46 protein-coding genes are annotated in these 54,600 nt (G+C 59.1%); 24 read left to right on the top strand and 22 right to left on the bottom strand.

The window, feature by feature from the left end:
- The first annotated feature begins 112 nt into the window (after positions 1-112).
- The gene (locus GH784_RS24760) at positions 113-2,074 is read left to right on the top strand and encodes a methyl-accepting chemotaxis protein (RefSeq protein ID WP_173995111.1); all 1,962 of its coding nucleotides are present in this window, start codon (positions 113-115) and stop codon (positions 2,072-2,074) included.
- Between the two features lie 141 nt (positions 2,075-2,215).
- On the opposite strand, the gene GH784_RS24755 is transcribed toward GH784_RS24760, so the two are convergent.
- Positions 2,216-3,049 carry an aldo/keto reductase gene (locus GH784_RS24755; protein WP_065702596.1) on the bottom strand — a complete coding sequence of 278 codons (834 nt, stop codon included), beginning with the start codon at positions 3,047-3,049 and terminating at the stop codon, positions 2,216-2,218.
- Between the two features lie 66 nt (positions 3,050-3,115).
- Positions 3,116-4,297, bottom strand: coding sequence for an MFS transporter (locus GH784_RS24750; RefSeq protein ID WP_013636763.1), 1,182 nt, complete (start codon positions 4,295-4,297; stop codon positions 3,116-3,118).
- A gap of 162 nt (positions 4,298-4,459) precedes the next feature.
- On the opposite strand from GH784_RS24750, the gene GH784_RS24745 reads away from it, so the two are divergent.
- Positions 4,460-5,359, top strand: a complete 900-nt coding sequence (locus GH784_RS24745; RefSeq protein ID WP_065702595.1) for a LysR family transcriptional regulator — start codon at positions 4,460-4,462, stop codon at positions 5,357-5,359.
- A 9-nt stretch (positions 5,360-5,368) separates the two neighbouring features.
- On the opposite strand, the gene GH784_RS24740 is transcribed toward GH784_RS24745, so the two are convergent.
- The gene (locus GH784_RS24740; RefSeq protein ID WP_003514057.1) at positions 5,369-6,268 is read right to left on the bottom strand and encodes a LysR family transcriptional regulator; all 900 of its coding nucleotides are present in this window, start codon (positions 6,266-6,268) and stop codon (positions 5,369-5,371) included.
- A gap of 134 nt (positions 6,269-6,402) precedes the next feature.
- On the opposite strand from GH784_RS24740, the gene GH784_RS24735 reads away from it, so the two are divergent.
- The 4 genes from GH784_RS24735 (at position 6,403) to GH784_RS24720 (ending at position 12,308) form a co-directional block, all read left to right on the top strand.
- The gene (locus GH784_RS24735; RefSeq protein WP_065702594.1) at positions 6,403-7,200 is read left to right on the top strand and encodes an alpha/beta hydrolase fold domain-containing protein; all 798 of its coding nucleotides are present in this window, start codon (positions 6,403-6,405) and stop codon (positions 7,198-7,200) included.
- A gap of 116 nt (positions 7,201-7,316) precedes the next feature.
- Entirely contained in the window at positions 7,317-8,507 is a 1,191-nt protein-coding gene (locus GH784_RS24730; protein WP_013636766.1) for an efflux RND transporter periplasmic adaptor subunit, read from the top strand.
- 114 nt (positions 8,508-8,621) lie between these two features.
- Positions 8,622-11,816, top strand: a complete 3,195-nt coding sequence (locus GH784_RS24725; protein ID WP_019565072.1) for an efflux RND transporter permease subunit — start codon at positions 8,622-8,624, stop codon at positions 11,814-11,816.
- A 288-nt stretch (positions 11,817-12,104) separates the two neighbouring features.
- On the top strand, positions 12,105-12,308 hold the full coding sequence (locus GH784_RS24720) for a hypothetical protein (RefSeq protein ID WP_019565071.1): 204 nt from the start codon (positions 12,105-12,107) through the stop codon (positions 12,306-12,308).
- Positions 12,309-12,340: 32 nt separating this feature from the next.
- Here GH784_RS24720 and GH784_RS24715 read toward each other — a convergent pair whose 3' ends face one another.
- Positions 12,341-13,186 carry an endonuclease/exonuclease/phosphatase family protein gene (locus GH784_RS24715; RefSeq protein WP_013636769.1) on the bottom strand — a complete coding sequence of 282 codons (846 nt, stop codon included), beginning with the start codon at positions 13,184-13,186 and terminating at the stop codon, positions 12,341-12,343.
- Positions 13,187-13,245: 59 nt separating this feature from the next.
- A complete protein-coding gene (locus tag GH784_RS24710; RefSeq protein ID WP_065702634.1) occupies positions 13,246-14,706 on the bottom strand; it encodes a phospholipase D-like domain-containing protein in 1,461 nt (486 codons plus the stop codon).
- 270 nt (positions 14,707-14,976) lie between these two features.
- Here GH784_RS24710 and pdxY point away from each other — a divergent pair, with 270 nt between their 5' ends.
- Positions 14,977-15,852, top strand: coding sequence for a pyridoxal kinase PdxY (pdxY, locus tag GH784_RS24705; protein WP_026330745.1), 876 nt, complete (start codon positions 14,977-14,979; stop codon positions 15,850-15,852).
- Positions 15,853-15,926: 74 nt separating this feature from the next.
- Entirely contained in the window at positions 15,927-16,568 is a 642-nt protein-coding gene (locus GH784_RS24700) for a carbonic anhydrase (protein WP_003514071.1), read from the top strand.
- Between the two features lie 168 nt (positions 16,569-16,736).
- On the opposite strand, the gene GH784_RS24695 is transcribed toward GH784_RS24700, so the two are convergent.
- Both GH784_RS24695 and GH784_RS24690 read right to left on the bottom strand, forming a co-directional pair.
- Positions 16,737-17,552 carry a lytic murein transglycosylase gene (locus GH784_RS24695; protein ID WP_003514072.1) on the bottom strand — a complete coding sequence of 272 codons (816 nt, stop codon included), beginning with the start codon at positions 17,550-17,552 and terminating at the stop codon, positions 16,737-16,739.
- A gap of 215 nt (positions 17,553-17,767) precedes the next feature.
- Positions 17,768-18,802 (bottom strand): aspartate-semialdehyde dehydrogenase, encoded by a 1,035-nt coding sequence (locus GH784_RS24690; protein ID WP_003514078.1) that lies wholly within the window; start codon positions 18,800-18,802, stop codon positions 17,768-17,770.
- Between the two features lie 508 nt (positions 18,803-19,310).
- Here GH784_RS24690 and GH784_RS24680 point away from each other — a divergent pair.
- The 3 genes from GH784_RS24680 to GH784_RS24670 all read left to right on the top strand — a co-directional run bounded on the left by GH784_RS24680 (position 19,311) and on the right by GH784_RS24670 (position 24,410).
- Complete coding sequence (locus tag GH784_RS24680) at positions 19,311-21,194, top strand: MFS transporter (protein ID WP_003514082.1); 1,884 nt, start codon at positions 19,311-19,313, stop codon at positions 21,192-21,194.
- A gap of 188 nt (positions 21,195-21,382) precedes the next feature.
- Positions 21,383-22,957: a Re/Si-specific NAD(P)(+) transhydrogenase subunit alpha gene (locus tag GH784_RS24675; protein WP_065658687.1), complete on the top strand. Its 1,575-nt coding sequence runs from the start codon at positions 21,383-21,385 to the stop codon at positions 22,955-22,957.
- A gap of 19 nt (positions 22,958-22,976) precedes the next feature.
- The gene (locus GH784_RS24670; protein ID WP_003514086.1) at positions 22,977-24,410 is read left to right on the top strand and encodes an NAD(P)(+) transhydrogenase (Re/Si-specific) subunit beta; all 1,434 of its coding nucleotides are present in this window, start codon (positions 22,977-22,979) and stop codon (positions 24,408-24,410) included.
- Positions 24,411-24,585: 175 nt separating this feature from the next.
- Here GH784_RS24670 and rutF read toward each other — a convergent pair whose 3' ends face one another.
- The 7 genes from rutF to GH784_RS24635 form a co-directional block, all read right to left on the bottom strand.
- On the bottom strand, positions 24,586-25,110 hold the full coding sequence (gene rutF, locus GH784_RS24665) for an NADH-dependent FMN reductase RutF (protein ID WP_013636774.1): 525 nt from the start codon (positions 25,108-25,110) through the stop codon (positions 24,586-24,588).
- A 26-nt stretch (positions 25,111-25,136) separates the two neighbouring features.
- On the bottom strand, positions 25,137-25,727 hold the full coding sequence (locus GH784_RS24660) for a malonic semialdehyde reductase (RefSeq protein ID WP_003514089.1): 591 nt from the start codon (positions 25,725-25,727) through the stop codon (positions 25,137-25,139).
- A gap of 17 nt (positions 25,728-25,744) precedes the next feature.
- Positions 25,745-26,536 (bottom strand): pyrimidine utilization protein D, encoded by a 792-nt coding sequence (rutD, locus tag GH784_RS24655; protein WP_025594399.1) that lies wholly within the window; start codon positions 26,534-26,536, stop codon positions 25,745-25,747.
- Between the two features lie 14 nt (positions 26,537-26,550).
- On the bottom strand, positions 26,551-26,937 hold the full coding sequence (gene rutC / locus GH784_RS24650; protein ID WP_003492069.1) for a pyrimidine utilization protein C: 387 nt from the start codon (positions 26,935-26,937) through the stop codon (positions 26,551-26,553).
- Between the two features lie 26 nt (positions 26,938-26,963).
- Entirely contained in the window at positions 26,964-27,704 is a 741-nt protein-coding gene (rutB, locus tag GH784_RS24645; protein ID WP_065702593.1) for a pyrimidine utilization protein B, read from the bottom strand.
- Complete coding sequence (gene rutA / locus GH784_RS24640; RefSeq protein ID WP_025594402.1) at positions 27,701-28,792, bottom strand: pyrimidine utilization protein A; 1,092 nt, start codon at positions 28,790-28,792, stop codon at positions 27,701-27,703. The genes rutB and rutA overlap by 4 nt, the downstream gene beginning before the upstream one ends.
- Before the next feature lie 465 nt (positions 28,793-29,257).
- On the bottom strand, positions 29,258-29,869 hold the full coding sequence (locus GH784_RS24635) for a biliverdin-producing heme oxygenase (protein ID WP_065702592.1): 612 nt from the start codon (positions 29,867-29,869) through the stop codon (positions 29,258-29,260).
- Positions 29,870-30,149: 280 nt separating this feature from the next.
- Here GH784_RS24635 and GH784_RS24630 point away from each other — a divergent pair, with 280 nt between their 5' ends.
- From GH784_RS24630 to GH784_RS24590, 9 genes are all read left to right on the top strand, one after another.
- A complete protein-coding gene (locus tag GH784_RS24630; RefSeq protein ID WP_065702591.1) occupies positions 30,150-31,034 on the top strand; it encodes a dihydrodipicolinate synthase family protein in 885 nt (294 codons plus the stop codon).
- 21 nt (positions 31,035-31,055) lie between these two features.
- Positions 31,056-31,712: a GntR family transcriptional regulator gene (locus GH784_RS24625; protein WP_003504009.1), complete on the top strand. Its 657-nt coding sequence runs from the start codon at positions 31,056-31,058 to the stop codon at positions 31,710-31,712.
- Between the two features lie 104 nt (positions 31,713-31,816).
- Positions 31,817-33,148, top strand: coding sequence for an ABC transporter substrate-binding protein (locus GH784_RS24620; protein ID WP_003514099.1), 1,332 nt, complete (start codon positions 31,817-31,819; stop codon positions 33,146-33,148).
- Positions 33,148-34,086, top strand: a complete 939-nt coding sequence (locus tag GH784_RS24615; RefSeq protein ID WP_003514101.1) for a carbohydrate ABC transporter permease — start codon at positions 33,148-33,150, stop codon at positions 34,084-34,086. The genes GH784_RS24620 and GH784_RS24615 overlap by 1 nt, the downstream gene beginning before the upstream one ends.
- Positions 34,086-34,922 (top strand): carbohydrate ABC transporter permease, encoded by an 837-nt coding sequence (locus GH784_RS24610; RefSeq protein WP_003504003.1) that lies wholly within the window; start codon positions 34,086-34,088, stop codon positions 34,920-34,922. The genes GH784_RS24615 and GH784_RS24610 overlap by 1 nt, the downstream gene beginning before the upstream one ends.
- 32 nt (positions 34,923-34,954) lie before the next feature.
- Positions 34,955-36,013: an ABC transporter ATP-binding protein gene (locus GH784_RS24605; protein ID WP_013636780.1), complete on the top strand. Its 1,059-nt coding sequence runs from the start codon at positions 34,955-34,957 to the stop codon at positions 36,011-36,013.
- Between the two features lie 49 nt (positions 36,014-36,062).
- On the top strand, positions 36,063-37,025 hold the full coding sequence (locus GH784_RS24600; RefSeq protein WP_153793927.1) for a sugar kinase: 963 nt from the start codon (positions 36,063-36,065) through the stop codon (positions 37,023-37,025).
- A 143-nt stretch (positions 37,026-37,168) separates the two neighbouring features.
- Entirely contained in the window at positions 37,169-38,227 is a 1,059-nt protein-coding gene (locus GH784_RS24595; RefSeq protein ID WP_065702589.1) for a P1 family peptidase, read from the top strand.
- 20 nt (positions 38,228-38,247) lie between these two features.
- On the top strand, positions 38,248-39,114 hold the full coding sequence (locus GH784_RS24590) for a D-amino-acid transaminase (protein ID WP_003514109.1): 867 nt from the start codon (positions 38,248-38,250) through the stop codon (positions 39,112-39,114).
- Positions 39,115-39,120: 6 nt separating this feature from the next.
- Here GH784_RS24590 and GH784_RS24585 read toward each other — a convergent pair whose 3' ends face one another.
- The 7 genes from GH784_RS24585 to GH784_RS24555 all read right to left on the bottom strand — a co-directional run bounded on the left by GH784_RS24585 (position 39,121) and on the right by GH784_RS24555 (position 46,815).
- Positions 39,121-40,017 carry a LysR substrate-binding domain-containing protein gene (locus tag GH784_RS24585; RefSeq protein WP_065702588.1) on the bottom strand — a complete coding sequence of 299 codons (897 nt, stop codon included), beginning with the start codon at positions 40,015-40,017 and terminating at the stop codon, positions 39,121-39,123.
- Between the two features lie 88 nt (positions 40,018-40,105).
- Positions 40,106-41,617 carry a serine hydrolase domain-containing protein gene (locus GH784_RS24580; RefSeq protein WP_065702587.1) on the bottom strand — a complete coding sequence of 504 codons (1,512 nt, stop codon included), beginning with the start codon at positions 41,615-41,617 and terminating at the stop codon, positions 40,106-40,108.
- A gap of 116 nt (positions 41,618-41,733) precedes the next feature.
- Positions 41,734-42,474: an ABC transporter ATP-binding protein gene (locus tag GH784_RS24575; RefSeq protein ID WP_003514115.1), complete on the bottom strand. Its 741-nt coding sequence runs from the start codon at positions 42,472-42,474 to the stop codon at positions 41,734-41,736.
- Positions 42,471-43,301, bottom strand: coding sequence for an ABC transporter ATP-binding protein (locus GH784_RS24570; RefSeq protein WP_003503986.1), 831 nt, complete (start codon positions 43,299-43,301; stop codon positions 42,471-42,473). Before GH784_RS24570 ends, GH784_RS24575 begins: the two co-directional genes overlap by 4 nt.
- A gap of 3 nt (positions 43,302-43,304) precedes the next feature.
- Positions 43,305-44,207 carry a nickel transporter permease gene (gene nikC, locus GH784_RS24565; RefSeq protein WP_003514116.1) on the bottom strand — a complete coding sequence of 301 codons (903 nt, stop codon included), beginning with the start codon at positions 44,205-44,207 and terminating at the stop codon, positions 43,305-43,307.
- Positions 44,204-45,217 (bottom strand): ABC transporter permease, encoded by a 1,014-nt coding sequence (locus GH784_RS24560; RefSeq protein ID WP_003514118.1) that lies wholly within the window; start codon positions 45,215-45,217, stop codon positions 44,204-44,206. The genes nikC and GH784_RS24560 overlap by 4 nt, the downstream gene beginning before the upstream one ends.
- Before the next feature lie 2 nt (positions 45,218-45,219).
- Positions 45,220-46,815 carry an ABC transporter substrate-binding protein gene (locus tag GH784_RS24555; RefSeq protein ID WP_003514121.1) on the bottom strand — a complete coding sequence of 532 codons (1,596 nt, stop codon included), beginning with the start codon at positions 46,813-46,815 and terminating at the stop codon, positions 45,220-45,222.
- 235 nt (positions 46,816-47,050) lie between these two features.
- On the opposite strand from GH784_RS24555, the gene GH784_RS24550 reads away from it, so the two are divergent.
- Entirely contained in the window at positions 47,051-48,091 is a 1,041-nt protein-coding gene (locus GH784_RS24550) for a dipeptidase (RefSeq protein ID WP_065702633.1), read from the top strand.
- A gap of 60 nt (positions 48,092-48,151) precedes the next feature.
- Here the strand turns inward: GH784_RS24550 and GH784_RS24545 are convergent, their stop codons facing one another.
- Positions 48,152-48,445 carry a hypothetical protein gene (locus GH784_RS24545; RefSeq protein ID WP_065702586.1) on the bottom strand — a complete coding sequence of 98 codons (294 nt, stop codon included), beginning with the start codon at positions 48,443-48,445 and terminating at the stop codon, positions 48,152-48,154.
- A 275-nt stretch (positions 48,446-48,720) separates the two neighbouring features.
- On the opposite strand from GH784_RS24545, the gene mprF reads away from it, so the two are divergent.
- From mprF to telA, 3 genes are all read left to right on the top strand, one after another.
- Positions 48,721-51,321, top strand: a complete 2,601-nt coding sequence (gene mprF / locus GH784_RS24540) for a bifunctional lysylphosphatidylglycerol flippase/synthetase MprF (protein WP_065662125.1) — start codon at positions 48,721-48,723, stop codon at positions 51,319-51,321.
- 11 nt (positions 51,322-51,332) lie between these two features.
- A complete protein-coding gene (locus tag GH784_RS24535) occupies positions 51,333-52,703 on the top strand; it encodes a virulence factor (RefSeq protein WP_410170284.1) in 1,371 nt (456 codons plus the stop codon).
- A gap of 288 nt (positions 52,704-52,991) precedes the next feature.
- Positions 52,992-54,317 carry a telomere resolvase TelA gene (gene telA, locus GH784_RS24530; protein WP_065702585.1) on the top strand — a complete coding sequence of 442 codons (1,326 nt, stop codon included), beginning with the start codon at positions 52,992-52,994 and terminating at the stop codon, positions 54,315-54,317.
- The last annotated feature ends 283 nt before the right edge of the window (positions 54,318-54,600 follow it).

Genomic DNA, 54,600 nt, shown 5'->3' with positions numbered 1-54,600 from the left:
CTAATAATACATAATTGTTTCTTAAATTTGTAAGTATAATCATCACCGGAAAAGCGCATGATGCCGAAATATGACCCATGAAGGGCTCGATTTTCTTGTGGGAGCCATAACGATGAGAAATATTCCCGTTGTCGGAAAGTTTTTGACGGTATTTGCGCTATTCGGCGTATGTGTAATCCTGATTGCGGCCTACTCCGCCATACAGATCAAATCGATCGATGGAAGTTATAGTGACCTTATTGCGCGTGACAGCGCAGCGGCCTTGAATTTGGCACTCGCGAACCAAGAACTGCTGAACGGGCGTGCGGCTTTGGCCGATATGATGATCGCCTTTACGGAACAGGGTAATGCCGCTGCCGAAGCTGAGGTGAAGGCCACACGCGACAAGTTCATGGTATCGATGGATGGAGCCATCGCCAATATCCCCGAAGACAACCGCCTGCGCGTACTCAAGGACGACGTGACGACGCTCTATAACGTGACGTGCAAGAACGCCTGGCACCTGGGCCGAACCGCATCAACCGTGGATGAGGCACTTGCGTCGCAAAAAGCGTTTGGCACCGAGTGCCAGCCAGTCTTTGCCAAGATCGGCGCGAAACTTACACAGATAGCCACTGATATTTCGAACCGTAGCGCCCAGCAGAGCGATGATCTGAGCGACATAAGCCAACGGACTGCACTGATTACCGTCGCGGCGGTCGTCCTCGGCTTCATCACCGTCGTCGTCATCGGATATTTCGCGATCAGCAGCTGGCTTGTCACGCCGATCCGGGGTCTTGTCGGCACGATGCAAACGCTTGCGGAGGGTAACCTGTCCGTCAATGTCGAGGGAACGGACCGGCGCGACGAGGTCGGCACGATGGCAAAGGCCGTTGAGGTCTTCAAGGATAACGAATTGAAGGCCCGCCGGCTGGAAGCGGATGCGGCGCAGGTGCGTAACCAGTCCGAGGCAGAGCGTCAAAGAACCGCCGATATTGATCGCAGGCGCGCCGCCGAAATGGCGGAAGCGACCAGCGGCCTTGCCGAAGGTCTGAAGCATATGGCCAATGGCGACCTGTCCTACCAGCTGAAAACGCCTTTCTCCGCAGAATTCGAAAGCCTGCGTGCGGACTTCAATATCGCCGTAAACCAGCTTAGCAAAACACTGCTGTCCGTTGCCGATGTCACGGCCACGATCGACAACGGCTCTCGCGAGTTGGGTTCGAGTGCGAGCGACCTGTCGCAACGCACGGAAACCCAAGCCGCATCGCTGGAAGAAACAGCCGCAGCGCTCGACCAGATAACCAGCAACGTCAGCAATTCGACCAGACGGACTGAGGAGGCGCGGATCGTGGCGGTCGAGGCCAACAGATCCGCGCAGACATCCGGTCAGGTCGTGGCAACTGCGGTCGATGCCATGAAGCGCATAGAAAGCTCTTCAAGCCAGATTTCCAACATCATAGGCGTCATCGACGAGATTGCCTTCCAGACCAATCTTCTGGCACTCAACGCCGGCGTCGAGGCGGCCCGTGCGGGCGAGGCAGGCAAGGGCTTTGCGGTTGTGGCACAGGAAGTGCGTGAATTGGCCCAGCGCTCGGCGCAAGCGGCCAAGGAAATCAAGGAGCTTATCCGCAATTCCGCCGACGAAGTGCAGAACGGCGTGAAACTCGTGACCGCAACCGGCGACGCCCTGAAGATCATTGAAAGTCACGTCATCGCCATCAATACACAACTCGACGCCATCGCGACATCCGCAAGGGAACAGTCGGTCGGGTTGGCCGAGGTCAACAGCGCGGTGAACCAGATGGACCAGGTCACGCAGCACAATGCCGCGATGGTCGAAAGGGCGACGGCCTCCAGCGCATCGCTTGCCGGTGATGCCGAAAAACTCCGCCAGATCGTCGGCCAGTTCAAGCTGGATGGCGCAATGGCCAGCACCAGCACGGCTAGAACCGCATATAAGCCTTCAGCGCCGGTGCGCGTTGCGGACAACGCACAGCCGAGACCATCCCCGGCGCGTCGCATGATCGGCCAGGTGGCCGCAGCGCTCGGCGTATCCACGGCCTCGAAAGATCAGACTTGGGGCGAATTCTGATCCACTCTCTCAGAAGACACCCGGATAGCTTATCCGGGTGTCTTAAGGTTATCTATATCAGTGAAAACCGCTCCTCCGTCATGCCGGCTAGACCCGCGTGACGGCACCAGGAGGAATTCCACCCACACCCATTGGCAACTGTCAGGCAGCCGCGTCCCATACCGGTGCAAGCCCGTCCGGCGAGACGATACGGCCATCCGGTCGAGCAAGAGCGCGGATCGCATCCGTCTCAGCGACCGACAGCGTGAAATCGAAGATCGCAAGGTTTTCATCAACACGGGCTTCGCTCACCGTCTTCGAAAGCGCAATCACACCCTGCTGCTGCACGAGCCAGCGCAGCACCACCTGCGCCACCGACTTGCCCCGGCTTGCGGCGATGTCCTTTAGAACCGGATCGGCAAAAACCTTGCCGTCGGCCATACCGTAATAACCCGTCACCGACATGCCGGCAGCCTTGGCCGCCGCGATCACCACATCCTGATCGATATAGGGATGGTATTCGATCTGATTGGTGACGATCGGTGCCTTTGACAAACTGACCGCCTCAGCCATCAGCGCCGTATTGAAATTGGACACGCCGATATGGCGAACCTTGCCGGCGTCGCGAACCGCGTTCAGCGCGCCGATCTGCTCGGCCAGCGTTACCGCCTCGTTCGGCCAGTGCAGAAGCAGGAGATCGACATAATCGGTCTTCAGTTTTTTCAGGCTCTCATCGACGGAGGCAAGAAAGGCATCGTGCCTGTAGTTCTCCACCCAGACCTTGGTGGTCAGGAAGATATCGCTGCGTGCCACGCCGGAACCGGCAATGGCTTCGCCGACTTCGGCCTCATTACCGTAAATCTGTGCGGTATCGATATGGCGAAAGCCGGCCTTCAGGGCATGCGGAACGATCCGAAGAACATCGGGGCCGGGAATACGGAAGGTACCGAAGCCAAGCACCGGGATCGATGCGCCTTTGGCGGTGACATCAAACATATATTTTCTCCTTTTAGGGTACACCCGGCCAGCCCTTAGGCAGTGGCCGGGATTTATATGAAAAACTCAGGCGGTCTTCAGCGAGAGCGAGGCGCGACGGTCGAGTGCACTGCTCCAGAGGGTGAGAATGAGGGCAATGGCGACAAGGATGGCGCCGACCCATGGGGTTGCGGCAAGGCCCATCGGCGATTCCACCACCAGACCGCCAAGCCACGCACCAATCGCGATGCCGAGATTGAAGGCGGCGATATTGAGCGCCGAGGCGACATCGACAGCGCCGGGGCGGTGTTCCTTGGCCAGCTGCACCACATAAAGCTGCAGGCCGGGAACGTTGGCGAAGGACAGGAAGCCGAGCGCCACCAGCGTGATCAGGGTCAGAACCGGCGAGACGGCGGTGAAGGAAAAGACCAGAAGCACGATGGCTTGTGCCAGAAAGAGGCCGATCAACGCCTTGACCGGATTGTGGTTGGCGATTTTGCCGCCACCGATGTTACCGGCGGCAATGGCGATGCCGTAGAGCACAAGGATCAGGCCGACGCTCTTTTCGGAGAAGCCTGTGACATCCTGAAGGATCGGCGCCAGAAAGGTGAAGGCGACGAAGGTGCCGCCGTAACCAAGTGCGGTCATGGCGAAAACGATGAGCAGTCGGCCGGAACCCAGCACACGCACCTGATCGAGAAGGCTGGCGGGCGGCGCTTTCTTCAGCGTGCCCGGCAACAGGGCCGCGATACCGGCAAAGGCGATGACACCAAGACCTGCAACCGCCCAGAAGGTGGCGCGCCAGCCGAAAATCTGCCCGATATAGGTACCGATCGGCACGCCGGTGACGATGGCGACGGTCAAACCCATGAACATCATGGCAATCGCCGAGCCACGGCGGTTTTCCGGCACGAGATCGGCGGCGATGGTGGCGCCAACGGAGAAGAACACGCCATGGGCGAAGGCGGAAAGCACCCGCGCGACCAGAAGCGTCTCATAGCTTGGCGACACGGCGGCTGCGACATTACCGACGACGAACAGCGCCATCAGACCCAGCAGCAGCGGCTTTCTTTCGATCTTGCCGGTCAGCGCAGTCAGGATCGGCGCACCGAAAGTGACACCCAGCGCGTAAACGCTGACGATAAGGCCGGCAAGCGGCAGGGTAATGTGGAGATCTGCGGCGACCGTCGGCAAAAGACCGACGATGACAAACTCCGTGGTTCCGATCGCGTAAGCCGCGATCGTCAAGGCAAATATGGCCAATGGCATGACGAGTACCTCTTCGCCCGGAGCGGGATCGCGGGCGTTATGGACAGCGGGTGCTGTCCGGTTGGATCAACTGTGTGATTGCAATATGGGCGAAGGGGACTTGCATGATAATCAGCAAGATTGGATAAAAGCCTTTGAATTAATTTCACAAGTGGTGCAGCGATGGACAACAGGGCCGGAGAAATGGAAGTCTTCGTGGCGGCAGCCGAGCTGGGGAGTTTTTCCGCAGCCGGGCGCAGGCTCAAGCTTTCACCCTCGGCGGTGAGCAAACTTGTCACCCGCATTGAAGACCGCCTCGGCACCCGCCTTCTCGCTCGCTCCACCCGCGTGGTGACGCTGACGCCGGAGGGGGAAATCTATCTTTCCCGGGCAAGGCGCATTCTGGCCGACATCGCCGATACGGAGCAGATCGTAGCAGGCGGCGGCAAGGTGGTGCCGCGGGGGCTACTGCGTGTCAACGCCACGCTGGGCTTCGGCGAAAGGTATCTTCTGCCGCTCGCACCGGAGTTTTTATCTCTTTATCCGGAAATCGAACTGGATATCTCGCTAACCGACGGCGTCATCAGCCTGATCGAGGAGCGCACCGATATTGCGATACGATCCGGCGGGATGGCGGATTCGTCCCTCAAGGCAAGAAAGCTGAAAGAGGTCCGCCGGATCATCGTCGCCTCCCCTGCCTATATAGAAAAACATGGCATGCCGGAAAAGCCGCAGGATCTGGCCCAACACAATTGCATCAGCTTCAATTTCAGTCGCAGCCTCAACGAATGGCCTTTTCGTGATCCCGGCACGACAGAGGTCTACCGCCTTCCCGTGACCGGCAACGCCTCGGTCAACAGCGGCATGGCAATGCGTAGGCTGTGCCTGACGGGCCTTGGGCTGGGAAGGGTCGGAGAGTTTCATGTCGAGCCGGATATCGAGGCCGGTCTGCTCGTGCCGGTGCTCGAGGATTACAATCCGGGCGACATGGAGGTGATCCACGCCGTTTATGCCGGACATGATCACCTGGCCGCCCGCGTACGCGCCTTTATCGATTTTATCGCGGCAAAGGTCGGGCGGTGACTAGCCGCCTCAGACCAGGCTGTGAACCATCTTCGCCAGCCAGTCCACGAAGACACGGACCTTGTTGGTGACGTGCCTCGTCTGTGGGTAGACCACATAGATCGGCATCGGTTCGCGCCGCCATTCCGGCAGAACCGGCACAAGCTCACCACGCGCAAGCGCATCCTTGACCATGAAAACGGGCAGCTGCACCATGCCCATGCCCGCCAGCGCGGCGTTGAGATAGGTGCGGCTGTCATTGACCGACACGACATAGTTGGGCGTAATCTCGACGCTGCGAAGCCCGTTGTCGAATGAGATCGGCATGATCTGGCCCGTGGTGGCATTGAAATATCCCACGGAATGATGTCCGTTTTCGAGATCTTCAGGCTGTTGCGGCATGCCGAAACTCTCTATGTACAGGGGAGAGGCGAAGGTTTCGAATTTCAGCTCGCCGACCTTGCGCGCAATAAGGGATTGATCCCGCAAGGTGCCGACCCGCAGCGCGCAATCGACATTCTCCGCGATATAATCGACCAGACGGTCGCCGACGCCGAGATCGAGCCGGATTTGCGGATAGCGCTGGTAAAATTCGCAAAGATGTGGAATAACCACGAGGTCCGCGAAGACACCGGCCATTTCCACCCGCAACCGGCCAGACGGCTGCACCTGCGCGCTGGACATGCTGCCATCAAGCTCTTCGATTTCCGACAGAATCTGCGAGGCCCGCTCATAATAGAGAGCGCCGTCCGTCGTCAGCATCACCCGCCGCGTTGTGCGGTTGAGAAGCGTGGTATGTAAATGCGCCTCCAGCGCCTGGACCATGTTGGTGACGGTGGTTTTGGGCATGTTAAGCGCGGTCGCGGCGCGGCTGAAATTGCCGGTTTCGACGACGCGAGTGAATACCCGCATGGCGGAAAGCTGATCCATGTCGCTATTATCCGTTTTTTTGGAATAGTGTTTTCATTTTGACGTACTTGATCGTTTTCTCCCGAACAATAATATGAATTTCAGATTTTGCAAATATGGTGAGCTGCTGATGGCGGCGCACGGGACCGGATCAGATGAAAGCGCACTGGGAAAATATAGAAGGCTGTGGGGGCTCGGCGTCCCAGCTTTCCGTGCGCCGATATGAAAGTGCCGGCCTGTGCACCAACCCGCCTGTGGTCCTTTATTTGCGCGGCGGCTCGTTTCTTGAAAAGGGCGGCAATTGCCCGGAGCTTCCGGTGGCACGCGCGCTCGCCGAAAGCGGCGCGATCGTCGTCGAGGCCGACTATAGCAAGTCGTCCGGCAACGAGTTTCCGATGGTGATCGATTGTGCCTTCGAAGCGCTGGATCACCTGAGCCGGGACCGCAAGCATTATGGCGGCGCGAAATCGCTGCTGTTTGTGGCCGGCGAAGAGGCTGGTGGCAATGTGGCGGCTGGGCTTGCGCTGAAGGCGCGGGACCGCATGCCGGGCAAGCTTGCCGGTCAAATACTTCTGTCGCCCATGATCGACCCGATGATGACGACGGAATCCTTCCGCGATGCGGACAGGATCGGCATGCGCCAGCGCTGGGCGGATGGCTGGAGCCATTACCTTGCCAAGGCCTGCGGGTTTTTTCACCCCTATGCCGCGCCCTGCCAGTGTACGCGACTGAACCGGGTGGCGCCGGCGCTGATCTTTACCGCCGAGGACGACCCTCTGCGCGACGAAACGGTCGGTTATGCCGACAGGCTCATCGCCTCCGGTGTCAGCGTCCGGCAGCATGTTTTCCCCGCCGGTATTGGCTGGACGGGGCTTTATCAAGGAAAGGGCGGCGGATGGGTCCCATCCGTCTGTTCGGAGTTCAAGACCTTCGTTGACCACATAAAACACTGAAATCGCATTTTGAGCATGTCCAGTAAAAGTGCGTAGCGGTTTTACGCTCGGACCATGCGACAAAACACACAGATAGAGAAACTGATCGGCTCCTGATCCGAGCCAAGGAGAAACCCATGACGCTGACCACAAAGCGCCGGGCCCTGACGGGCGCCGGTATCGGGCTTGCTATGTCCGTTGCAGCCGCGGCACTCATTTTCGACCTGCCCACCAGCCGTGATGCGACGGCAGCTTCCACCCCGGCCGAAACGCCGGCTATTCCCGTCACCGTCGCCAAGGTGGAAAGCCGCGATGTGATGCGCTGGGAAGAATTTTCCGGCCGTCTCGAAGCCGTCGACCGCGTGCAGATCCGCTCCCGCGTCGCTGGCCAGATCAAGGCCGTGCATTTCCGCGAAGGCGCGCTGGTGAAGGAAGGCGACCCCCTCTTCACCATCGATCCGGCCCCCTATCAGGCAGCCGTTGCAGGTGCTGAAGCCCAGGTCGCCTCCGCCGAAGCCAAGGTCAGCCTTGCCAAGACGGAACTCGACCGTGGCCGCAGGCTTTCCGACAATCGCACGATCTCCCAGAGCGATCTCGACCAGCGGCAAAGCTCGTTTGCGGATGCCGAAGCCCAGCTTCGCGCCGCCCGCTCGACGCTGACGACGGCTCAGCTCGATCTTGGTTACACCGAAATCGTTGCACCGGTTTCCGGCAGGGTCGGCCGCATCGAAATCACCGCCGGCAACCTCGTTGCCGCCGGCTCGACATCGCCTGCCCTGACGACGCTGGTTTCGGTCAACCCGATCTATGCCAGCTTCAACGCCAGCGAAGGAACGGTAGCGAAAGCGCTGTCCGAGCTGCCGAAGACAACCGACGCCCTGCCCGCGCTCGAACAGATCCCGGTAGAAATCGGCACGCTTTCGGATGAAGGCACGCCGATCAAGGGCACCCTGCACCTCATCGACAACCAGGTCGATTCCGCCAGCGGCACCATTGGTGTGCGTGCGGTCTTCGAAAATCCTGATGGCAGGCTCATTCCCGGCCAGTTCGTGCGGGTGCGCATGGGTGAACCGAAGCCGGAAAACCGGATAGTCATCAGCGACCGCGCCATCGGCACGGATCAGGACAAGCGGTTCGTCTTTGTCGTCGATGCCGAAAACAAGGTGAGCTACCGCCAGATCAAGCCCGGCGCACCGGCTGACGGCCAGCGCATCATCGACAGCGGCCTTGCCGCCGGCGATACGATCGTCGTCAACGGCCTGCAGCGCATTCGCCCCGGTGCAACCATCGCACCGCAGGCGGAAGACAAGGTCGCCGCCTCGCAATAACGCCGTCCCGCCTCCGGCGAGACGCATTTCACAAAGAACCGGCCCTCACCGGCGGCCATGATGCCGCCGGAACGGTCCTTGCATTTCCAAATCTACCCGGAGAGGGGACTGGATATGAATATTTCCAGATTTTTTGTCGACAGGCCGGTCTTCGCCGGCGTGCTGTCGATCCTGATCGTGGTCGCAGGCCTTCTCGGCATGCGCGCCCTGCCGATTTCCGAATATCCGGAAGTCGTGCCGCCATCCGTCGTCGTCCGCGCCACCTATCCCGGTGCGAACCCTGCCGTCATCGCTGAAACAGTCGCCACGCCGCTTGAAGAACAGATCAACGGCGTCGAGGACATGCTCTATATGGGCAGCCAGGCGACATCGGACGGCGTGCTGACGCTGACCGTCACGTTCAAGCTGGGCACCGACCCGGACAAGGCGCAGCAGCTGGTGCAGAACCGCGTGTCGCAGGCCGAACCGCGCCTGCCCGCGGAAGTGCGCGCACTCGGCATCACCACCGTCAAAAGCTCGCCCGACTTCATCATGGTCGTCAATCTCGTGTCGAAGACCGATGCCTATGACATCACCTATCTGCGCAACTATGCGACGCTGAACGTCAAGGATCGCCTCGCCCGTATCGAAGGCGTGGGTCAGGTGCAGGTCTTCGGCGCGGGTGACTATTCCATGCGCGTCTGGCTGGATCCGCAAAAGGTGGCCGAACACGATCTCGCCGCCAGCGACGTATCCGACGCCATCCGTCAGCAGAACGTCCAGGCCGCAGCCGGCGTTATCGGCGCATCGCCAAGCCCCAACGGCGTCGACCTGCAGCTCAACGTCAATGCCCAGGGCCGTCTGACGACTCCGGAGGAATTCGGCAACATCATCGTCAAGAGCGGCGCGAACGGCCAGATCACCCGTCTTCGCGACGTCGCCCGCATCGAACTCGGCGCTGCCGACTATACGCTGCGCTCGCTGCTCGACGGCGAACCCGCCGTGGCGATCGCCGTATTGCAGGCTCCCGGCTCCAACTCCATCGAAATCGCCGACAATGTCCGCGCGACAATGGACAATCTGCAACTGGCGATGCCTGATGGCGTGAAATATGAAATCGTCTACGACACGACGAAGTTCGTTCGCTCGTCCATCGAAAAGGTCGTTGATACGCTCCTCGAGGCCGTTGGCCTCGTGGTACTGGTGGTCATCCTGTTCCTCCAGACCTGGCGCGCCTCGATCATTCCGCTGATCGCCGTTCCGGTGTCGATCATCGGCACCTTCGCCGTCATGTATGCCTTCGGTTTCTCCATTAACGCGTTGACCCTGTTCGGCCTCGTGCTGGCCATCGGCATCGTGGTGGATGACGCCATCGTGGTGGTGGAAAACGTCGAGCGAAACATCGAAAACGGGCTTTCTCCGCGTGATGCCACCTACAAGGCGATGCGCGAAGTCTCCGGGCCGATCATAGCAATCGCGCTTGTGCTGGTCGCCGTTTTCGTCCCACTAGCCTTTATCTCCGGCCTTTCTGGCCAGTTCTACCGGCAGTTTGCGCTGACGATCGCGATTTCCACCGTCATTTCGGCGATCAATTCTCTGACGCTGTCACCCGCTCTTGCGGCCCTGCTGCTGAAAGAGCACGACGCACCGAAAGACTGGCTGACCCGCTTCATGGACCGGATTTTCGGCTGGTTCTTCCGTGGCTTCAACCGCGCCTTCGGGGCCGCCTCCAACGGTTACGGCAAAACCGTAGGCGGTCTGGTAACGCGCAAAAGCCTCGTCATGATCGTCTATATGGCGCTGGTGGCTGCCACCTACGGCATGTTCAGCGCGGTCCCAAGCGGGTTCGTACCGGCGCAGGACAAGCAATATCTCATCGGCTTCGCCCAGCTTCCGGACGGCGCAACGCTTGACCGCACGGAAAGCGTCATCAAGCGGATGAGCGATATCGCCATGCAACAGCCGGGCGTCAGCCACGCCATCGCTTTCCCCGGCCTGTCGATCAACGGCTTCACCATCGGCTCCAATTCGGGCATCGTCTTTGCAGTTCTCGACGACTTCGAAAACCGCAAGACGCCGGAACTGTCAGGCGGCGCCATCGCCATGCAGCTGAACCAGAAGTTTGCCGGCATTCAGGATGCCTTCATCGCCATGTTCCCGCCGCCGCCGGTTAACGGTCTCGGCCAGACGGGCGGCTTCAAGCTGCAGATCGAGGACCGTGCCGGTTACGGCTACCAGACGCTTGACGAAGCGGCCAAGGCGGTCATCGCCAAGGCATACCAGACACCGGAACTGGCAGGCATCTTCTCCAGCTTCCAGATCAACGTGCCGCAGCTCTTCGCCGATCTCGACCGCGCCAAGGCCGAGCAGCTGGGTGTTTCGGTCAGCGACGTCTTCCAGACGCTGCAGATCTATCTGGGCTCGCTTTATGTCAACGACTTCAACGCCTTCGGGCGGACATACAGCGTGCGTGTGCAGGCAGATGCGCAATTCCGCGCCCATGCCGAAGATATCGGCCGCCTGAAGGTCCGCTCGTCCACCGGTCAGATGATCCCGCTTTCCACGCTGTTGAAGGTAGATGCAACGACAGGACCGGAGCGCACAAACCGTTATAACGGCTTCCTTGCAGCCGATATCAACGGCGGTCCGGCACCGGGCTTCTCCTCTGGACAGGCGCAGGCGGCGATCGAGAAAATCCTTGCCGAAAACCTGCCGGCCGGGATCGAATACGAATGGACGGACCTGACTTACCAGCAGATCCTTGCCGGTAATTCCAGCCTCGTGGTCTTCCCGCTGGCGCTGCTGCTCGTCTATCTCGTATTGGCTGCGCAATATGAAAGCCTAACCCTGCCGATCGCGATCATTCTGATCGTTCCGCTCGGCGTTCTCGCCGCATTGACAGGCGTCTGGCTGACGGGAGGGGACAACAACATCTTTACGCAGATCGGCCTTGTCGTCCTTGTCGGGCTATCGGCGAAGAACGCGATCCTGATCGTGGAATTCGCCCGCGAGCTGGAATTCGAAGGACGAACGCCGCTTCAGGCCGCAGTCGAGGCAAGTCGCCTGCGCCTCCGCCCGATCCTGATGACCTCACTCGCCTTCATCATGGGCGTGGTGCCTCTGGTCATCTCCACCGGTGCGGGTGCGGAAATGCGCGCGGCCATGGGTGTCGCAGTGTTCTCCGGCATGATCGGGGTGACGTTCTTCGGCATCTTCATGACACCGGTATTCTACGTGCTGGTGCGCAAGCTGTCGGGTAACCGTCCTCTCATCCAGCACAAACAGGAAGAACCTGCCAATTCGGACTACAAGCTCGAAAAGGCCGGCTGAGACCTGATCCAATCCACCGCAAACTTCGACGAAAGCCCGCCGCGCATCTCACGATGCGCGGCGTTTTTGTTGGTGGGAACGTCCATGTGCATCGCCTGAAACAGAATCTGTTTCAATGACTTAAGCAGCAAGCACATACATGCTGCGCCGCAATAAAGAAATAACGAATACACTATATTCGCATAAGGCAGCAGATACGTAAAGGAACAATGCTATTTTATGCTTTCCATTTTGTGGTAATTTCAAGAACAGGGTGATTCGGGCTAAATGATTTAGTTCAGGGGTGACATGATGGAGCAGGAATACGAGAACTGGGCGACAACCATTGCCTATTCGATAGTAATGCATGAAGGTCTGGATCTAGCGCTTGCCGCGCAGAATCTGGACAGAGGCAAGACCAGAAACAACCGTGAACGGCTGATGGAAGCCATCCGCAAATCTCTGCTGGAGGCCCGTTCGCGCAGCCATCTGACGGTAGCGCAGCGGCTCTGAAGTCTGTCGCCGTATCCGATGCTGCCACAGGATCAGGTTGGAAGCAGATCGGTCCTTATCGCGGCTTTCAGCGGCAGGTGGTCCGAGGCAATGCGCGCCAGCGCACTGTCATGCGCCTCCACCTGCTCGATCAGCCCTTCGCGGTTGGCGATGATCCTGTCGAGCGCAAGCACCGGCAGGTTGGATGGAAAACTGGGCACTGCGGGCGGCAGGGCGCCGAATGCATCCCTCAGAGTATTGAGCGACGAGCCATTGCCGAGACGCCATTCGTTCAGGTCTCCCATGAGGATGGTCGCGCATTCGTTTCGCGCTTCCAGAAGACCGATAAGCGCCTTTGCCTGCTGGGCACGGGAATGCCTCAAAAGACCGAAATGCGCGGCGATTATTCGCAGTGCGCCACCGCTTTTCAAATCCAGTTCCACCACCAGCGCGCCGCGCGGCTCCAGCCCCGGCAATTTCAGCGTATGAACATCCCGCACCGCACCTTCCTTGAACAACAGGACATTACCGTGCCATCCATGCGCCTTCACACCCGCCAGAACAGGCACGGGGACAAGCCCGCTTTCCCGCTCCAGCCGGGCAAGATCGAGCAGGCCCGTGCGCTCGCCGAAACGGCTGTCCGCCTCCTGTAGCGCGATGATATCCGCGCCGATTTCCTGAATGACGCGGCTGGTGCGATCAGGATCGAACCTGCGGTCGCGGCCGACGCATTTGTGGACGTTGTAGGACGCGATGACCGGGAAGGAGTGATCTCTCTCCACCTGCCCGGCATTCTTCCGTTGGTGGCGGTCGCGCAGCGACTGCATGACGAAGGCGGGCAGGCTGCTGTTTTTCGCCAGTGCCGTTTTTCCACGCTCCAGCAAACTGTTTTTCTTCACGCTGCGACGCCTCCGATGCGCAAATTAAAAGTTTTAGAGCGTTTCCGACGCATAGCGCTCTAAAGATACGGCGAAGCGAGCCACAGGACGCGCTCCACAAAACGGACAACGAATGGCCGCGAATTCAGTTCGCTCAGTCGCACGGGTAAAGCGGTTGCCCGTGCTTCCCGGATGCGGTTTCCGATGGTCGCGGCGAATTCCTCATCCATAACTTCCAGATCGACTTCGAAGTTCAGCCGCAATGAACGAGGGTCCAGGTTGGAAGAACCGATGTAGCTCCAGCGCTCGTCGATCACCAGAAGCTTGGAATGATTGAAGGGCCCTGTCGCCCGCCAGATGCGGCAGTAATTCTTCAACATCTGGTCGAATTGCGCCGTCATCGCCCTGTCCACAAGCACCAGATTGTTGCTTTGCGGCACGATGATATCCACCACGACTCCCCGCCTCGCTGCGGTAATGAGCGCTGAAATAAGCTCCCGATCGGGGAGAAAATAGGGCGACATGACGAGAATGGAGGAGCGGGCGACGGAAAACGCCCCCATCAGCATCTTGTGATTGGTCTCTATGCTCTTATCCGGCCCCGAGGAGGAAACGCGGGCGACGATCTGTGAACCCGGCACACCATCGGGAATGGCGATATCCCAGACCGGCGTGTGCAGAAGCTCCCCCGTCGTGAACCTCCAGTCCTCCGCCGCAATGGAGAAAAAATCAGAGACAACCGGTCCGCTGATCTTGAAATGTGTGTCGTGCGCCTGTTTTTCGCCGCCGAATTCAAGGGTGAACCCTTCGCGGATATTCATGCCGCCGCTAAAGGCGAGGCGCCCGTCCACCACCAGGATCTTGCGGTGGGTGCGCAGATTGGCATAGGGCAGCCGCAGCCCCATGATGACATTGCCGTTGAACACATCGGCAACGATCCCTTTTTCCCTGAGCGTTGGCAGGATGCTCGGCACGGAATAGCGCGCGCCCACGGCATCCACCAGCACCCGCACCTCCACGCCCCGGAACTTCGCCCTTTCCAGCGCGGCGACAAAACGGGCGCCGATCCTGTCATTGTCGAAAATATATGTTTCGAGGATGATCGACCGCTTCGCCTCGCCTATCGCTTCAAGCATGGCGGCATAGGCCGCGTCGCCGGTGACAAGCGGCTCGATGCGGTTACCGGTCGTCAGTGCGTGGCGCGTCACCCGGTCGCCGAGCGTCTTCATCGCCTCGAAACGGCGTCCGAACCGCGCGGCAATCACCTCGCCGCTCGCATCCAGGCGCGCCACGCGATCCATGATCTCGTCCTGCATGAAAGACCGCTGCTGCCTGATACTGGACCGGCGAATCCGGTTGATGCCGGCAATCGCATAAATGACTGCACCGACGATCGGCGACAGAACGATGACGCCCACCCAGCCAAGCGCGGAGCGGACCTCTTCCTTCGTCATCGTGGCATGTACGGCCGCCACGGTTCCCATCAAAATGGAAAGAGCGGCAAGGATATGAGGCCAATAGGCGATGACGAGATCGAGCATGATGCAACTATAGGGCATCGTGTCGAAAAGTGTACCGCGGTTTTGGGAAAACCCGATGCGTAAACAAAAAGGTAGGGCAGTTCGCCGATACCGCAATACCGGACCGGCACCGGAAAGGCCAAGAAGACCGGACGCCCATCGTTTTACGGGATAGACCCTTGCGGGATTAACGGTGGAAAGTGACGATGCGATATGTCATGAGAGCGCATCTTGATCTGTGAGCAGGGGCACTTGCGGGCTTCTGTGGCGTTTGAAAGCAAGAAGGCCGTGATGCAGGAAAATACCCAGGGCGCCGTCATCGTCATTTCCAGCCACGTCATGCGTGGATCGGTCGGCAACCGTGCCGCAGTCTTCGCGCTGGAGACCCTTGGCTATCCGGTATGGGCGGTGCCCACAATCGTTTTGCCCTGGCACCCCGGCCATGGCCCGTCCACCCGGATGCGCTTTCAGGACGATGATTTCGACAAGGCCATGACCGACCTCGAAAACGCCAAATGGATCGGCGAGGTCAAGGCTGTCCTGACCGGTTATTTCGGCAGCGCGGCGCAGGTGCGCTCCGTCGCAAGGCTGATCCGCAATCTCAAGGAAAAGAACCCGTCGCTGATTTATGCCTGTGACCCGGTCATGGGCGATCTGGGCGGACTATACATTCCCCTTGAGACTGCCGAAGCCATCCGCGATCACCTCATTCCGCTTGCCACCGTCGCCACGCCAAACCGTTATGAACTGGCCTGGATGAGCGGCGCCGAGCTTGAGACCAACAATGCCATCATGGATGCCGCGCTCGCACTCGGCCCGCCGAAAATGCTGGTCACCTCAGCCGTGTCGATGATGGCGGGCGGCACGGGAAATCTCTATTTGAGCGGCCGGCACGCGCTGATGGCGGAACACCGCGCCATAGAAGACGCACCGAACGGTCTCGGAGACCTGATGGCGGCGCTGTTCCTTGCCCGGCTGCTGGAAGGCATGGACGACGAGAAGGCGCTGCAACTGGCCACCGCCAGCGTGTTCGAAATTCTGGCGCGAACCAAAAAACGCGACATGAACGAATTGACGCTGGAGACGGATTCTTCAAGTCTCTCCACACCCATGGCGATGGTGCAGATGCGCCATCTCTTGCATCCTTCGCGCAGCAAGCGCAAATAGCGGCTAAAGGATTGGTCTTCAACGCACCGAGTTCTTCTCTTGATCTTGGTCCAAGCACAACGGTACTGCGATAGATGAAAGATTTTCCGGAAAACCTTCTCAACGGCTACAAGAACTTCATGAGCGGCCGCTATGCCGACGAGCGCGAAAGATACCGCGTTCTGGCTGATACCGGACAGAAACCGCAGACCCTGTTCATTGCCTGTTGTGACTCCCGTTCGGCGCCGGAAACGATTTTCGACTGCGGACCGGGAGAACTTTTCGTCGTGCGGAACGTCGCCAACATGGTGCCGCCCTTTGAGCCTGACGGTCAGTACCACGCCACATCAGCCGCCATCGAATATGCCGTGCAGGTTCTGAAGGTGAAGGACATCGTCGTCATGGGCCATGGCCGCTGCGGCGGCATTCAGGCCGCACTCGACCCCAATCTTGAACCTCTGTCACCCGGCGACTTCATCGGCAAATGGATGAACATGGTGAAATCCGCCGCCGAGCAGATCCAGAGCAACGACGTCATGACCGCTTCCGAGCGCCAGACGGCGCTGGAGCGCGTTTCCATTCGCAACTCCATCGCCAACCTGCGCGGCTTCCCCTTCGTCAAGGCGCAGGAAACCGCCGGCAAGGTGAAGCTGCATGGCGCCTGGTTCGATATCTCCACCGGCGAATTGTGGGTGATGGACGGCAAAACGGGCGACTTTCGCCGCCCGGACCTGTGATTGTCGAAACCTTCTCAAAGCTTCGTCACCCCGGACGTGATCCGGGGCCAAGTGCGATCAAGTCTTTGATTGCTTAGGATTGTTTTCACGGCGCAGACGCGCCGTGACTGGATGCCGGAACTAGTCCGGCATCACGGAAGTGGACGTTCCAATTGGGAGAAAGCGGCCTTATTGGCCGTCAATCGCCTTGCCGATAAACGCAATCGCCTGCTGATAAACGCTTGCAGCGTTCCAGCCCTGAATGGCCGCGTAATTCGTCTGCCCCTGCTGATAACCCGCACCGCGCTGCCAGCCGTGGCCGACAAGGAAGTTGGCGGTGGAGGCCAGCGCATCGGCGCGCGAACCGACGAGATCGATGCGTCCGTCGCGGTCGAAATCCACGCCGTAGCGCACAACGTTCAACGGCAGGAACTGCGTCTGGCCGATTTCGCCATGGGCAGCACCCTTGGCGTTAACGTTCAGCGATCCGCTGCCGACGAGCTTCAGGGCCGCATAAAGCTGCTCGGTAAAATAATCCGAACGGCGGCAGTCGAAAGAAAGCGTCGCCACGGCGGACAGCGTGTGCTGGTTGCCCATGAAGCCGCCAAATCCGGTTTCCATGCCCCAGATGGCGAGCAGCGGGCCGGCCGGCACACCATAGGCCTTTTCAATCGAGGCGAAGAGAGCCGCATTGTTCTTCTTCATGGTCTTGCCGCGCGAGATGATCGTCTGGCCGCCACGCTTCTGCATGAACTGGTCGAAGGACAGCTTGAAGCTGTGCTGGCCGCGATCGGCGCGGATGGTCGGCTGATTGTAGGAGACGCCGGAGAAGGCACGATCAAGCACCGAGGCGCTGACACCGCGGCTCGCCGCTTCCTGCTTGAAGGCACCGACCCAGGCGTCGAACCCTGCCGAAGTGTTGCCGCATTGCGCAGCCACAACCGGCGTCGCCGCCAAAACCGAGACCATGGCCACACCAGCCAGAATTGCCTTCATTGCCCGCATCAAAATCTGCCTTCGATATCCTTTGGGGAATTTATCCCGAGAACCAAAACGTCGCTGCTGTATGGGCTCGGGTGCCAAATTGCTTTTTGGCCGCCTAAATTGCCTTTTGGCAGCAAGGCCTGCAAATAAACTGGCCGTGATGATAGCCAATTGGAAAACCCGCCTGCCCCACACAGAACAGACGGGTTATACTTAACGAACCTTAAAAAATCGTATCAAGCCGCCGCCTTGCGGGGCTTGATGAGACCACGATTGACCAGGAGTTCGGCGATCTGGATGGCATTGAGGGCAGCGCCCTTGCGCAGATTGTCCGAAACAACCCAGATGTTGAGGCCGTTTTCAACCGTCGCATCCTCACGGATACGCGAAATATAGGTCGCATCCTCGCCGGCGGATTCAACCGGGGTGATGTAGCCGCCATCTTCATGCTTGTCGATCACGAGGCAACCCGGCGCTTCGCGCAGGATATCACGCGCCTGATCGGCGGTGATCTCGTTTTCGAACTCGATGTTGACCGATTCCGAATGACCGATGAAAACAGGAACGCGCACGGCCGTGCAGGTTACCTTGATCTTCGGATCGAGCATCTTCTTGGTTTCGGCCAGAACCTTCCATTCTTCCTTGGTATAGCCGTCTTCCATGAAGACGTCGATATGCGGGATGACGTTGAAGGCGATGCGCTTGGTGAACTTCTTCGTTTCGACCGGATCGGCCACGAAGACGGCGCGTGTCTGCTGGAACAGCTCGTCCATGCCTTCCTTGCCAGCGCCGGAAACGGACTGGTAGGTGGAGACAACGACGCGCTTGATCTTGGCAAAGTCATGCAGCGGCTTCAGCGCGACAACGAGCTGGGCCGTGGAGCAATTCGGATTGGCGATGATGTTCTTGCGGGTGAAGCCCGAGATCGCGTCGGCATTGACTTCCGGAACGATCAGCGGAACGTCCTGGTCGTAGCGCCATGCAGACGAGTTATCGATGACGACGCAACCCTGCTGGCCGATCTTCGGCGACCACTTCTTGGAAATCTCGCCGCCGGCCGACATCAGGCAAATATCCGTGTCGGAAAAATCGTAGTTTTCGAGGTTGGAAACCTTCAGCGTGCGGTCGCCATAGGAAACTTCCGTACCCTGCGAGCGGGAGGAAGCGAGCGGCACGACTTCATCTGCCGGAAAACCACGTTCGGCCAGGATGTTGAGCATTTCGCGACCGACATTGCCGGTGGCGCCTACAATTGCAACTTTGAAACCCATGATCAAGCTCTCTTTCTGTCTCTCCTCTTTTGGGTGAGGTGGGGAACCCGCATCGCATTGCGGCTTCCTCGATCCCCAGCCAAACCGGGGAGAGAGCGGTGGCCAGAGACGTCAGACGGTTTTAATCGTCGTTTTGGCCGTAATTCGGATAGAATAAGAAAGACGCGGATCATCGCCGGCGGATTGTGCCGGTCCTTCCATGACAATCATGTCTGCAACATGCCTGCGCAAGGTGATGCTCCTTCTTCGCGAGAAGCTATTAGAAGGTTTGGTGTTCGTGTCAAGAAAAAAGGCACGTTGCGAGCGACCCGGCGCACAAGCGCAAATGCCACCTCGCGACATTTTTGCACGTTATGCATTAGACTAAAGTCATAATCCGAAAGCATCGCTCTCATTGGGGTTAATTTTCTGTCACTCTAACATTACGCGCATTGCACCCTTACGGGGGAGTCCGGAGGAGAGACAGGGCTCTGCAATGCGCTCATTTGACATCTGTGGAGGACAGACAATGGCAAACGTAGCAGCCGTGAGCGGCGCCGCCCGTCCCATGACGGGTGAGGAGAAGAAGGTGATTTTCGCCTCTTCTCTCGGAACAGTCTTCGAATGGTACGATTTTTATCTGTACGGCTCGCTCGCGATCTATATCGGCGCGAACTTCTTCAGCCAATATCCGGAAACGACACGTAACATCTTCGCGCTTCTGGCATTTGCCGCCGGCTTCCTCGTGCGCCCCTTCGGCGCCCTGGTGTTCGGCCGTCTCGGCGACATTGTCGGCCGTAAATACACCTTCCTGATCACCATTCTCATCATGGGCGTTTCGACATTCCTCGTCGGCGTCCTGCCCGGTGCATCGCAGATCGGCATCGCAGCCCCGATCATCCTGATCATCCTGCGCATGCTTCAGGGTCTGGCACTTGGCGGCGAATATGGCGGTGCTGCAACTTATGTGGCCGAACACGCGCCCAACGGTCGCAGAGGCTATTACACCTCATGGATCCAGACGACGGCGACGCTCGGCCTCTTCCTGTCGCTGATGGTCATTCTCGGCGTGCAGTTCGCACTCGGCAAGGAAGCCTTCGCCGCCTGGGGCTGGCGTATTCCCTTCCTCGTTTCGGTTCTGCTGCTTGGCGTATCGGTCTGGATTCGTCTGAAAATGAACGAATCTCCTGCCTTCAAGAAGATGAAGGAAGAAGGCAAGACCTCCAAGGCACCACTCAGCGAAGCCTTCGGCCAGTGGAAAAACGCAAAGATCGCCCTGCTTGCCCTCGTCGGCGCCGTCATCGGTCAGGCCGTCGTCTGGTATACGGGCCAGTTCTATGCGCTCTTCTTCCTGCAGAGCATTCTGAAGGTGGACGGCCAGTCGGCCAACATCATGGTCGCGGCGGCCCTCATCCTCGGCACGGGCTTCTTCGTGCTCTTCGGCTGGCTTTCCGACAAGATCGGCCGCAAGCCGATCATCATGGCGGGTCTCGTTCTCGCGATGCTGACCTACTTCCCGCTGTTCAAGGCGCTCACATGGGCGGGCAACCCGGCACTGGCGCAAGCGCAAGCCAGCGTTCGCGCCACCGTGACCGCTGCTCCGGGCGACTGCAAATTCCAGTTCAACCCGACAGGTACGGCGAAATTCACCACATCCTGCGATATCGCCACCTCGTTCCTGACACGCAACTCCGTTCCCTATGACGTCGTTGCTGGAGCGGCTGGAACGCCGGCAAGCGTCAAGATCGGCGACGCCACCATTGCGAGCTACGACGCCATCGCAGCCGGTGCGGATGCTGCCGCAAAAGACAGGGCCTTCCAGAAACAGGTCAACATCGCGCTGCATGACGGCGGCTACCCGCTGGTGCGCGGCGTAGCACAGGTGCCGGACGCAAAACTGGATGCCTTCATTGCCGCCAACCCGGAACTCAACCTCAATGCGGAAGCCGTTCGCGCAGCCGACAAGAAGATGGTGGCGACCGACAAGCTGGTGGCCGACAAGTTGCTGACGCCGGCCGAGACCGCCGGAGCGGCGGAAATGGCCGTCTACAGCATTGCCGGTGGCGGCACCTTCGCCATGGTCGCCGATCCGGCTGCCGTGAACTGGGTCGTCATCATCGCGGTCCTGACCGTCCTCGTGATCTACGTGACGATGGTCTACGGCCCGATTGCGGCCCTGCTGGTCGAACTGTTCCCGACCCGCATCCGCTACTCCGGCATGTCGCTGCCCTACCATATCGGCAACGGCTGGTTCGGCGGCCTGCTGCCCGCCACCGCTTTTGCGATGAGCGCGGCGAAGGGCGATATCTATTACGGCCTCTGGTACCCGATCGTTTTCGCAGGCATCACGCTGGTCATCGGCCTGCTGTTCCTGCCGGAAACCAAGGATCGCGACATCCACACCATGGAGTGAGCGGTTTCGCTCCCGACGACAGAGACCCGGCGCTGACGCGCCGGGTTTTTTATTGCCGCAGTACCGCCAGTGCCCGAACTGGCCTTTCGCATGCTGTCAATCCGCCGCAGGTAGAAACCGCCAAAAACAAGACAAAAACGCTCGAAATAGGCTATGACGCCCTATCGTGCGGAAAAGGGAGAGCCATTTTGAAAATCGGGACGCCTAAGGAATTATATGATGGCGAGGCGCGCGTCGGCATGACGCCCGACAGCGCGCAAGGCCTGCAGAAACTCGGATATGATTGCATCCTCGAAACAGGCGCGGGCAAGGCGGCGGGATTTTCCGACGACGCCTATCGCGCAGCCGGTGTCACCATCGTCGATAGCGCCGATGCGCTTTATACAGTTGCCGACATCATCGCCAAGGTTCGTCCGCCGGAAACGTCGGAGATTGATCGCCTGTCTTCGGACAAGACGCTGATCTCGTTCTTCTATCCCGCACAGAACAAGGACCTTCTGGAGCAGGCGAAGGAAAAGGGCGCAAATGTCATCGCCATGGACATGGTGCCGCGCATTTCCCGCGCCCAGAAAATGGACGCGCTGTCCTCCATGGCCAACATCGCCGGTTATCGCGCCGTCATCGAGGCCGGCAATAATTTCGGCCGCTTCTTCACCGGTCAGGTAACTGCCGCCGGCAAGGTGCCGCCCGCCAAGGTGCTGGTCATCGGTGCCGGGGTTGCCGGTCTTGCCGCCATCGGCACGGCAACCTCGCTCGGCGCCATTACCTATGCCTTCGACGTGCGCCCGGAAGTGGCCGAACAGATCGAATCCATGGGCGCCGAATTCGTCTATCTCGATTTCGCCGACCAGAGCCAGGATGGCGCAGCGACCGGCGGTTACGCCGCCCCCTCCTCGCCGGAATTCCGCGAAAAGCAGCTTGAGAAATTCCGCGAGCTGGCGCCGCAGATCGATATCGTCATCACCACGGCGCTGATCCCCGGCCGTGACGCCCCGAAGCTGTGGCTGGCCGACATGGTGGCGGCAATGAAGCCGGGTTCGGTCATCATCGATCTCGCCGCCGAGCGCGGCGGCAATTGCGATCTCACGGTGCCCGACCAGCGCGTCGTCTCGGACAATGGCGTCATCGTCATCGGCTATACGGATTTCCCGAGCCGCATGGCCACTCAGGCCTCGACGCTCTATTCCACCAACATCCGTCACATGATGACCGATCTGACGCCCGCAAAGGACGGTAAGGTCGTTCACAACATGGAAGACGACGTCATCCGCGGCGCGACCGTCACCTATCAGGGCGACATCACCTTTCCGCCACCGCCACCGAAGATCCAGGCCATCGCCGCGCAGAAACCGAAGGAACGAGCAAAAGAGCTTACGCCTGAGGAAAAGCACGCCAAGGAACGGGCCGAGTTCAAGGCGCAGACGAAAAGCCAGGTCGGTCTGCTCGTCATCGGTACGGCGGCCCTGCTTCTCGTCGGCCTTTACGCGCCGGCAAGCTTCATGAGCCATTTCATCGTCTTCGTGCTCGCCTGCTTTATCGGCTTCTCCGTCATCTGGAATGTCAGCCACTCGCTGCACACGCCGCTGATGGCGGTGACGAACGCGATTTCCGGCATCGTCATTATCGGCGCGCTGCTGCAGATCGGTTCCGGCAACTGGCTGGTGGTGCTCCTCGCCTCACTTTCCGTCCTGATCGCGACGATCAACATCGTCGGCGGTTTCCTTGTGACACGGCGCATGCTCGCCATGTTCCAGAAGTCCTGAGCCGTGTAGGGGACACATAATGACCATTGGTATCGTTTCCGCGGCCTATGTTGCCGCAGCCGTTCTATTCATCCTCTCTCTCGGTGGTCTTTCCGGGCAGGAAAGCGCCAAGCGCGCCGTCTGGTACGGCATAACAGGCATGGGTCTTGCCATTGTCGCCACGGTCTTCGGACCTGATGTCGGCAACTGGTTCATCGTACTTCTAATGCTGGCGGGTGGCGCCGTTCTCGGCTACTTCGTCGCAAACCGCGTGCAGATGACCGAGATGCCGCAGCTTGTTGCAGCACTTCACTCCTTTGTCGGTCTGGCCGCCGTCTTCATCGGCTTCAACGCCCATATCGAGGAAGCGCATGTCGCCTCGCTCGATGAGACGGCGCGCTCCCTGTTGACAGGCTTTTCCGCCCTCCTCGCCCACAAGACGCCGGTAGAACTGGCAATCATGAAGGTCGAGGTCTTCCTCGGCGTCTTCATCGGCGCCGTCACCTTCACCGGTTCCGTCGTCGCCTTCGGCAAGCTTGCCGGCAAGGTGGACGGCAAGGCGAAGAAGCTTCCGGGCGGACACGTCCTCAATGCCGGTGCCGCGATCCTGTCGCTCGTCCTGCTCATCATGTATTGCAACGGTGCTGGCGCATGGACGCTGGTGCTGATGACGCTTGCCGCCTTCTTCATCGGCTATCACCTGATCATGGGTATCGGCGGCGCAGACATGCCTGTCGTCGTCTCGATGCTGAACAGCTATTCCGGCTGGGCGGCGGCGGCCATCGGCTTCACGCTCGGCAACGATCTCCTGATCGTTACCGGTGCGCTTGTCGGCTCCTCGGGTGCGATCCTGTCCTACATCATGTGCAAGGCCATGAACCGCTCCTTCATCTCGGTCATCCTCGGCGGCTTCGGCGGCACGACGGGTCCGGCGATGGAAATCGAGGGCGAGCAGGTGGCAATCGATGCCGAAGGCGTGGCATCAGCGCTGAACGACGCTGACAGCGTCATCATCGTGCCCGGTTACGGCATGGCGGTGGCACAGGCACAACAGGCCGTTTCCGAACTGACCCGCAAGCTGCGCGCCGACGGCAAGACCGTGCGTTTCGCCATCCACCCGGTTGCGGGTCGTCTTCCCGGTCACATGAACGTGCTGCTCGCCGAAGCAAAGGTGCCCTATGACATCGTGCTGGAAATGGACGAGATCAACGACGATTTCCCCAATACCGACGTCGTCATCGTTATCGGCTCCAACGACATCGTCAACCCGGCGGCACAGGACGATCCCAACTCGCCCATCGCCGGCATGCCGGTTCTGGAAGTATGGAAATCCAAACTGGTCATCGTTTCCAAGCGCGGCCAGGGCACGGGCTATTCCGGCATCGAGAACCCGCTGTTCTACAAGGACAACACCCGCATGTTCTACGGCGATGCGAAGAAGTCGATCAACGATCTTTTGCCGCTGATCAAGTGATGAAAAAGGGCGTTTCCGGTAGACCGGAAACGCCCTTCTTACTGACGTTAAAAGAAAGCTCCGCCGTCATCCTCGGGCTTGTCCCGGTTGCAGATCCTCGGGACAAGCCCGAGGATGACGGCGCGCAAATAGCTGATCGTGAGTTAAGGGTATCAACCGGCCCCAGAGACCGCTCTCAAAGCACCCGGTAACGCCGGTTGAAATACATCAGTGCTTCGTCGCCCTCATTGATCTTCATATCGACGACATCGCAGATCAGGATATCGTGCGTGCCGCCATCATGTGCCTCGCGAATACGGCAATCGAAGGAGACCAGTGCGTCTTCCAGAACAGGCGCGCCGGTTTCGAGCACGCCCCAGCTTCCGGCAGCGAAACGTTCTTCCGCCGGTGTCTTGCCGCCGAACAGGGTGCTTAGTACCTCGTGCTTGGAAGCAAGCGTGTTGACGCAGATGACGCCATTGCCCTTCACCACATTATAAGCGGAAGAGCCGCGGTTGAGGCAGACGAGAAGCGTGGGCGGATTGTCGGAAACACTGCAAACGGCCGTCGCAGCAAATCCCGCACGGCCTGCCGCACCGTCCGTGGTGACGATGTTGACTGCCGCACCGAGCCGCGCCATGGCGTTTCTATAATCGAGGCTGCGTTCCTGTGCAGTCTTCGTCTCCATTTCCGCTTCCTTTTCAAGAGACATCATCCGCATCTAAACCATCCTTCCTTAACAGGCCCTCAAGCCAGAACACAGGCGTCTTCGAACGCAAGTCGCGGCAGGCGGCCGAACAGCTTCGACGGATCGCCGTAACCAAGATTGATGAGGAAATTGGATTTCCATGTCGTACCCGCAAAAAATGCGGCATCCACCTTGCCCTTGTCGAAACCGGACATGGCTCCGGTATCAAGCCCGAGCGCGCGGGCGGCAAGGATGAGATAACCGGCTTGCAGCGTGGCATTGCGGAATGCCGTTTCCTCGGCCATCGCCGCACTGGAGGTGAACCAGGAACGCGCATCGGCATGGGGAAACAGCACCGGTAGCTTCTCGTAAAATTCGCTGTCGATGGCAGCGATGACCGTGACGGGTGCTGCCATGGTCTTTTCCAGATTGCCCGAAGAAAGCGCCGGCCTCAATTTTTCCTTGGCTTCCGGGCTGCGCACGAAAACGAAACGCGCCGGCGAGCAATTGGCCGAGGTCGGCCCCATCTTCGTCAGGTCATAAAGCGCTGTCAGCGTCTCATCCCCGATCGGCTTGTCCGTCCAGCCATTGTGGGTGCGTGCCTCGGTGAAAAGTGTTGCCAATGCAGCGTCGTCCAATGCTCTCGTCATTTTACTCTCAAATCCCGTCAGAATGTTTGTGTTGCCGGTAGCAGAAACTGCAAAAGCCGCGCGTTGAAAAGGTCAGAATCGGTGATATTGACCGCATGCGCTCCGAAATCGAGAAGGCAAAGCTCGCTTTGCGGCAAACCTTCCGCAAGACGCAGCGACCGGGTATAGGGCACCAGAAGATCGTCCTTGGTTGCCACTACCAGAACCGGATTGCCGATCTCGCCGAGGCGCGCGTCGATATCAAAGGCCCGGAGCGCCGCGATGCGCCGAAGCACATTCGCCCTGCCCTGAAAATGCGCGACGCCATGCGCATCGTCACGTGCCAGCCGCTCCTGATGCTCTGACATCCAGGCCGCCGGATAAAGAAACAGCGGCTGGGCTTTCACGAAAGCCTCGACACCGGATTTTTCCAGAAGCTCGATCCGCACATCGAAGCAGCGCCCGGAATGCGGATCGGCCTTACTCCAGGCATTGATAAGAACAAGCCCTTCGATGAGGCCGGGCTTGCGAAGCGCGATATCGAGTCCGATCAGACCGCCAAGCGCATGGCCCATGAAGTGAAATTTTTCGAGGTTCAGCGCCGAGACGATCTCCAGCACATCATCGGCCATCGCCGATATGCCGCCATCTGCCGGCACCTCGCCGCCGGTCCGGCCAGTTCCGCGATGGTCATAGGTAACGATCCGGAAATGGCTGGAAAGGGCCTCGATCTGCGGCGCCCAATAGGCGCCCGATCCACCCAGTCCCGATGACAGCAGGATAGTGGGCGCCTCAGGCTCGGCCCGGCCATGAACCTCGAAATGCATCATTTTGCCGTTTCGCCTTACTTGCCGATATGTGCGACGGTGGCGATTTCCACCAGTGCATCAGGCTTTACGAGGCCGCACTGGATGCAATAACGCGCGGGCTTGTCGCCGGGGAAATATTCGGCATAGACCGTGTTCACGGCTTGGTAATTCGCCCAGTCGGTGATGAAGATGTGGTTCATCGTCACGTCCTCCATGGTGCCGCCGGCGGTCTCAATAACAGATTTGATGGTTTCCAGAACATGGCGTGTCTGGGCGCTGGCATCGCCCACATGCACGACATTATTGTCCTTGTCGAATGGCAGCGTACCGGAAACGTAAACCACGCCATCGGCAAGGGTTCCCGGCGAAAAAGGGGCGATGGGTTTGCTTGTACCGGCAGGCACGACGATCTTCTTCGGCATTTCATTCTCCTCTTTGTGTTTGGGGATCAATCCCTGACGGGTGCGGCCTGCGAGATGACGCCGCAGAAATCATTGACGGTCGCCACCCAGCCGAAAAATTTCTCGACATTGTAGACAGTCGCCTGCTGGATATAGTCCGGGCCCAGATGGTGCGTAGCATCCTCCAGCATCACCCCGAAATATTCGAGATGGAAAGCGTCGCGCAGCGAGCTTTCGACGCAGACATTCGTGGCGATGCCGACGAACACCAGATTGCGGATGCCGCGGGCACGCAGGACGCTGTCCATATTGGTGTTAAAGAAACCGCTGTAACGCGTCTTCGGCACCAAGATATCGCCGGGCTGGGGCTGCAACTCATCAACGATGGCATAGTCCCATGTGCCCTTGGCCAACAGCTGGCCCTGCAATTCAGGCCTTTTGCGCATTGTTTTCAGCGCGTTGGACTTGTGCCAGTTGGGCGAACCCGGCCCACCGGCCTCGACATAATCCTTGTCCCAGCCATTCTGGAAATAGATGACCTGAACACCTGCCACCCGCGCTGCATCCAGCGTCTTCTTGATGTTGGCGATGGTGCCCTTGGCGCCGGAAATATCGAACCCGGCAAGATCGACATAACCGCCCTCGGTCGAATAGGCGTTCTGCATGTCGACCACGACAACGGCGGTCTCGCTGGGCTTGAGGGTAATCGGCTCCGGCCTTGCGGGAAGTGTGACACTTTCCGAACGGCTTTCCGGCCCCTTGTAACCCGCCACGACGGCTTCACTCATTCCGCTGCCTCCAGTTCGGCCAGCACATGCTGGCGGCTCTTCATCAGCGGCTGTACATATTTGCCGAATTTTTCAACGCCTTCGAGAAAATCGTCAAAGGTCAGCATCACGCCACCCGTTCCCGGCACGTCGCTCATTTCATCCAGCATCGCCGCCACTTCCTCATAGGAGCCAATCAGCGTTCCCATGTTGATGTTGACGGCCGAGACGGGATTGGACATGTGCCGGACATTGGTATCAGAGCCGGACTTGGTGTCGACAGAACTCTGCAGGCCGAGCCACTTGATCGCGTCCTCATCCGCGCCCGCCTTGTAATGCTCCCACTTCGCCCAGGCATCCTCGGATTTTTCTTCCGCAAGGATCATGGTCAGCACGACGGATTTAACCTCGCGACCCGACTTTTCCGTTGCCGCCAGAAGTCGCTCATTGGTGGGTGCAAAAGCCTTTGGCGTATTGACGCCGACGCCGAAGCAGAAGCTGTAATCGGCGAACTTGGCAGAAAACGCCATGCCGGAATTGGAGGAACCGGCGCAGATGAGCTTCACATCCCCCTGCGGCACCGGCTTCATGCGGCAATCATCCATCTGGAAGAACTTGCCCTTGAAGTCCGACTGTCCTTCCGTCAGCAACTCTTTCAGCACGGAGGTATATTCGCCGAGATATTCATAGCGATCACCGAAATAATCGTCGCCCGGCCAAAGGCCCATCTGGCTGTATTCAGGACGCTGCCAGCCGGTAATCAGGTTGATGCCGAAACGCCCGCCGGAAATGGAATCGATCGTCGTCGCCATGCGCGCAACGATGGCCGGCGGCATGACAAGCGTGGCGGCGGTGCCGAACAGCTTGATCTTGGAGGTCACGGCGGCGAGGCCCGCCATCAGGGTGAAGGATTCCAGATTATAATCCCAGAACTCGGTCTTGCCGCCAAAGCCGCGCAGCTTGATCATCGACAGCGCGAAATCGAAGCCGTACTTTTCCGCCTTCAGCGTGATTTCCTTGTTCAGGTCGAAGCTTGGCTTGTATTGCGGCGCGTTCTCGGAAAGGAGCCACCCATTATTCCCGATCGGTATAAAAACACCAACTTCCATCTTGCTGTTCCCTTTTTTTGGCATCAGGCGTTTTCCTGATTTGAAGAAAGAGTAGCAGGTTCCGTGCCAGACGAAAAAAAATAATTTTATCAATTGGATAATTTTTTGGAGGCGAATTTCTTTTTACCAAAAGATAAAAATTTTATCATTTGGTAAATTAATATGCCTGTTTATTCGGCAAATATCGAACGCAATGTGCGGGACATGAGCGGCTCTCACAATGGTTCTGAAGCGTTGCACGACAGCCGAAAACCACTCCTCCGTCATGCCGGACTTGATCCTGTATCCAGCCGCGGCCCGTCCGCGCCGCGAATAGAGCTCCACGCGATCAAGCACTTGATCGCACTAGACCCCGGACCAAGCCCGGGGTGACGGCCTGAGGATGCTAAGACGAGGTCAGCACGAATGTGCAACGAGGCATTTCAAGCGCTGTGAAGACAACCAGCGACAAGCTATGCCAAAACCTCAACCGAGGCGTTGCTGCGCGTAGGCATGCACGGCCCGGAAGGCGGCTTCGGCGCCGGCGACGACCCGCTCCTCTTCGTCGATGGTCAGCGAAATTTCATCGAGCGCGGCCGTAAAGGTACGCCAATGCAGGCCGCGCCCTTCCGGAGCGCCGGCCAGATGGCGCGCGCCGAATTCTTCGGTGAGGCCAAGCTTGGCTGCATCTTTAAGAAGGAAAGCCGCGCCGAGATTCGAGCCTTCGACCACATAAAGCCAGCCCATGGCCTCAGGTAGATCGAACGGCGTTTCGCTGGTAAAGCGCGGCTCGTTTGTTTCAGGAATGGCGTGTCCCAGATCGGCAAGGTCCTGCTCTATCATGGAGAGACGGCGACGACCCTTAAGATCAGGCAGCAGGCCATCAAGCGTTTCATTGGAGAAAAACGCATCGAGGTCGCGATGGAAAAGATATTGCGTTTCCACGAATTTGCCGAAGTTCTCCCGGCTCTCGAACGGCTTCGCTGCCATGATGAAGGTATCGAGACCACCATGCGCGCCACGCGTGGCAGCCCTCAGGCGCTTCACCCGGCTCTGCTCGATCTCTTCCACAGGCGCTGATGGCTCCACAATGGTCATGACGCTTCCCTTTATCCCATATTCAGATTGCCTGATAAAAATCTTTACTTAAACAGTCAAATTTATTTTAGCATTTTTCCTGTGCATCGCTAAAAAATGGCATTCGCGTAAACCGGTGTAAACATTCCATGCCCCACCGGGCGCAACACCGATCCTGAGGCAGCTTTAGAAGCCAATTCCCCCCATTCCAGCCTCCCGAACAATCATTCTGTAATTACCGCTTTACAACTAACATGTCAGTGTGCCATCAATCTGCAGCCATCTTGGAGGAGCATCTTAATTGACCCAGAAATTCGGCCTTTCGGCAGCACTGACGACCCCTTTCAAAACTGACGGAACCGTCGATACAGACGCCATGATCGCGCATGCCCGCCGTTGCCTTGCAAATGGTTGCGACAGCGTGACACTCTTCGGCACCACCGGCGAGGGATGCTCCGTCGGCAGCCGCGAACGGCAGGTCATTCTCTCCCGCTTCATTGAGGCAGGCATTGCGCCTTCCCGTCTGGTCACCGGCGTTCTCGTGGATTCCATCGAGGATGCGGCCGACCAATCCGCCGAGGCCCTGAACGCAGGTGCCCGCAATATTCTTCTCGCCCCACCATCCTATTTTAAGAATGTCAGCGATGACGGCCTGTTTGCCTGGTTCTCGGCAGTTTTCGAAAAGATCGGCAAGGGCGCGCGCGACATTCTCGTCTATAACATCCCTTCCGTGACCATGGTAACACTGTCGGTCGAACTGGTGGGGCGGCTGAGACAAGCGTTTCCGGGCATCGTCACCGGCGTGAAGGACTCCTCAGGCAACTGGAGCCACACAGAGCGCCTGCTGAAAGAACACGGCGATCTCGCCATTCTGATCGGCGATGAGCGTGATCTGGCCAAGGGCGTTCGCCTGGGCGGTCAGGGAGCCATCTCCGGCGTTGCCAATTTCCTGACGCAGGAAGTCCGCGCCATGGCCGTTGACGGCAAGGACGATTCGCGCATCGTCGATCTTGTTGTGGAACTTCTGAAATTTCCGGTTACGCCTGCCGTCAAGGTGCTGGTATCACACACGACTGGGGAAAATATCTGGTCTGATGTGCGCGCGCCGCTCGTTGCCATTTCACCGGAGGGCCGGCGGCAGATCGAAGGCGCTTTCGACGCGCTGTTTCGCAAACAGGCCGCCTGAACAGACCTTGAAAGGTTGAGCATGGACGATACCGGCGAACAGACATTGCGGGAACGGGCGTATGAAAGCTTTACGCATCACCTTCTCTCGCGCGACGTTCGCCCTGGGCAATTCATCTCGCAACGCCGCCTCGTGGAATTGACGGGTCTGCCGCTGGGCGCCATCCGGGAAGCAATTCCACGGCTGGAGGCGGAAGGTCTGATCAAGACCGTGCCGCAGCGGGGATTGCAGGTCGCCCATATCGACATCAACCTCATCCGCGAGGCGTTCCAGTTCCGGATCTTTCTCGAGAAGGAGGCCGTGGCGCTCTTTACGCGTTCGGCCTCGGACGAGACCATCGCCAAGCTGTTGAAACAGCACCGCGATATCGTCGAGGCGACGGAAAACGGTGGGGAATCGCCGGAGCTGGACCAGCACGCGCAGCAGGTGGACTGGGGCATGCACGACGCCTTCATCGATAGTCTCGGCAATTCGATCATCTCGAACGCCTACAGGGTCAATTCCATAAAGATGCGCCTTATCAATCAGGAGCGCTTTCGCATCGCAGGCCATGTCAAATCGGTGATGAAAGAACACCTCGCCATTCTCGAAGCCATTGAGAAGCGATCCGTCGAAGACGCCGTGGAGCGGCTGACCGCCCATATCCGCAACGCAAGGGACAGGGCGCTGGCAGTATAGGGCAATTCCGGTAGGGCAGAAGAAAGGTCCTGCCCGGAATTGCATGAAAATAAGCAACAAGCCGGAGGTGAGGAGAATTTCCGGCTAACTGGAGGAGAACTGACATGACGCATTCATTGCTCAACCCCACGCGTCGCGCCTTTCTGGCAGGCACGGCAGCGATCGGTGGCAGCGCGGTGCTCGGCATCCGCCCCGCATCGGCGGCGGTGAACTGGAAAAAACACGCCGGCACCACGCTTGAAGTCAACCTGGTCAAAAGCCCGCGCAGCGAAACGCTGATCAAATATCTGGGCGAATTCGAGGAACTGACCGGCATCAAGGTCAATGCCGAAGCAACGCCTGAACAGCAGCAGCGCCAGAAGGTGGTAATCGAGCTTTCCTCCGGCAAGCCGAGCTTCGACGTCGTTCATCTGAGCTACCACGTGCAGAAGAGACAGTTCGAAAAAGGCAAGTGGCTGGCCGATATCAGCGGCTTCCTGAAGGACCCGTCGCTGACCGATCCGTCCCTCGTCGAAAAGGATTTCGCCGAAGCCGGCATGCTGTTTGCCAAGGATAGCGACGGCGTGCTGCGCTCGCTGCCTTTTTCGGTGGATTACTGGATCGTCTACTGGAACAAGGAACTCTTCGAAGCCAAGGGCCTGAAATACCCTGAGACCTTCGAGGAACTGGTGACGGCAGCGGAAAAGATCACCGATCCCGCAACCAACACCTACGGTTTCGTCGCCCGCGGCCTGAAGAACGCCAACACCCCGGTCTGGACTTCGTTGATGCTGGGTTACGGCGCAAAGCCGATCGGCGCGGACGGAAAGGTCGACACCGAATCCAAGGAAGCGGTCGAGGCAGCGAAACTCTATCAACGCTTGATGACCAAAGCCGCCCCTCCCGGCGTTTCCGGCTTCAACTGGGCCGAAGCGCAGTCTGCCTTCCTTCAGGGCAAGATCGGCATGTGGTTCGATGGCGTCGGTTTTGCACCGCCGATCGAAAACCCGGAAAAATCCCGCGTTGTCGGCAAGGTCGGTTACGGTGTCATGCCGAAGGGCCCGGCAGTACAGGCGGCCGGCACCTTCGGCGATGGCCTCGGTGTCGTCGAAGCCAGCAGCAAGAAGGAAGCGGCCTACCTCTTCTGCCAATGGGCGATTTCGCACGACATGGGCGCGCGCCTGTTGCAGGCGGGTGCAGGCGTTCCGTTCCGCCAGTCCATCCTCGAAGACCAGAAGGTGCGTGAGGGCGTGAAGATGCCGGCCGCTTGGCTGGATGCGGTCGTCGGTTCCGGCAAGGTCTCGCAGCTTGCCCTGCCGGTCATCATTCCGGTCACAGAATTCCGCGACATCTACGGCGTCGGCCTCACCAACATGATCGGCGGCGCCGACCCGGCAGCTGAGCTGAAAAAAGCGACGGAACAGTTCGCACCCGTTCTGGCGCGTAGCGAGGGATAATGGCCTCCGTGAGCATCGAAAACACCAAAACAGGCGTCAGCCGGAAAGAAGGGAGCAGGCCCGCAAGGCTTGCTCCCAACTACTGGCCTTTCGTCATACCGGCACTTGTCGTCATCTCGGCGGTGATCGTTTTTCCGTGGGTCTTCACCCTGTGGATGAGCGTGCATCGCTGGACGCTCGGACAGGAGCAGAGCTTTATCGGTTTCGATAACTATATAAGGCTCGCAAGCGACGTGAGGTTCTGGGAATCGCTCTGGCACACCCTCATCTATACCGTGCTGTCGGTCGTCGCTCCGCTGTTTCTGGGAACATTGGCGGCGCTGGTTTTCGATGCGCAGTTTCCGCTGCGCGGTTTTCTGCGCGGCGTGTTCGTGATGCCGATGATGGCGACCCCGGTCGCCATCGCGCTCGTCTGGACCATGATGTTCCACCCGCAGCTCGGCGTTCTGAACTATCTCTTGTCCTTCATCCATATCGGACCGCTGGAATGGATCTACAACCAGTCCACCGTCATCCCCTCGCTGGTGCTGGTGGAAACCTGGCAATGGACGCCGCTCGTCATGCTGATCGTGCTCGGCGGACTGGCTGCAGTACCCCGCGAACCCTATGAGAGCGCCGAAATCGATGGTGCCAACGCCTGGCAGAAGTTTCGTTACCTGACCATGCCGATGATCGCGCCGTTCCTGATGATCGCCGTCATCATCCGTTCCATCGATGCCGTCAAAAGCTTCGACATCATCTACGCGATGACGCAGGGCGGCCCTGGCACGGCCTCGGAAACCATCAACATCTACCTCTATAACACGGCGTTTTCCTACTACGACATCGGTTACGGCTCGGCCATGGCCGTCGTCTTCTTCATCATCATCGTGGCGCTGTCCTTTGTGCTTTTGATGGTGCGCCAGCGTGCGCAATGGAACGAGATGGAGGATCGCTGATGGCTCGCCAATTGCTCAAACGTAAAAACCTCGACCGCATCGGCCTGTTTTTCGTGGCGCTGGTGATGATTTCGCCTGTCATCCTGTTCTTCATCTGGATGATTTCGCTATCGCTGAAATATGAAATCGACAACGGCGCCTATCCGCCGATCCTCATCCCCGAGCGTTTCGCATGGTCGAACTATGTGAAGGTGTTCGAGGAGAATAATTTCTTCCTCTATTTCTGGAATTCGGTGCTCGTCACCGGTGCGGCCACCATTCTGGCGCTGGTGATCGGCGTGCCTGCCGGTTACGGCATCGCCCGGCTGAAGGCGGAAAAGTCGGCTGTCGTCATCATGATCGCTCGCATGACGCCCGGCCTCTCCTTCCTCATTCCGCTATTCCTGCTGTTCCAATGGCTGAACCTGCTCGGCACACTCTGGCCGCAGATCATCATCCATCTCGTGGTGACGGTTCCGATCGTGGTCTGGATCATGATCGGTTATTTCGAAACCACGCCGAAGGAACTGGAAGAAGCGGCAAGCATCGATGGCGCATCCTCCTGGCAGGTGTTCCGGCTGGTGGCGTTGCCGATTGCCAAGCCCGGCATCGTCGTCTCCTTTATCCTCGCGGTCATCTTCTCGTGGAACAACTTCGTCTTCGGCATCGTGCTGGCCAGCCGTGAAACGCGCACCCTGCCGGTGGCGGTCTACAACATGCTGTCCTTCGAACAGGTGAGCTGGGGACCGCTTGCCGCAGCCGCGCTGATCGTGACGCTGCCGGTGCTGCTGCTGACCATGTTCGCGCAGAAACAGATCGTGGCGGGCCTGACCGCCGGCGCCGTCAAGGGCGGCTGAATCAACCAATTAAAAATACGGGAACCAAAAACATGGCACCGGTCAATATTCTAAACGTCCAGAAGCGCTTCGGCGCAGTCAACATCATCCACGGCATCGATATCGATATCAAGGATGGCGAATTCGTCGTGCTGGTCGGCCCTTCCGGCTGCGGCAAATCCACCCTGCTGCGCATGATTGCGGGGCTTGAGGAAGTCAGCGACGGCGAAATCCACATCGGCGCGCGTGAGGTGAGCAACCTGCCTGCCCGCGACCGCGATATCGCCATGGTCTTCCAGAACTACGCCCTTTATCCGCACATGACGGTGAAGGATAATATGGGCTTCGCGCTGAAGCTGAAGAAGGTGAGCGCCGACGAAACCAAGGCCAAGGTCGACAAGGCTGCCGCCATTCTGGGACTGGACAAGCTGCTCGACCGTTATCCGCGCCAGCTTTCCGGCGGCCAGCGCCAGCGTGTAGCCATGGGACGCGCGCTGGTGCGCGATCCGCAGGTCTTCCTGTTCGATGAGCCGCTTTCCAACCTCGATGCCAAGCTGCGCGTGCAGATGCGCGGCGAGATAAAGGCCATGCACCAGCGCATCGGCACCACCACCATCTACGTCACGCACGACCAGGTGGAAGCCATGACCATGGCCGACAAGATCGTGGTGCTGCATGACGGCGTGATCGAGCAGATCGGCGCACCGCTCGAGCTTTACGACCGTCCGGCCAACCTCTTCGTTGCCGGTTTCATTGGTTCGCCTGCGATGAATTTCATTCGTGGACGCGTCGAAGAAGGCGTGTTCCGCACTGTGAAGGGCTTAAGCCTTCCCCTGCCCGCCAACAGCGACATCGCCGCACTGGGCGGCCGCGACCTCGTCTACGGCGTGCGCCCGGAACATATCCGTGCAGCAAGCGGCGGTATCGAAGGCCGGGTCGAACTGGTCGAAGGCACCGGCTCGGAAATCTATGCCAAGCTGAACTGCAAGGGCGACGAGATCGCCTGCCTGTTCCGTGAGCGGCTGGACGTGCGGTTCGGCGATACGATCCATATCGCCATCGACCCGGAAATGGTTCACCTTTTCGACAAGGCAACCGGCAAGCGCATCTAAGGCGCATGCCGAGTAAAATTGCGTAAGACAAAGACATAGGGTGACGGGCATGGACAGCCAACACGAGAGCCGCAAACATGTGCTGTGCGTGGGTGCAGCCGTGCTCGACACCCTGTTTCGCGTCCATGACATGCCAAAGGGCGAAGGCAAGGTCCTGCCCTACGAAATGTTGCAGATCGCCGAGGGCATGGCATCCAGCGCAGCCTATGCGGTGCACCGCATGGGCGGGCGCGCCAGCCTTTGGGGTGCGGTGGGCGACGACGAGACCGGAACCCGCATCCTGCGCGATCTCGCCGAAAGCGGCATCGACACCACAGGCATGACAGTCGCCGCCGGCGCACGCTCCGCACTCTCCACGATCATTATCGATGATCGCGGTGAAAGGCTGATCGTGCCTTTTTATGATCACAGGCTGCATGAGAAGAAGCGCTCCTGCACACCAGCGGACCTCGCCGCTTACGACGCCGTGCTGGTGGATGTGCGCTGGCCGGAACTGGCGCTCGATGTTCTTGATGTGGCACGCGCACTCGGCAAACACGCCATTCTCGACGGCGACGTCGCGCCGGTCGAAACCCTCGAAAAGCTCGCACCCGCCGCAACCCACATCGTTTTTTCCGAACCCGCCGCCGCCCGGCTGACGGGGCTTGAGACGGTAGAGGACATGCTGCCGGTGCTGCACGCCCGCTACCCGCAAACCTTCATCGCCGTCACCGCCGGACCGGCAGGCTGCTGGTGCACGGAAGCTGGCGATCCAACTGTCTATTTTCAGGAAACGATGCAGGTCAAGGCGGTGGATACGCTGGCGGCAGGCGACATTTTCCACGGCACCTTTGCGCTTGCCATAGCCGAAGGCATGGAAAGCCGCGCCGCCATCCGGCTCTCCTCCGTTGCCGCTGCGCTCAAATGCACGGTCTTCGGCGGCCGGATCGGCGCACCCACACGCGAAGAGACCGAAGACGCGATGCGGCAATGGCTGGAGCGTGAACGGGGACCGGCGCTACGCGCCTTCTGAGCGCATCCATTGCCCGCATAAAACTATTCCATTTTTGCGATGCCGTTTCCCGGCGAACTAGGCTAACGTCAAGTCAGAGCAAAGCTTTTCGCAAGCCGCGCTTGTTCCACCTTGAGCCTGTATTCCGCAAAAGTGATCGCCCGATGCATCAGACGACCCGCCCGAGACTGCGCGATATCGGCTTGCCGCCCGGCCATTTCGAGACCGGCCCGCTCAATGCCATCACCGATGTCGAAGGCGTGACGATCGGCCATTCGACCGTCATCGAAGGCGACACGATCCGCACCGGCGCAACAGCGATCCTGCCGCATGGCGGCAATCTTTTTCAGGACAAGGTGCCTGCGGGTTTTGCGGTCTATAACGGCTTTGGCAAATTTGCCGGCTCGACCCAGATCGAGGAACTGGGCGAACTCGAAACGCCTGTCATCCTCACCAATACGCTTGCAACCGGCCGGGCAATCGAGACGATCAACCGCCACACACTGGCGCAGCCGGGTAACGAAAAAGTGGTGTCGATCAATGCGGTCGTCGGAGAGACCAACGATTCCCGCCTCAACGACATCCGCGCCGGTCGCCCGACCATCGAGGAAATCTCCACCGCGCTGAAAAACGCTGCCACAGGCCCGGTGGCCGAGGGCGGCGTTGGAGCCGGGACCGGCACGGTGGCTTTCGGCATGAAGGGCGGCATCGGAACCGCATCCCGCATCGTCACCGTCGCGGGGGAGGCGTATACGCTCGGCGTTCTCGTGCAGTCCAATTATGGCGGCCATCTTCTCGTCTGTGGCAAACCCTATGTGAGCCCGGAGCACAAGGACAAGGACGGCTCGATTGTCATCATCATCGCAACCGATGCGCCGCTGTCGTCGCGCAATTTGAAGCGCTTGGCCGCTAGGAGCTTCGGCGGCCTCTCGCGCACCGGTGCCGCACTGAGCAATGGTTCCGGCGATTACGCGCTGGCATTTTCGACCAACGAGCGCCTTCGCCGCACGCCCGCACGCCGTAAGGCAGTTACAGACTATCCTGAGCTCTCCAACGATGCGATCTCGCCGCTCTTCGAAGCCGCAATAGAGGCAACCGAGGAGGCGATCCTCAATTCGCTCTGCGCGGCAACAACAACATCAGGCTTCAACGCTGGAACCGGCAAGGCCGCAACGGTTGAGGCCATTTGCATCGATACCCTTAAAACCCTTCTTTCAGCCTGACTTTTCCAGACGGAGTTTTCATGACTAGCCAATCCGGTCGCATCGTTTATCTCAACGGCGAATTCCTGCCCGAGGCGGAAGCCCGCCTTTCCATCTTCGACCGCGGCTTCCTGTTCGGCGACGGCATTTATGAAGTCACCTCCGTTCTCGAAGGCAAGCTGATCGACAGCGACCTGCACATGGCGCGGCTGGAACGCAGCGCCCGCGAAATCGACGTGCCGCTGCCGGTCACAACAAAGGAAATCGTCGAGGCCGAACGTCGCCTGATTGCCGACAACAACCTTGTCGAAGGCATGATCTACCTGCAACTGACGCGCGGCGCGGAAGACCGCAACTTCCTGTTTTCCGCCGATTTGAAGCCGACGCTGGTGATGTTCACGCAGGCCAAAAAACTCGTCGGCACCGCCGTGGAAGAGGCCGGCATTGCGGTCAAATCCGTTCCCGACCAGCGCTGGGCGCGCCGTGATATCAAGACCGTCTGCCTGCTGCCGCAAGTGATGGCAAAACGCATCGCCAAGGCTGAAGGCTGCGATGAGGCGTGGATGATCGAGGATGGTTTCGTCACCGAAGGCGCATCATCCACCGCCTATATCATCACCGGCGACAGGAAGATCATCACCCGCGGCAACAGCAACAAGACCCTGCCCGGCTGCACCCGCCTTGCCGCCCTGCAACTGGCCAAGGAGGCCGGTTTCACGCTGGAAGAACGGCCTTTCACGTTGGAAGAGGCGATGAACGCAGACGAAGCCTGCCTGACCAGCGCCTCCAACTTCGTGGTTTCGGTGACGAAGATCGATGGCAAGCCGGTGGGTGATGGCAAACCAGGCGCGATGGTGAAACGCCTGCGCGCGCTCTATCTCGAAAACGCCCACCGCACCGCGATCTGACCAGGATCAATCTTCGAGAACCGCCCATATGCGCTCGACAACGGGACGGCGGTTCTCCTTGGAACGATAAAGCCGGATATCCACGGCAATATCGAAACTTTGATCGGCGGCACGCACCAGCGCGCCGCTATCCAGCTCGTGCCGCATCAGGCTTTCCGGCACCCAGGCAACACCCCATCCCGCCATCGCCATGGCTTTCAGCCCCACCGACATGCTGCCCTCATGCACCCGCTCGAATTTCGGCAGGCGCGCACTCAGGAGATCGCGCAACAGCGGCCCGAAGAACGATGCTTTTTCGTAATCCAGATAGGCAAAGGGTTTTTTCGCGCTTTCCGTAAGGCTGTGCAGCGGTGCGCCGTCCTCCGCGGGCGCGGAAACGGGAATGATGTTTTCCGCGCCAAGCACGCGGAATTCGAAGGTCTGCGCATCGAGCAGCATCGGCACTTCGGGGTGGGCGTAGGTCAGAAGGAAATCGCTCTGCCCGTCCACCAGCGAATTGAGGTTCTCCTCCATGCTGCCGGAATCAGGCCGCAGAACCGAAAACAGCGGTCCCGCCTTCTCGTTCACCCGTTTCAGCCAGTCGGGGAAGAAGGTGAAAGACAGCGTGTGCAGCGCCGTCAGCCGCACTGTTCTGGCATCCTCGCCGTCTTCCTGCAACAGGGTGCGACGGGCGTGGTAAAGCTGCTTCAGGGTTTCCTGCGCCACCGGAACGAACTTCACCCCGGCCTCGGTCAGTCGTGAGGGATAGGAAGCGCGATCGACCAGCGTCGCGCCCACCCAGGCTTCCAGCTGCTTGATCCTTCGGCTGAAAGCGGATTGCGTCACATGCCGCTCTTCCGCCGCCTTCGAAAAATTGAGCGTTCCGGCCAGCGCCAGGAAATCCTCGAGCCATTTGACTTCCAAGGGCCTGTTCTCCCACAAAGATGTTGAACCGGCCTTTAGCTGGAACAAGGGTCTTTATTAGGAGCAATAGCAGCTGATTGAAACCCTCTTAAAGGCTTCTTGAATATTCGATCATTCGCGCCCGGCTCGCCACAAGCTCTATCCGGCTGTCGCTCAATTGATTGAGACAGATGCGCTTCGTCCACGGCCCGTCCGAGAGCGTGAAGAGGAAGCGACCATTGCCGAGCGCCGTTAAAGGCATGGAGCGGCGCGTGGGACCGATACCCATGGTTAGCGACGAACCGGAAATCGTAAATTCCGCCCCTTCGGTAGAGCGCCAAGATCCGGAAAGCTCATCGGGCACCGCATGGTCGCCAACCGGCAGGAACCGACGAGCGGCGTGGCCTGCCTCGCCGACGATCGCGTCGCCCTCGAGCCTCAGAAGCATCGGAGAGGATGCGGAGCGCGATGACACCCAGCCATCGGCATCTTCATAAAGCGTGTCGTCGCCATCGATGAAGGTCGAGGTACTGCCCTTGATCTCCAGCCACCACGGTCCGCTTTCGGTGACATAGAGGCCTTCCGGCAGGCTGGCGGCGGGTTTGGGTAAAGGCAGACCGGTCAGGGCCGCCATGCTTTCCAGCGCAATCTTGAAGCCGTTGGTATCCTCGCGGTTCGATACCACGACGAAACCCGTGCCGTTTTCCGGATCGAGAAGGAAGTACGTCTTGTAGCCGGGATGCGAACCGCCATGACCGACGAAACGTCTGTGGCCGAGATGTGACCAGCGCAGGCCGAGACCATATTCGCTCATCCGTCCATCGGCGAGCCGCCGCTCGGTTGAAAGCCCGTCCAGAACGCCGGCAAAGCTGCCCTCTCCCCGCATCAGCCCCTGCAGCCAGCGGGTCAGCGCTTCGGCACTGCCGGCAAGACTGCCCGAAGCAGAAATATGCAGCCCCGCCGCCGAAAGTTGCCAGTTGCTCTCAGCCTTCCAGTAACCCGGCACCAATCCGTCGACCGGATCGTTCCAGACGTCCGGCGCCTTCAGGAAAACACCGAACGGTCCGGCAATTTGCGTCTGCACGAAATCGTCAAAACGGAAGCCATGGCGCTCCAGCGCCGCCTCGACCAGACGATAACCGGTATTCGAATAGGAAACCTCGCTGCCGGCCGGAAAGTTCAGCCGGGTCAGCCGCGACAGATAGTCTAGAAGCGGGCCGGCCTTCGTTTCGGTGTAGACGGAAAGACCAAGCAGCGAGAGGCATTCGCGCGTGTCCGGCAACCCGCCGCTCATATCCAGCGCCTGCCCGACAGTGACGTCGCGGAGTGGCGATTGCAACTCCGGCAGATGCTTTCCGAGCGGATCGTCAAGCCCGATCAGATCGGAATGGGCAAGCACCATGGCACAGAAGGCATGTTTGGTGACGGAAGCGTAACGCACCACGCTTTTTGGCGTGAACGGCGCAAAGGTCGAAAGGCTTTCGACACCGCCGGAATGGGCAAAACGGATGCCATCTAGATCAAAACCGATCACCGCTCCGCCTGGCTCGTTGCCGGCCCATTGCGAGACGAAACTCTCGGCAAGCGTCGAAGCGGCGTTCCAGTCGAATTGCTGTGACATTGTTCGGTCTCGTGTCTTCGTGGGTCTTGTGGGAAGCCTCATACCGCTGCCGCGACCTTCTCCCCGGTGGGAAGAAGAAGCGAGCAGCAACCGCTCGATCTATGTGCGACGGGGGCTCAAGCCGGCTCTTCCAGCCGGATACTCAGGCTGCGCAACTCTTCTGTATGCGGGTGTTTTGTGCGGCCTTCGCGTAGATCGCCTGCATTCAGCTGCTCGACCATTTCACCATTCAGCATCACGCCCACCTGTGGGCACAGATGCGCGATAACAGCCAGATTGTGGCTGACGAGGATATAGGTGAGGTTGCGCGCCGCCCGCAGATCCTGCAACAGGTTCAGGATTTCCGCCTGCACTGAAACATCGAGCGCCGAAGTCGGCTCATCGAGCAGCAGAACCTGCGGATCGGCAATCAACGCACGCGCAATCGCCACGCGCTGACGCTGACCGCCGGAGAGCTGGTGCGGGTAACGGAAGCGCACTGCCTGCGGCAGGGCCACATCCGATAGCGCCTGCTGGATGCGTTTTTCGATATTGTCCATGCCGTGCACCAACGGCAATTCGCTGAGAATGCGGTCGATGGTCTGGCGCGGATGCAGCGAACCATAGGGGTCCTGAAACACCATCTGCACCTGCCGGAAGAATTCCGGCGTGCGCTTCAGCGGCGCATCCTTGCCGGCAAAGGCGATGCGGCCTTCCCAGCTTTCATTAAGGCCGGCCATGGCGCGCAGGATGGTGGACTTGCCCGAGCCGCTTTCGCCAACGATGCCGAAGCTGCCGCCCTTTTCGACCGAAAAGGACACGCCCTTCACCACTTCACGGTCGCCGAACTTGATACGGAGATTTTCGACGTCGATCATAGGCTGGACCACGCTGCATCACGGTTGAGAACGGGAAGACGCTCGCGCGGATGCGTCAGCGAGGGAATGCAGTTCAAGAGACCCTGCGTGTAAGGATGCTGGGCTTTCAGGAGTTCGGAAGCCTTCAGTTCCTCCATCACCCGGCCGGAATACATGACAGCCACGCGGTCGCAGAAATGCGAGACAAGCGGTAGGTCGTGGCTGATGAGGATGAGACCCATGCCGCGTTCCGATACCAGCTCCTCGATCAGCCGCAGGATTTCCGCCTGCACCGTGGCATCGAGAGCACTCGTCGGTTCGTCGGCGATCAGAAGCTCGGGATCGGGCGCCAGCATCATGGCGATCATGACACGCTGGCCCATGCCGCCGGAAACCTCGTGAGCGTAGGACGAAGCGACCTGGCGCGGATTGCGGATCTTCACCTGATCGAGCAGAGCGATTGCCGCCTCCATGGCCGCACGCTTGCTGCCGCCCTTGTGGGCGCGCCAGGCTTCCGCGATCTGTGCACCCATGGTCTTGACCGGGTTCAGCGAATATTTTGGATCCTGAAGGATGAAACCTGCCCGTTTTCCTCGAATCTGGCGCATCTGCTTTTCACTGGCGGAAAGCACGTCGATACCGTCAAAGGAGAGCTTGTCGGCCCTGATATCGGCATTGGAGGGCAGAAGCTTCATCAGCGCGCGCGCCGTGAGGCTCTTGCCCGAACCGGATTCACCGACGATGCCGAGCTTTTCTGTTCCGAGCTTCATGGAAACACCGCGCACCGCCTCGAAGCGGCTGGTGCGGGTCTGGAACGCGATCTTCAGATTTTCGATTTCGACCAGCATGGCTCAATGTCCCTTCGGGTCGAGCACGTCGCGCAGACCATCGCCAAGGAAGTTGAAGGCGAGCGAGACGAGGAAGATGGCGATGCCCGGAATGGTGGCGACCCACCATTGTTCGAAGATGAAGCGCTTGGCCGTCGCAATCATCGCACCCCATTCCGGCGAAGGCGGCTGCGCGCCCATGCCGAGGAAGCCGAGGCTTGCGGCGGTGATGATGATCGAGCTCATGTCGAGCGTGATGCGCACGATGAGGCTCGGCACGCAGAGCGGCGCGATGTGACGGGCGATGATGCGCCAGGCGGAAGCGCCTGTCAGCCGGTAGGCCGCAACGAAATCGCTGCCGCGAACCGTCATGGTTTCGGCGCGAGCGAGACGCGCATAGGGCGGCCAGGCGGTGAGCGCAATGGCGAGAATGGCGCTTTCGACGCCAGGCTTCAGCGCCGCGACGAAGGCAAGCGCCAGGATGAGGCGCGGGAAGGCCAGGAACACATCGGTCACCCGCATCAGCACCGTATCGACGATACCGCCGAAATAACCGGCGATGCAGCCGATGGCGAGACCGATCGGCGCAACGAGAACGACGACGGCAATGACCATGCCGAGCGTGACGCGACCACCATAGAGAATGCGGGAAAGAATGTCGCGACCCAGCTCATCCGTGCCGAACCAGTGCTCGGCACTCGGGAAGGCAAGGCGGTTGCCGAGGTTCTGCGCGGCCGGATCATAAGGCGCGATGAACGGCGCCAGCAGCGACAGCGCAATGAAGACGATGATGATCGTGAGACCGACCACCGCCAGCGGATTGGACTTGAGGTTCAGCCAGATGCGGTACCGGTTTCCCCAGGCAGCTTGCCTGCGGGAATGCGGCGTCTCATCCAGAGCCCAGTTTCTGAAAGTTGCTAACATCATCGAACGCGGGGATCCATTACTCGGTAAAGTACGTCTGCGAGCAGGTTGAGGCCGACATAGATCAGGCCGATCAACAGGGTCGCTCCGACGACAGGGTTCATGTCCGCGTTCATGAGCGAGACGGTGAGATATTGGCCAAGGCCCGGCCAGCTGAAGACGGTTTCTGTCACCACGGCACCTTCCAGAAGGCCGGCATAGGTGAGTGCGAGAACCGTGACGAGCTGTACGGCAACCGTCGGGAAGGCGTGCCCCCAGATAACGGTCATTGCCGAAAGCCCCTTGGCACGGGCGGTAATGACATATTCGCCCTTCAGCGCATCGATCATGAAGGCGCGTGTCATGCGGGTGATATAGGCCATGCTGAAATAGGCAAGGATGCAGACGGGCTGCACCATGTGGGCGATGGCGTCGTAAAACGCGTCCCAGTCGCCGGCAAGCAGCGTATCGACCGTCATCAGGCCCGTGACCGGCGAGATCATGCCGTCATAGATGATGTCCTGCCTGCCCGGTCCGGGTGCGACGCCAAGCGTGGCGTAAAATACCAGCAGCGAAATCAGCGCCAGCATGAAGACGGGCACGGAATGGCCGGCAAGGCAGACGACGCGGATGATCTGATCCGTCAACTTACCCTGCTTCACGGCGGCCCAGACGCCGAGCGGAATGCCGATCAGCGCAGCGAGAATGAGTGCTGCCGTAGCAAGCTCGAAGGTGGCGGGGAAAACGCGCTTGATATCGATCCAAACCGGGTTGCGGGTCAGGATGGAATTGCCGAAATCACCGTGCAGCACCTGCGACACATAGTGGAAAAACTGAACGACCAGTGGCTGGTCCAGGCCCATTTCGGCCCGAACCCGCACAATGACGTCTTCAGGCGCGTTGTCGCCAACTGCCGCAATGACGGGATCGACAGGCATGACGCGCCCGATCAGGAAGGTGATGACCATCAACCCGAACAGCGTCAGAATGACGCTGCTCAGTGTCGACGATATGCTTTTGACGCGCTTGTTCAATGTTACGCTTTCTTAGCATCGTGGTAGGAATTGCCCTCGGAGAGAACGCCTAGTTCAAAGCCGGAAACGCCCTTGCGGAACGCGGCCGTCTTCGTCGTCTGGAACATGAAGACGAAGGGGCTGTTTTCCATGTGCTCGCGCTGCAGCGCTTCATAAAGCTCGATGCGCTTTGCCGGGTCCTTCTCGTCACGGGCGGCTTCTGCCTTCGCGGCAAAGTCGTCGTTCTTGAAGCGCGAACGCCACAGGAAGGGCTTGGACTTGGCGTCGTCGCCATTGTCCTTGTTGATGTTGAAGACATCGGCATTGGAATGCGGATCGAAATAATCCGTGCCCCAGGCGGAAAGCGCCATCTGGTGTTCGCGGCCGCGCATCTTGGTCAGAACCTGACGGTTCTCGGCAGATTGCAGACGCACCTTGATGCCGATATCGGCAAGATTTGCCTGGATGGCCTGCGCCAGATCCGGGTAAGGCTGGGCGGAATAGTGATCCATGGTGATTTCGAAACCGTCGGCAAGACCGGCTTCCGCCATCAGCGCCTTGGCCTTTTCGACATCGCGCTGGTACGGCGTGTCGTTGACGGCGCCGGGGAAACCTTCCGGCTCAAAGCTCTGGTGAACCTTGTGCGTCAGCGGCACGATGTTTTCCTGCATGCCCTTGTAGTCCAGCGCCCATTTGATGGCCTGCCAGACCTGTGGCTTGGCAAGGTTCTCATTGCCCTGATTAAGCGAGATCAGCACCAGCGAGGCGATGCTCTTGCGCTGCAACTCGATGTTGGCGTCGTTCTGGACGGTACGCAGCTGTTCCGAGGTCAGGTCGCGGGCAATGTCGATATCGCCCTTCTGCAACATCAGAAGCTGGGAAGACGGATCGGTGACATGGCGCAGGATGACGCGCTTGATGTTACCCTTGTAGGGGCCATTCGGGTTGACGGTGAGCGCTACGCTCTCGCTCGGCTTCCAGGCCTGCAACATGAAATCGCCGGAACCGGCGCTGTTTTTCTGCAGCCAGCCATTGCCGAGGTCTTCGCCCGAGGCATTTGCCAGCACGGCCTTCTTTTCAACGATCGCGCCGATATTGGCGGAGAGGCAATAGAGCAGGAACGAGATTGCGGTCGGCTTTGCCGTCGTCAGCTTCACTGTCTTTTCGTCGGCGGCAACGATGGTGGTTTCGGCATTGTCAGGCGTGAAGCCGAACTGGCCGATGATGAAGGCCGGGCTCTTGTTCATCTTGATGGCGCGCTGCAGAGAAAAGGCCACGTCTTCCGCGGTCACTTTCGCACCGCTCGAGAAGGTCGCATCGTCACCAATCACAAAGGTGAAAACCTTGCTTTCCGCATCGGCTTCCCAGGACTTCGCGATGACCGGATCGACCTTGGTGGAATCTTCACGGTTCGCCCGCACCAGCTTCTGGTACATGTTGGACATGATTTCACCGCCGACGGCTTCGAAACCCTCATGCGGATCAAGGCTCGTCATGTTGTCCAGCTGCTGCGCGACCACCAGAATATCCTTGGGCGTCGCAGCAAATGCCGGAATGTGCGCATAGGACAGGAACGGTACGGCAGCGCCGGCAATCAGCAGGTTGCGTCTTGAAATCATCGAAAATCCCCTTTCGGACCTTATTTTTCGGAAACGGTATGGGTTCGCCCCAATCCAGTCATTTTTTTTATGTTTTCCCGCGATTACCACGAGCAAACGAGGCGCGACCAATTCCAAATTTGGCAGAGCCTATGCACGGATTGCATTTGCTCCGACCTTGACCTTTCCTCTACCAATTCTCAAAAGTCTGACGACCGCGCGCCCGCGCCCCGCCCGTATCCAAAGGTGAATGACCATGACCGATGAAAAAACCGTACCCGTCTTCGACGGCCACAACGACGTGCTTCTGCGGTTATGGCGATCGGGCAATGCCTCTCCCGAAACGCTTCTCATCGAGGGTGATACGGTCGGCCACATCGACCTGCCGCGCGCCAGGAAGGGCGGGTTGGCCGGTGGCCTCTGCGCCATCTACGTCCCCTCGCCCAGCATGGAGAAGGACGCGAACGGCGACTTCACGACACCGGCTGAAGCGGACGCGCTGAAGGCGACGCTTGGCATGGCAGCCCTGCTGTTCCGCGCCGAGAAACAATCAGGCGGTGCGCTGAAAGTCTGCCGCACGGCCGCCGAGATCCGCAGCGCGATGGCAGAGGGCGCCTTTGCCTCCGTCTTCCATATCGAGGGCGCAGAAGCGATCGGCGCCGATCTGGATGTGCTGCATGTTCTCCACGAGGCTGGCCTTCGCACGCTCGGCCCGGTCTGGAGCCGCCCGAACATCTTCGCCTACGGCGTTCCCTTCCGCTTCCCGTCGACACCGGATATCGGCCCCGGCCTCACCGATGCCGGAAAACGGCTGGTAAAGACCTGCAACGAACTGAAGATCATGGTCGACCTGTCGCACATGAACGAACAGGGTTTCTGGGACATCGCGAAGATTTCGGACGCACCGCTGGTGGCGTCCCATTCCAACACCTATGCGCTGTGCAACCACAGCCGCAACCTGACGGACCGCCAGCTGGACGCGATCCGCGACACAGGCGGTCTTGCCGGCATCAATTTCGGCGTTCTGTTCCTGCGCCAGGACGGCGTGAAGAACCCGGCTACCGATCTTGGCGAACTGGTCCGCCATGTCGACTATATCGTCAACCGCATCGGAATCGATCACGTCGCACTCGGTTCGGATTTCGACGGCACCACCATTCCAGCAGCCATGAAGGATGCGGCCGATCTGCAATTGCTGGTCACAGCCCTGCGCAACGGCGGTTATGACGACGCCGCACTCGCCAAGATCTGCCATGGCAACTGGGTTCGCGTGCTGGAGAAAACGTGGGGCGCGTAACGCGCCCCGACTTTGGCATTCTCCCCGGACTTCCGTGCCGGAGACATGAAGCGGCAGGCCTCAGGCCTTTGCCGCTTTCTTTTTGCCCGTGGACCGAAACGCCAGCAGGCCTGCGACCAGACCAGCAATGGCCCATTTGATCGGCAGTACATCCGCCGTCTCGCTACGGATCGGCAGAACGGTCACTGTTCCCGGACGCGATTCATATCCGGCCTGCCCGCCGGCCTTCGCATCAGCGATCTGCTGCGGCGAAACAACCCATTCGGCGCCCCGCATCTTGTCATAAGCCATGTAGCCGCCGCCCACCAAAAGGGCTGCGATCAGCGAAATTACTATTCTTGTAGGCAGGTTCATTTTGCATTTCCTTCAATTGAAAGAAGCGTTTAATCACATCAAACATCGCCTCCAAGCAATCGGAACGATTAATTCACGGAGTTTTTGATCTAAAATTTGAACATCGCTCTTTTTGGTTGCATTTTTCATTTTAACGGCGAAAATCTCGTTGGTTTGTCGCCAAACTTCACATCGACACGTCACGCATTTCTGCTAAGCAAATTTCCTCAACCGAAACGAATTAGCGACACAATCCTGTGGTTCGCCAACCAAGGGACTGGCGCTGGAAAAAGCAAATGGCAGACAAGAGCGAAATTATACAGACCGATATTACCGAATCCCCGGTTGAAAGCTTCTTTGCCAGAAACCGGCCCTATCTGACGGCCATCGCCATTACGCTCATCTTCGTGATGATGACGTTTGCGATTTACCGCCTCACATCCGAAGTGCGGTACGATGATGTGATCGCAGCTCTTCTGGACACTTCGCTTCCGGCCATTCTTCTTGCAATGGTCTTTACGGCGCTGAGCTTCCTGTCGCTGATTTTCTACGACGCCAACGCGATCGAATATGTCGGCAAAAAGGTGCGCTTCCCGTCCATGGCGGCCACCGCTTTTGCCGCTTACGCCATCGGCAACACTGCTGGATTTGGCCCCTTGAGCGGCGGCGCAATACGCTTTCGCGCCTATTCCAGGCTGGGACTTTCGCCGGGTGACATCGCCCGTGTCATCGCCTTCGTCACGCTGTCCTTCGGGCTGGGCCTTTTGTCGGTCAGCGCCCTTTCGACCTTCATCGTCGCACCACGCATCGCCGCCATCATCGGTCTCGACCCGACTGTTCTAAGGGGCGGAGCGCTCGCCGTCATTGCCGTTCTCGTTACCACCGCCTATATCGGCCGCAACGGCAAGGCGATCCGGCTCGGCAAATGGCGACTGCGCCTTCCCGACAGCCGCACCTCCTCGCGCCAGTTCCTCGTCTCCGCCTTTGATATCGCCGCCTCCGCCTCCGTGCTTTACGTGCTCCTGCCCGAGACGCATCTCGGCTGGCCGACATTCTTCGCGATCTATGCCACCGCCGTTGGCCTTGGCGTTCTCAGCCACGTTCCCGCCGGTCTCGGTGTGTTCGAAACGGTCATGGTAGCCGGGCTCGGCAACGCGATCAGCGTCGATCAGCTGCTCGGAAGCCTCGTTCTTTATCGCGTCATCTATCACGTCCTGCCGCTGGTTGTTGCCATTCTGGTGATGATCGTTTCCGAAATGAAGCAGTTCGCGGCCAAGCCGGTGGTCTCCGATATCAGCCAGCTTGCCGTGCGGCTGGCGCCGCCGCTGCTCTCGACCTTCGCGATCATTCTCGGCACCATGCTGATCTTTTCGAGCGTGACGCCGACGCCCGGCAGCAATCTGGATTTCCTGTCGAATTTCGTGCCACTGCCGATCATCGAGGCGGCGCACTTTCTGACGAGTATTCTCGGCCTTGGCCTCGTTGTCGCCTCCCGCGGCCTCGGGCAGCGGCTGGATGGGGCGTGGTGGATTGCCCTTGTCGCCGCATCGCTGGCGCTCATCCTGTCGCTGGTGAAGGCGATCGCCGTTTTCGAGGCAATCTTCCTCGGCATCTTCATCGCGGCGCTCGCCCTCAATATGCGCAGCTTCAACCGTCATGCCTCGCTGGTCAAACAGGCGCTGGGACCGAGCTGGCTCGCCGCTATGGCCGTCATCATCGCCGGCGCGGCAACGATCCTTCTGTTCGTCTACCGCGACACCGATTACAGCCACACATTGTGGTGGGAATTCGAGTTCTCCGAAGAAGCACCGCGCGGTCTGCGCGCCCTTCTCGGCCTGGTGCTCGCTTCCTCCACCATTGCAATTTTCAGCCTGATGCGGCCGGTCACTTTCAAGCCGGATTCCATCCAGCCGGAAGACGTTGAACGTGCAACCGACATCGTCATGCAGCAGGATTCGGCCGATGCCAATCTGGTGCGCATGGGCGACAAGCATGTGATGTTCTCCGAAAGCGGCAGCGCCTTCATCATGTACGGCATTCAGGGCCGATCATGGATAGCCTTCGCCGACCCCGTCGGCAACGAGGAGGATTTTCCCGATCTGGTCTGGCAATTCGTGGAATCCGCCCGTTCGGCGGGTGCGCGCGCCGCCTTCTACCAGATTTCGCCCTTCCTCCTGTCCCATTGCGCCGATGCGGGCCTGCGTGCCTTCAAGCTTGGCGAACTGGCGCTGGTCGATCTTACCGCATTCGAATTGAAGGGCGGCAAGCTCGCAACCCTTCGCCAGTCACTGAGCCGCGGCGCCCGCGACGGGCTGACCTTCGAAGTTGTCGAGCAATCGCATGTTGCCGATATTCTGGATGATCTCAAGCAGGTCTCGGATGGCTGGCTCACCCACCATAATACAAGGGAAAAGCGATTTTCTCTCGGTGCGTTCGAGCCCAACTACATTCTCTCCCAGCCCGTCGCCGTGCTGCGCAAGGATGGCAAGATCACCGCCTTCGCCAATCTGATGGTGACGGACACGAAAAAGGAAGCCACCGTCGATCTCATGCGCTTTTCACCGGATGCACCGCGCGGCTCGATGGATTTCCTCTTCGTCAGCATCATGCAGCATCTACGCGAGGCGGGATATGAAAGCTTCAATCTCGGCATGGCACCCATGTCCGGCATGTCGAAGCGCGATGCGGCACCGGTCTGGGACCGCATTGGCAGCACGCTTTTCGAACATGGCGAACGTTTTTACAACTTTAAGGGCCTTCGTGCGTTCAAGACGAAGTTCCACCCGAAATGGGAACCGCGTTACCTCGCCGTACAGAATGGCGCAGACGCCGCTCTGGCGCTGATGGACGCGACGGTTCTGATCAGTGGCGGTGTCAGAGGAGTGATCGGAAAATGAGAAAATACAGCATGCTGAAGGCAGCCCTTGCCGCCTCCGCCCTGTTCCTCTCCCCATTGTTTGCTTCCAGCGCCGCCTTTTCGCAGGACAAGCCAGCCTATGACACTGGCATGATCCCCGCCGAGCACATCATGGTGCCGGATGGTGAAATTCTCGCCAGCGTCTTCCTGATTTCCGATGCGGAAGGATGGACCGGCACCGACGAAGAACGCGCCAAAGCACTGGTAGAAAAGGGTGCCGCGGTGGTCGGCATCGATTTCAAGGAATATCTGAAGGCACTCGAGGCCGATGATGACGAGTGTATCTATATGATCTCGGACATCGAGTCGCTGTCGCAGCAGATCCAGCGCACCGCCGGGACCGCCAGCTATCGCCAGCCTATCCTCACCGGCATCGGCAAGGGCGGAACGCTGGCGCTCGCCATGATCGCGCAAAGCCCGGTCTCCACCGTTCAGGAAGCCATCGCGGTTGACCCCAAGGCTGGCCTGCCGCTTGAGAAGATACTCTGCACCCCCGCCACCAAGGACAAGGTGGACGGTGAAACGGTTTATGGCCTGACCGATGGCCCGCTGCCAGCTCCTGTCAGCGTGCTGTTCACGCCCGATGCGGATCAGAAGGGCCGCGACCACGTTAACGCCCTGGTGAAGCTTCATCCCGATATCGAAGTGACTGATGTGACAGGCAAGGCGGATGAGATTTTGTCCCAGACCCTGTCCGACAAGGTCGATGCGGCGGGCGACACCAGCAGCCCGCTAGGCCTGCCGATCACGGTTCTCGAAACGAGCCCGGCGATGGACACCATGGCGGTGATCTATTCCGGTGACGGCGGCTGGCGCGATCTGGACGAGGAAGTCGGCGGCGCGCTGCAAAAGCAGGGGATACCTGTGATCGGCGTCGATGCCCTGCGTTACTTCTGGAAAGAAAAACAACCGCAGGAAGTGGCCAATGACCTTGCACGCATCATCGACACCTACCGCAAGGAATGGAAGGTTCGGAACGTCGTGCTGATCGGCTATTCCTTTGGCGCCGATATCATTCCCGCCACCTATAATCTCCTGCCCGAACGCGCGAAATCGCATGTCGTGCAGCTGACGCTGCTTGGACTTTCGACCGAAGTCGATTTCGAGATTTCCGTCCAGGGCTGGCTCGGCGTTGCCGGCGAAGGCAAGGGCGGCAAGACCATCGATGACATCGTCAAGATCGATCCGAAGCTGGTGCAATGCGTCTATGGCACGGAGGAAGAGGATGAAGACCCCTGCCCCGGCCTGAAGGCAAAGGGCGTGGAGACGGTCGGCATCGAAGGTGGCCACCATTTCGATGAGGACTATGAGGGGCTTGCCAAGCGCATCGTGACCTCCCTGAAAACCCGGCTACCGAAATAGGCTGTCGCAACCTCTGCGGCTTCGGGAGAATTCCCGAAGCCCATACTTCCATCAGAATTCAATCACCCGAAGCGCCGCCGGCAGGATGCCGGCTCCCCGACTTACCGATCTCGGCTCGCAAACCTTCCTTGAAGGTTCCACGCATCACGGCCATACTTGCGGAATCGATTAAACTATTATTCAAAAGAAATATGCTGGCGGCGGATATCCATGGCATTTCCGCAACCATGCTTCTGTTGATTGCCAATCATAGATTTTATATTTCCCGACCGGTTCAGGGGCCGCCGCATGCTCGCACGAAAGACCAAAACTCCAGTTCTCGTGGAACGCATCGACCAGTTCGTCGGTCGGGTCAGGGAGGCGATGAAAAGCAGCGAGGCGTTGCGAAACAAAAAAATCCGCGATCTTTGGGACGCAGAGGTCCGCTACCATTTCGACAATGGCCGCACGGAAAAGACGCTCGAACTTTACATCATGAAATATCGCTATGCCCTGAAGGCCGAATTTGGAGCAAAGAGCACCCCGCTTGCCATCTGCAACATGAAAAAGCTGCGGGAGCGGCTGAAGACCTATATAGAGCGGGCCGACTATCCGAAAACCGGCGTGGCGACCTCCATTGTCGAAAAGATCGAACGGGCGGAGTTCAACACCGCCGGCCGCAAGCCGACAGTGCTTTTGCGGATCGCGGATTTTATTGCAGCGATGAACGGCCTGGGCTCGAAAGAAGAGATGCAGGCCTTGTGGGACGCCGAAATCGCCGTCATGAAGGGCCGCGCCCAGACGACGATCATTTCCTACATCACCAAATATCGTAACGCCATCCGCGAAGCCTTCGGTGACGACCATCCGATGCTGAAGATCGCCACCGGCGATGCAGCGATGTACGACGATGCGCGCCGGGTCAAGATGGAGAAGATCGCCAATAAGCATGGTGCGCTGATCACGTTCGAAAATTACCGGCAGGTTCTGAAGATTTGCACCGATTGCCTCCAGTCCAACGATCCGCTGATGATCGGCATCGGCCTGATCGGCATGACGGGGCGACGCCCCTACGAGGTCTTTACGCAGGCCGAGTTTTCACCCGCTCCCTATGGCAAGGGCGTTTCCAAATGGAGCATCCTGTTTAACGGCCAGGCCAAGACGAAGCAGGGCGAAGGAACGAAATTCGGGATTACCTACGAGATCCCGGTCCTTGCACGCTCCGCAACCATCCTGTCCGCCTACCAGCGCCTGCGCGAAAGCGGGCAGGGAAAACTGTGGCACGGCATGTCGATCGACGATTTTTCATCGGAAACCCGCCTGCTGCTTCGGGACACGGTTTTTAATCTGTTCGAGGATTTCTGGCCGAAGGAAGAACTGCCCAAGCCCTATGGCTTGCGGCACCTTTATGCGGAGGTGGCGTATCACAATTTCGCGCCGCCCCATGTCACCAAGAACAGCTATTTCGCGGCCATCCTCGGACACAATAATAACGACCTCGAAACCTCGCTGTCCTACATGACCTACACGCTGCCGGAAGACCGCGACGATGCATTGGCGCGAGCCAAACGCACGAATGAGCGCACTTTGTTGCAGATGGCGACCATCGCCCCCGTCTCCCGCAAGAACCCGTAGCGGTACCCGGAACTGCCCTAGAAAAAGCCTCTAATACGGCCTTGCCTCAGGATAGCGCTGAACACGCTGCCAGCGGTATTTCCGCATGTCTGTCCCAACAGCCCGGACAAATGTGCCGCCCTCAGCTTTTGCCAAGTCTTTCCCCTTTGTCTGCCGGCGTGGTGTTGGCGTTGGCGCTTGGGGCCGCTTCTGCCTGCACGCGATCTGAACGCAGCCACGCACCAAACAATCAATATAAATCTCAACTAATTTAATAATACAAAATATTTACTCTAAATATTAC

The organism is Agrobacterium tumefaciens, from assembly GCF_009649785.1.
GTDB classification, from domain to species: Bacteria; Pseudomonadota; Alphaproteobacteria; order Rhizobiales; family Rhizobiaceae; genus Agrobacterium; species Agrobacterium tumefaciens.
This window is presented reverse-complemented; position numbering and strand designations above follow the sequence as displayed.

Bases quoted from the DNA above. Each gene is read 5' to 3' on its own strand.
- GH784_RS24760 (WP_173995111.1), top strand. From the start codon at position 113: ATGAGAAATATTCCCGTTGTCGGAAAGTTTTTGACGGTATTTGCGCTA.
- GH784_RS24755 (WP_065702596.1), bottom strand. From the start codon at position 3,049: ATGTTTGATGTCACCGCCAAAGGCGCATCGATCCCGGTGCTTGGCTTC.
- GH784_RS24750 (WP_013636763.1), bottom strand. From the start codon at position 4,297: ATGCCATTGGCCATATTTGCCTTGACGATCGCGGCTTACGCGATCGGA.
- GH784_RS24745 (WP_065702595.1), top strand. From the start codon at position 4,460: ATGGACAACAGGGCCGGAGAAATGGAAGTCTTCGTGGCGGCAGCCGAG.
- GH784_RS24740 (WP_003514057.1), bottom strand. From the start codon at position 6,268: ATGGATCAGCTTTCCGCCATGCGGGTATTCACTCGCGTCGTCGAAACC.
- GH784_RS24735 (WP_065702594.1), top strand. From the start codon at position 6,403: ATGAAAGCGCACTGGGAAAATATAGAAGGCTGTGGGGGCTCGGCGTCC.
- GH784_RS24730 (WP_013636766.1), top strand. From the start codon at position 7,317: ATGACGCTGACCACAAAGCGCCGGGCCCTGACGGGCGCCGGTATCGGG.
- GH784_RS24725 (WP_019565072.1), top strand. From the start codon at position 8,622: ATGAATATTTCCAGATTTTTTGTCGACAGGCCGGTCTTCGCCGGCGTG.
- GH784_RS24720 (WP_019565071.1), top strand. From the start codon at position 12,105: ATGATGGAGCAGGAATACGAGAACTGGGCGACAACCATTGCCTATTCG.
- GH784_RS24710 (WP_065702634.1), bottom strand. From the start codon at position 14,706: ATGCTCGATCTCGTCATCGCCTATTGGCCTCATATCCTTGCCGCTCTT.
- pdxY (WP_026330745.1), top strand. From the start codon at position 14,977: ATGCAGGAAAATACCCAGGGCGCCGTCATCGTCATTTCCAGCCACGTC.
- GH784_RS24700 (WP_003514071.1), top strand. From the start codon at position 15,927: ATGAAAGATTTTCCGGAAAACCTTCTCAACGGCTACAAGAACTTCATG.
- GH784_RS24695 (WP_003514072.1), bottom strand. From the start codon at position 17,552: ATGCGGGCAATGAAGGCAATTCTGGCTGGTGTGGCCATGGTCTCGGTT.
- GH784_RS24690 (WP_003514078.1), bottom strand. From the start codon at position 18,802: ATGGGTTTCAAAGTTGCAATTGTAGGCGCCACCGGCAATGTCGGTCGC.
- GH784_RS24680 (WP_003514082.1), top strand. From the start codon at position 19,311: ATGGCAAACGTAGCAGCCGTGAGCGGCGCCGCCCGTCCCATGACGGGT.
- GH784_RS24670 (WP_003514086.1), top strand. From the start codon at position 22,977: ATGACCATTGGTATCGTTTCCGCGGCCTATGTTGCCGCAGCCGTTCTA.
- rutF (WP_013636774.1), bottom strand. From the start codon at position 25,110: ATGCGGATGATGTCTCTTGAAAAGGAAGCGGAAATGGAGACGAAGACT.
- GH784_RS24660 (WP_003514089.1), bottom strand. From the start codon at position 25,727: ATGACGAGAGCATTGGACGACGCTGCATTGGCAACACTTTTCACCGAG.
- rutD (WP_025594399.1), bottom strand. From the start codon at position 26,536: ATGATGCATTTCGAGGTTCATGGCCGGGCCGAGCCTGAGGCGCCCACT.
- rutC (WP_003492069.1), bottom strand. From the start codon at position 26,937: ATGCCGAAGAAGATCGTCGTGCCTGCCGGTACAAGCAAACCCATCGCC.
- rutB (WP_065702593.1), bottom strand. From the start codon at position 27,704: ATGAGTGAAGCCGTCGTGGCGGGTTACAAGGGGCCGGAAAGCCGTTCG.
- rutA (WP_025594402.1), bottom strand. From the start codon at position 28,792: ATGGAAGTTGGTGTTTTTATACCGATCGGGAATAATGGGTGGCTCCTT.
- GH784_RS24635 (WP_065702592.1), bottom strand. From the start codon at position 29,869: ATGACCATTGTGGAGCCATCAGCGCCTGTGGAAGAGATCGAGCAGAGC.
- GH784_RS24625 (WP_003504009.1), top strand. From the start codon at position 31,056: ATGGACGATACCGGCGAACAGACATTGCGGGAACGGGCGTATGAAAGC.
- GH784_RS24620 (WP_003514099.1), top strand. From the start codon at position 31,817: ATGACGCATTCATTGCTCAACCCCACGCGTCGCGCCTTTCTGGCAGGC.
- GH784_RS24615 (WP_003514101.1), top strand. From the start codon at position 33,148: ATGGCCTCCGTGAGCATCGAAAACACCAAAACAGGCGTCAGCCGGAAA.
- GH784_RS24610 (WP_003504003.1), top strand. From the start codon at position 34,086: ATGGCTCGCCAATTGCTCAAACGTAAAAACCTCGACCGCATCGGCCTG.
- GH784_RS24605 (WP_013636780.1), top strand. From the start codon at position 34,955: ATGGCACCGGTCAATATTCTAAACGTCCAGAAGCGCTTCGGCGCAGTC.
- GH784_RS24600 (WP_153793927.1), top strand. From the start codon at position 36,063: ATGGACAGCCAACACGAGAGCCGCAAACATGTGCTGTGCGTGGGTGCA.
- GH784_RS24595 (WP_065702589.1), top strand. From the start codon at position 37,169: ATGCATCAGACGACCCGCCCGAGACTGCGCGATATCGGCTTGCCGCCC.
- GH784_RS24590 (WP_003514109.1), top strand. From the start codon at position 38,248: ATGACTAGCCAATCCGGTCGCATCGTTTATCTCAACGGCGAATTCCTG.
- GH784_RS24580 (WP_065702587.1), bottom strand. From the start codon at position 41,617: ATGTCACAGCAATTCGACTGGAACGCCGCTTCGACGCTTGCCGAGAGT.
- GH784_RS24575 (WP_003514115.1), bottom strand. From the start codon at position 42,474: ATGATCGACGTCGAAAATCTCCGTATCAAGTTCGGCGACCGTGAAGTG.
- GH784_RS24570 (WP_003503986.1), bottom strand. From the start codon at position 43,301: ATGCTGGTCGAAATCGAAAATCTGAAGATCGCGTTCCAGACCCGCACC.
- nikC (WP_003514116.1), bottom strand. From the start codon at position 44,207: ATGATGTTAGCAACTTTCAGAAACTGGGCTCTGGATGAGACGCCGCAT.
- GH784_RS24555 (WP_003514121.1), bottom strand. From the start codon at position 46,815: ATGATTTCAAGACGCAACCTGCTGATTGCCGGCGCTGCCGTACCGTTC.
- GH784_RS24550 (WP_065702633.1), top strand. From the start codon at position 47,051: ATGACCGATGAAAAAACCGTACCCGTCTTCGACGGCCACAACGACGTG.
- GH784_RS24545 (WP_065702586.1), bottom strand. From the start codon at position 48,445: ATGAACCTGCCTACAAGAATAGTAATTTCGCTGATCGCAGCCCTTTTG.
- mprF (WP_065662125.1), top strand. From the start codon at position 48,721: ATGGCAGACAAGAGCGAAATTATACAGACCGATATTACCGAATCCCCG.
- GH784_RS24535 (WP_410170284.1), top strand. From the start codon at position 51,333: ATGCTGAAGGCAGCCCTTGCCGCCTCCGCCCTGTTCCTCTCCCCATTG.
- telA (WP_065702585.1), top strand. From the start codon at position 52,992: ATGCTCGCACGAAAGACCAAAACTCCAGTTCTCGTGGAACGCATCGAC.